The following is a 56,530-nucleotide window of genomic DNA, read 5'->3' as shown; positions in this document are numbered from 1 at the left end:
CGCCAATATCAGCGATCACCGCCTGCGGCTGATAAAACGCGCCGATCATGTTCTTGCCAAGCGGATGATTGATGCCAGTCTTGCCGCCCACCGACGAATCCACTTGCGAAAGCAGCGTGGTCGGCACCTGGATAAACGGGATCCCGCGCATATAGCTCGCTGCGGCGAACCCGGTCATGTCGCCGATCACCCCGCCGCCCAGCGCAATCAGCGTGGTCTTGCGGTCGGCGCGCTCAGTCAGGAGCGCGGTGAAAATCTGGTTGAGCGTGTCGAGATTCTTGTGCGCTTCGCCATCGGGGAGAATGACGGTCGTGACCTTCTTGCCGAGCGGCGTGAGCGCGGCGCGCAGCGCATCGCCGTAAAGCGGATCGACCGTGGTGTTGGTGACAATGGCAACCGACGACCCCGCAATATGCGGCGCGTAGAGCTCCGTGCGGCCAATCAGTCCTGCTCCAATATGGATGGGATAGGCGCGATCGCCCAGTTCGACATTTACGGTAATCATGGCCGACATTATGACGTAGCCGGCTTGGCGATGCCGGCCATCTCCAGTTGCATCAACACCATGTTGACGAGGTTATTCACCGTCGGCCGCCCCGTTTCCACGATGAAATGCGCGCACTCCTGATACAACGGATCGCGCGTTTTGTAGAGCGCTTCCAGCTTGCCGCGCGGGTCGTCGGTCTGCAGCAGCGGCCGGTTTTTATCGCGGCGGGTGCGCTGCCAAAGCTCGTGCGGCGTGGCGCGCAGATAGATCACTAGGCCGCGACTCTTCAGATGATTGCGGTTTTCGGGGCGAAGGATCGCGCCGCCGCCCGTCGCGAGAACGATATTCTCGCGGCGCGACAACTCCTCGATCACGTCCGCCTCCCGCTGCCGGAAGCCTTCTTCACCCTCGACTTCCCAGATCACGGGAATGCGCGCGCCCGTGCGCGCCTCGATTTCGAGGTCGGAATCGATGAACGAACGCTGCAAGCGGCGCGCAACCGCCCGCCCCACGGTGGTCTTGCCTGCCCCCATGAGTCCGACGAAAAATACGTTCGAGTTCGTTTGCCCGGCTTCCAACTCGCTTACCTTTGCGTTGATTCCGGTCCCGATTCTGGTCCCGTTCGTGCGGGAGCTTAAAGGCAAAAGGACCGCTTTGTCGAGCCGAAGGGGCTTGCCGAACGCTCGCCACAGGCTTGCCGGCGGCCTTCACAAGCGCGCCGGGACGATGTGTGGGGTGATGAAAATGACCAGTTCGCTGCGCGAATTCCGGCGCGCAGTGTGACGAAAAAGCCAGCCCAATCCCGGGATTTTACCGAGCAACGGGACGCGGGTGACGTCTACGCGCTCGTCGCTCGAATATATCCCGCCGATTGCCACCGTGCCGCCGTCCTCCACTTCCACGCGCGTCTGGACGTGTTTCGTGTTGATCGCCGGACCCGCCGCGGTCTGCTCGCCAACACTATCCTTCGATACATCCAGGTCCAGGATCACATGTCCATGCGGGGTAATTTGCGGCTCCACCTCCAGCTTCAGCGCAGCGCGGCGGAACTGCACGCCCGAAACGCCGTTTCCGACTTTGGCCTGATACGGCAATTCCGTGCCCTGCTCGACGATCGCCTTCACGCGATCGGCCGTGACCACGCGCGGACTCGATACGATTTCGCCGCGCCCTTCTGCTTCGAGCGCGCTCAGCTCGACATTCAGCAGCCGCGTTGCCTGCGCGGCGAAGAGCGTGAGGCCCGCCGTGGCTGCATCGAATCCTCCGATGGGCCGCGCCGACAGATCGAGCACCGCGCCGTCCGTGCCCGCCACCAAGCCGCGTGCGGTGCCCTCGCCCGTGGGTGTCATGGACAGCTTCACGCCAAGATTGCGCGAAAAACCGGTATCGCCTTCCACGATGCGCGCCTCGATCATCACTTGCGGCGTGGGCTGGTCGATCCGCGCGATCAACTCGCCGATCTGCGCAACGCGCGCTTCAAGGTCGGTGACGAAGAGCAGGTTCGTGCGGGCGTCAGCCATGACGGAACCGCGCTTCGACAACACACGCTGGCTGCCCGACCCGGTGAGCAACTTTCTGACGTCGTCGGCACGCGGGTAGCGCAGGACGAACGTGCGGCTGCCGAGCGGCTCCAGGTCCGCGGCACGCGCATGGGCCTCGTAGCGCAGACGCTCGCGCGCCGCCAGCTCGGTCATCGGGGCGACCCAGATCACGTCGCCGTGGCGTTCCATGGCGAGGCCGTGGACGTCGAGAAGCGTGTCGAACGCGCGCCGCCACGGGACGTCGACGAGATTGATCGATACCTGCCCGCGAATCTTGTCGCTCGCCACGATGTTCACGCCTGAAAACTTCGCGAATGTTTGAAGCACGGCGCTCAGGTCTGCGTTTTTCAAGTTCAGCGAGATCGGCTTGCCGTCGTCGCTCGCGACGTTTGACCGATCAGGCGCGCTGCGGCTCATGCGCTCCACAGGCGGCAACGGCGTGGGCGGACCTTCGAGCGGCGGGGCGGCGTCGATGGTTGCAGCCGGCGCGGCGGGTGCCGGGGCGTTGGCCGGCGCGAGCCACGCGCCATCGTCCTGGGACGGTTCGGCCGCAGCTTGCGCTGGAACCTCTGCCGGCGAGTCTTCCGCAAACTGATCGGTAGGCAGCGTCAGCGGAAGGTTCGCCGGCAGAGGTGGCAAGGGCGGAAGGGGCGCAATAGCGGCGCCAACGTCGAACGCCTGCAGCATCAAGATGGCGGCGACGCCCCGGACCGTCGCAGTCCGCCAGTGCGCCGCTCCATGCCGTCGAAACATGAAACGAACGAAGCTCATGGCCGATCCTCGGCAATACCGATTGTCCGCACAGCACCATCGCCACGACGCAATTCGATCGAACGCGCGCGCACGCGGCCAAGCCGCTCGTCGCCGACCGTTTGACCCGGTGCGAATCCATCGACGCCTGCAGCGGTTTCCAGCAGCGCCATCGAACGGCTTTGGCTGCGCAAGGTGCCTACTAGAAGCATCGCGCTTGCATCGCCGGGGCCGGGACTGTTTTTCACGCCGAATGGATCGATGGCGAATGCGTCCCGCCGCGATGGCTCAGGACGCGATACAGCCGGCAACGCCTCGAATACCCGCAGGGTTGCATCGAGCCCGAGCGAATTACTGACCAAAGCATCTCGCTTCATCTGCACGTCGGCCGGAACGACCAGACGCGGCAATCCCTCGAGCGCCTCCATGAAGCGCCGGATCTCACCGAACGAACCTTCCGCGCGAAACCGCAGCGGCCGCTCGATCTCGATGCCCTCGCCCTTCTGCGCCGATGGTTCCACTGTCCCGATCCGCAATCCGCTTTGAGCGGCAAGCGCGGTGATTTCATGAAGCGCGTCGGCGATCGTCCAGCGCGAAGGGCTCGCGTCACCGCCAAGCCGCGTGCGCATTGCGGGCAACTCGCCGGCCACGGCGCGTGCGCGATCAAGTCGTTGCTGCGCTTCGTCCAGCGCCGAGCGGCTTGCTTGCGTGCCGCTCAGATCGGCCGAACGCCATAGAGCAGCACCCGATGCAAACACCAGAGCGCCCACGACGACACCCGTCACTGCAATCCTGCAGTTGCTCCAGGCATCAACAGGCTCGGCCAGCAGTCCGAAAAGATTCGCGCGTTGGAGTGCGTGTGGCGTTTTCATCGCGTGTCTCTCCGGGCGGCAGATTTCGACGACGAAAGCCCGCGCTTGCCGACCTTGAGCTCCTTCGCATTCTTCGCGCTGCTCAAACCGTCGGCCCATCGCACAATCGCGATGAAATCGTACCCGCCAGACCTGTCCTGCATGCCCGCCGAAGCTGCCCGCACGTCTTTTACTGACGGTGACCGCATGGAAGTCACTCGCCGCCGCATTTCGATAATCTCGACAGCCCGCACGCCCGGTACAACTTCAAGCGCCTTCAGCCATGCAGCAGCAGCCTGGGAATCCGGCGCACTTGCAGCAAGCTCCACTTCGCTCACGCGTTGCGTCACGCGCTGCAAACCCACGTTTCCCTGCGATGCGCCCTGCGCCAATGCATCGAGCAAGCCGAGGAACCGCGCGCGCGGCTCGGCAATCGGCACGGCCGTACTCTCCGCGCGCCGCCGCAAGGCTTCCTGCTCGGCCAGCCGCGCGTGCTCTACCAAAGGCCCGCTCAACTTTGCCAACGCGTGATCCAGCACCACACGTTGCTCGTCAAGACGAGCGCGCGTCAGCGCATCCCACCCGGCAACCGCGCCGACCGCGCTGCATCCCGCGACGCTTGCTCCGGCGAGCAGCGCCAACGCGCGATTGCGCGCACGACGCCGTGCACCCGGCCGATACGGCAGCAAATTAAAAGCATGCAATCCGACCGCGCTCATGGCATCACCTCGCGCAGCGCAAGTCCCAGCGCAACGGCAAACAAGGGCGAATGCGCGAGGCGCTCGTCCACGCGTTGCGCGCCATTGCAAAACGGCGCGCATTCGAACGGCATGACAGGACATCCGAACGCGACGGCAAGCATTTGCGTCGATACACCCGCCCGCTGCAGCAGCTCGATGTCCCCGCCGATGTAGAACCAGTGCACGCGCGGCCCGCTGCCGACCAGATCCGTCAACGCCTCGATCGCGCTCGAGTATTCCGGCGACGGATAACGCATCTCGTTCTCCACGCCATCTTCGCCGACAACCCACGCATGCAGTCCCGAACCCTCGACCCAGCACGCGACAAAGCGCTCCTCCCGATCGATTTCCATAGCGGCGGAATAACACAACGCGCGCAACGCAGCGCCGGGTTCGCCGTCGATGGCGCTCAGCGCGATATCGGCGCCCGCTGCCGCCTCCACGCGCGACTCCACGTATTGGCGGGCGGTGGCGGCGATGGACACCTCCGTACAGCCGTCATTACGTTCATAGATCGACCAATCCACCGACAGCGCGCCACGTTCAATACCCGCCACACGCTCGGCCTCGGCTAGCACCGCCGGTTCGAGCACGCCCCGCGGATCGCGACCGGGCTTCTGGCGCTCGTTCGACAGCTTTTCAAGCAATACGCGTGTGGTGAGTGTCGCCGACGCAGGCAATGCCATTGCGCACCGAAGCGAGCGCAGGGCGCCACGCGCCGGCAGCCGCGAAAACGCCTCGCGCAACGCCGCTGAAATTGTGGACCGATCGATGAAATCGCCGCTGACCACCGCGCCCTTCGGCAACAAGACTTCCTCGAGCCGCTCGACGCAGACCGGCCGGTTTGCCTGCAGCCGCTTGCTCACAACCGCCAATCGAACTGCCCGCTCGCTTACGTCGATACCCGCCGCGAAACGCCGGGTTACCGTCAAAACCGATCCACGCAATGCCGCTTGCGTACCCATGCTCTACCTCTCTTGTCCGGCCGCGCGCCGACCCGTTCGGGCGCTGGCAATGAAAGAATTGTGGGCAGCAAGCGTGGTTGTCACCATTCAGCCAAATGGCTAACGTAATGGCGCCAAGTGGCTCCAAACGGCGGCATTACGGCTCGGATAGGCGTGCCGCAAACGTTAGACTTGGTCATTCAGTCAACGCTTATTCCAACAAAAATCAACGCTTCCGAGACCTCCGCGCAACAGCCGAGTAAGCCGGGCGAAAGCCGCAAAGTGGGGCGGCTATAATCGCGGGACCGTTTTTTGGTGGTGCCATGCAATCTCAGTCTCCGTCGTCCCCGCCGTCCCGTCAGTCCGAACCAGGCAAGCGTCGTCCGCTCTGGATCAGGCTCCTGCTCGGGCTGATGATCTGTATTTTCGGATTGATCGCCAGCGCCGTACTCGTGCTGGGTTATGCGCTTGTTGTCGCGCAGCCCAACCTGCCGTCGCTCGACGCGCTCACCGACTATCGTCCGAAAGTGCCGCTGCGTGTGTACACCGCGGATCACGTGCTGATCGGGGAATTCGGCGAGGAACGGCGCAGCGTCGTGCGCATCCAGGATGTGCCGGATTATCTTAAAAAAGCAGTGCTCGCCATCGAGGACGCCCGTTTCTACGATCACGGCGGCGTTGACCTGACCGGCATCCTGCGTGCCGGCACCGTGGCGTTGACAAACGGCCATGCATCGCAAGGCGCGAGCACGATCACCATGCAGGTCGCGCGCAATTTCTTCCTGTCGAGCGAAAAGACCTACACCCGCAAGATTTACGAGATGCTGCTCGCGTACAAGATCGAGCGCGCACTGACCAAAGACCAGATTCTCGAGGTCTATATGAACCAGATCTACCTGGGACAGCGCGCGTACGGTTTCGCGAGCGCCGCCCGGGTTTATTTCGGGAAAGACATCAAGGACATCACGCTTGCAGAAGCCGCAATGCTCGCCGGCTTGCCCAAGGCGCCGTCGGCATACAACCCCGTCGTCAATCCGAAGCGCGCGAAGGTTCGCCAGCAGTACATCCTCGAGCGCATGTACGAGTTGCGCTACATCACGCGTGAACAGTACGAGCAAGCCGCGAAGCAGCCGCTGGTCGTGAAAGGCGCGGGGCGCGAATTCAGCGTGCACGCCGAGTACGTGGCCGAAATGGTCCGCCAGATGATGTACGCGCAATATCGTGAAGAGGCTTATACGCTGGGCCTGAACGTGGTGACGACCATCGATTCCGCCGATCAGGACGCGGCCTACCGCGCGCTGCGAAAAGGGCTGATGGATTATGAACACCGGCATGGGTATCGCGGGCCGGAAGGTTTCATCGATTTGCCGGCCGATCCCGACGATCGAGAGCAAGCCATTGACGACGCCCTCGTCGATCATCCGGACAACGGCGAGATTGTTGCTGCGGTCGTCACATCGGCGAACGTGAAGCAGGTCAAGGCGAGTTTTATCGATGGCAACGTGGCCACCGTTCAAGGCAACGACCTGCGGTTTGTCGCAAGTGCACTGAGCACGCGCGCGCAGCCGAGCCAGCGCCTGCGCCCGGGCGCAATCGTGCGCCTGATGAAGAACGAAGACGGCAACTGGGTCATCACGCAGCTTCCGCAGGTGGAAGGCGCGTTCGTTTCAATCGTGCCGCAGGACGGCGCGATTCGCGCGCTCGTCGGCGGCTTCGATTTCAACAAGAACAAGTTCAACCACGTCACGCAGGCGTGGCGCCAGCCGGGTTCCAGCTTCAAGCCGTTCATCTATTCGGCATCGCTGGAAAAAGGCTTGTCGCCGGCAACCATCGTCAACGACGCGCCGCTTTATTTCAGTGCCTCCGAGACCGGCGGCCAGGCGTGGGAACCGAAGAACTACGGCGGCGGTTTCGACGGCCCCATGCCCATGCGCACCGCGTTGATGAAGTCGAAGAACCTCGTGTCCATCCGCATCCTGAACAACATCGGGACGAAGTACGCGCAAGGTTACGTGACGAAGTTCGGGTTCGATGCCGCCCGCCAGCCCGCCTACTTGCCCATGGCGCTCGGCGCCGGTCAGGTCACGCCTCTGCAAATGGCGACGGGGTATTCGGTATTTGCTAACGGCGGGTATCGCGTGAATCCGTATCTGATTGCCGATATCACCGATCCGCGCGGCGCCGTGGTCTCGCATCCGCAGCCGCTGGTTGCCGGAGAAAGCGCACCGCTCGCGATTACCCCGCGTAACGCGTACGTGATGAACAGCCTGCTGCAAAGCGTGGCGCAACGCGGTACGGGCGCTCGCACGAACCAGTTGAAGCGCTCGGATCTCGCGGGAAAAACGGGGACGACCAACGACTCGCACGACGCGTGGTTCGCCGGTTATCAGCATTCGCTGGTGGCGATTTCGTGGATTGGCTACGACTCGCCGCGCAGTCTCGGCGACAAGGAAACGGGCGGCGGTCTCGCATTACCCGTCTGGATGGACTACATGAGCCGGGCATTGCGCGACGTGCCGGAATACAAGTCGAGCATGCCGCCCGATGTGGTGTCGCTGGGTGGCGAACTGTACTTCGATGACCTCACGCCGGGACATGGGTTTATTGCAACCATCGGCGTGAGTCAGGCGCCGCCGGAAAGCGCAAGCGGCGCATCGCCTGGAATTCCTGCAGCGCCCGCGCCGCAGGTCGGCGATCAGGAAAAGCAGGACATCATGAATCTGTTCAAAGGCGGCAATTGAAGACGCACCGGCCTGAGCTTTTTAGACGAAGCTCAGGCTGAAAAGCGAACCGGCTCGCCGGCCTGTTCCGTTGCGTACTGGCTGAGCGCCTCGAAGAACTCACTGCCATCGCGCGTATTGCGCCACGCGCCATCCACGTACTTGTAGTGGAATCCGCCCGACTTCGCCGCGAGCCACAACTCGTGCATGGGCGGCTGCAAATTCACGATCAGCTTCGTGCGATTTTCGAATTCCAGCGTCAGGACATTGCCGCTGCGCTCGAATTCCACGTCGGCATCCAGCCCGTCCACATCCCGTTCTATAGCCACCAGCGCGGCCTCGGCGAGCGTCAGGTATTCGTTGTCGGTCATGCTAAACTCCGTCGATTAATTATTCAGGGACAGTGATGCAAGTCGTCTTCAGGATGAGCGCGATTGTAGCGGCTTTGGCCATTTCCGCCGGGACGCTGCTCACCGCGTGTGGTCAGCGCGGACCGCTTTATTTGCCCGTCGCCCCGCCCATTCCACCGCGTCCCGCCAGCATGCAACCGTTGCCCGCAACCAATACGGTTGCGCCAGTCGCGGCGTCATCAGCATTCGATTCCAGCGACGTCCCGGACACTTCCGGCGAGGCGCTGTCGCTTTCCCCTGACGACAACCTGAAACCGTCCGCTTCAGTACCCAAAGCCGCTTCAGCCGGCTACTAAAATTTCGCCACGCCGCGCCTGGGGCTTTCCATCTAGCGTCAAGCGCGTCAGCCGGACCAGAAAAGTCATGACTCAATCCGTATTCTCGCGCGCCGACGGCGTGCTGCAAGTCGAAGGCGTTTCGGCGGCGTCGCTTGCCGAACAGTTCGGCACGCCACTTTACGTTTATTCGCGCAGCGCGCTGACCGACGCGTATCAAGCTTACGCCGATGCCGCAAAAGGCCACCGCGCCACGATCCACGTCGCGGTCAAAGCGAACAGCAACCTTGCCGTGTTGAACGTGTTCGCGCGATTGGGCGCGGGCTTCGACATCGTTTCCTCCGGGGAACTGGCACGCGTTCTCGCTGCGGGCGGCAAGGCGGAGAACACGGTGTTTTCGGGCGTCGGCAAGTCGGCGCCGGAAATGCGCGAGGCGCTCGATGCCGGCGTGAAATGCTTCAACGTCGAGTCGATTCCCGAGCTGCATGCGCTTAACGAAGTGGCCAAAGCGGCCGGCAAAAAGGCGCCGGTTTCGCTGCGCGTCAATCCCGATGTCGATGCCAAGACGCACCCGTACATTTCCACGGGCCTGAAGTCGAACAAGTTCGGCGTCGCGTTCAGCGACGCGCGCGCGACCTATGCGCAAGCCGCGGCCATGTCGAATTTGAATGTGATCGGCATCGACTGCCATATTGGTTCGCAGATCACGGAAGTGAGCCCGTATCTCGACGCCGTGGACAAACTGCTCGATCTCGTCGAGCAAATCGAAGCGGACGGCACGAAGATTCATCACGTCGATGTCGGCGGCGGTCTCGGCATCACCTACGACGACGAAACGCCGCCGGCTATCGGCGAGTTCGTGAAAGCGGTGCTCGCGCATATTAAAAAACGCGGACACGGCGAGCGTGAAGTGTATTTCGAGCCGGGCCGTTCGCTGGTCGGCAACGCGGGCTTATTGCTCACGCGCGTGGAATATCTGAAGCCGGGCGCAGAGAAGAACTTCGCTATCGTCGATGCCGCCATGAACGATCTGGCACGTCCCGCGATGTACCAGGCGTTTCACCGCATTGAAGCAGTGGCAACGAACGCGGCGAAGGCCGAACTCTACGATGTCGTCGGTCCCGTTTGTGAAAGCGGCGACTGGTTGGGGAAGGATCGCTCGCTTGCCATCGAACAAGGAGATCTGCTCGCAATTTTTTCGGCCGGCGCGTATGGATTCACGATGAGCTCGAACTACAACACGCGTCCACGCGCCGCCGAAGTGATGGTCGATCACGAACGCGCGCGGCTGGTGCGTGAACGTGAAGAAGTGAAGGCTTTGTTTGCTGGGGAATCCATCTTTCCGGATTGACTCTTCGGCTCCATAAAAAAGGGCGGCGCCTGCAAGGCGCCGCCCTTTTTTCATCCGCAGCTTCAGGCCGCGCGAGGCTTCGTCATTCGTCCACGCAGCCAGACAATCACTCGCCACGCCAACAACACGACCACAATAGCGCCGTAGATCTTCGGCAAGATCAGATCGTGCTTGCCTGCTTTCATCCACCAAAAATGCAGGATGGCGAGCGCGGCGATCGGATAAATCAGCTTGTGCAGCATCTGCCAGCGGCGCCCGAGTTTCCTGACCATCGCTTTCGGCGATGTAATCGCGAGCGGGATCAACAGCACGAACGCCGCGAACCCGACCATGATGAACGGCCGCTTGGCGATGTCTTTCAGGATCGCGAAGACATCGAACCATTTGTCGAACCAGATGTAGGTCGTGAAGTGCAGAACGACGTAGAAAAATGCGAAGAGCCCGAGCATTCTCCTGAATCGCAGCAGCGCGTTGAACCCTGTCAGACGGCGAACCGGCGTCACGGCAAGCGTAATGCACAGGAAAACGAGGGTCCAGAGACCCGTCGATCGCGTGATGAACTCAATCGGATTCGCGCCCAGTCCGCCCGTAAATCCCAGCAGAACAATACGCGCGAGCGGATACAAGCCGCCCAGAAACACGGCAATCTTCGCCGGCTTGATCCAGTTCGTCTTCGCGCCCGTCGCGGCGACGCGCGCCGCCGGCCGGGGTTTTACATCGGAAGCCGAAGCCATCCGTTGCTCCTTAGAAATTGGCCTTCAGGTTCATGCCCTGATACAGCGACGCAACCTGATCACCGTAACCGTTGAACATCAGCGTCTTGCGCTTCGGCGTGAAAAATCCGTCTTCGCCGATACGCCGCTCGGTTGCCTGGCTCCATCGCGGATGATCGACGTTCGGATTCACGTTGGAATAAAAACCGTACTCGGCGGGCGCATATTCATTCCAGCTCGTCTTCGGTTGCTTCTCGACAAACCGGATCTTCACCAACGACTTCGCGCTCTTGAAGCCGTACTTCCAGGGCACGACGATCCGCACCGGCGCGCCGTTCTGATTCGGCAGCACCTCGCCATACAAGCCAACCGTCAGCAGCGTCAACGGATTCATCGCTTCGTCCATGCGCAAGCCTTCGGAATACGGCCAGTCGAGAATCGGCGTGGACAAGCCCGGCATTTGCGACGGATCGGCGAGCGTGATGAATTGCACGTACTTGGCGTTGCCCGTCGGCTGTGCGCGCTTGACGATCTCGGCAAGCGGAATGCCGATCCACGGAATCACCATCGACCAGCCTTCCACGCATCGCAGCCTGTAGATACGCTCTTCGAGCGGCGCGAGCTTCAGGATTTCATCGATGTCATACACCTTCGCGTTCTTGACCTCGCCTTCCACCGATATCTTCCACGGGCGCGGCCGCAGCGAATGCGCGTTCTGAACGGGATCGCCTTTATCCGTGCCAAATTCGTAGAAGTTGTTGTAGCTCGTAATGTCCTTGAGCGGCGTGACCTTGTCCATGGCGACGAACTTCGTATTCGTGGTCGCGGCGAGCTTCTGACCCTTTGCATCGGGCGATGTCATTGCCGCGAGCGCTTCTCCGTTCACGCCCACCAGCCCGGTCGCGGCGAGCGCGCCTGCGGCTTTCAACACACGACGACGATTCTCGAAAAACGCACGCGGTGTAATTTCGCTGCGTGGAATCTCGTCGCCAAAAAGCCGGTCTTTGTTCTTGATTAACATCTCGATGCTCCTGAATGCGTGCGCCCAGCATGAGCGCGGCCGCTGTACATCTATATTCGTGGCAAACACCTGTTTGGTTTCACGTATTCCGCCGGCGCAATAAAAAAACCGCCAGCAAATCATGCATGGCGGTCTTTAACCGGTACTTAAGGGCAAATTTACAGCTTGCCGTAACTATGCAGACCGGAAAGGAACATGTTGACGCCAAGGAAAGCAAAAGTCGTGACCAACAAACCAGTCAGCGCCCACCACGCTGCAACCGAGCCGCGCAGGCCTTTCATCAGCCGCATGTGGAGCCACGCGGCGTAATTCAACCACACGATCAGCGCCCAGGTTTCCTTCGGGTCCCAGCTCCAGTAACCGCCCCACGCTTCGGCGGCCCAAAGCGCGCCGAGAATGGTTGCAATGGTAAAGAACGCAAAACCGACGGCGATCGACTTGTACATGACGTCGTCGAGCACTTCGAGCGACGGCAACCGGTCCGCCAGAATGCCGCGTTCCTTGACCAGATAAGCCACGCCGACCATTGCTGCCAGCGCAAAACTGCCATATCCGATGAAGTTCGCCGGTACATGGATCTTCATCCACCAGCTTTGCAGCGCGGGCACGAGTGGCTGGATTTGCTGTGCGTCACGCGCGATCGAGTACCACATCAGGAAGCCGACGGCCGCGCTGATCACGAGCAGGACAAATGCGCCCATTGCGCGCGTGCTGTAATGCTCTTCGTAATACAAATAGAACAGCGACGTAATCAGGCAGAACAGCACGAAGACTTCGTACAGATTCGAAATGGGAATATGCCCGACGTCCGAGCCGATCAAATACGACTCGTACCAGCGCACCATCAGGCCCGTAAAGCCCATCAGCACCGCAACCCAGGTCATCTTCGAGCCGATCGCACCGCCAGTCGCCGAGCGCGTGACCAAGCCGATCCAGTAGAACACGGTGGCGATCACGAGCAGCGCGCTCATCCAGAGAATCGCGGATTGGCTCGACAGGAAATATTTGAGGAAGAAGTTCGTATCGGCGCGAGCGAGATCCGAGTGATAAAGCTGCAGCGACGACAGCGACAGCAGCGCAATGCATGCAATCAGCAACCGCACCGGTTTCCAGCGCCACCCGAGCACCACGAACGTCGGCACGGCGGCGCAGAGCACCAGCTTGTCGTAGTAGTTCATGAACGGGTAGTACCGATACAGCGCGAAACCCGCGCCGGCTACCATCGCGAGCGCGAATAGCCAGTCGGTCAAACCGAGACGCTTGAGAAACGGCCGTTCGTCGAACAGGTCGGAATCGACAGGCACCTTGCCCGCGCGCTGTTGCGCCTGTTTTGACTGCGAAGAGGCTTGTGTGAGGTCCATGTTCTTACCGAGTTGAATCTTGCGAGCCGGTGGACTTGGTGTCCGCAGGCGGTTCCGACGCTGACGATGACGCCGCCGGTTGCGATTTGACGCCCAGGGCAGCGCCTATCGCGTCGCGCGTTTGCGCGAATTCTTTCTCGAAATCGAGCGTCCGGCGCGCGGTGGACATTGCCATCAAAACGCTGGTGCCGCCCGTTGCTGAATCCTTGAGCCAGAACCAGAGACGCCGTTCCCGTACGTAAAACATCGAGAAAATGCCGAGTACGAGCAAGGCGCTGCCAAGATACACCACTTTTTTACCCGGTGCGCGCGTCAACTGGAACACCGACGCCTGGATTTGTTTGAACGAATCCAGTTGCAGGAAAACAGGCGCGCCATACAAGAAGCTGTCGGAAAGCGCATTGATCGATGACTGCACGAATTGGGTGTTCTTCGCGTCCGCTTGCGCTTCCGGCATGCCGTTCTGGGCGCGCGAGATTTGCCACAAGTCCCACGTAGCGCCTTCCAGCATACGCAGCAATAACCCGGCCGCCTTTTCCTGCTCGCCTTTCGGCACCGATTTATCGATGAAAGCCGCGATCGCCTGGAATCCGCCAACCGTTGCGCCGGGTTGTGCTGTCGCGCCCGTCTCGTCAGCACCAGCGAACAGATTCAGCACGCGCAACGCGCTTTCATCCAGATGCGCCTGCAGATCCGCGTTGGCTTCCGGCACCGAGCGCTTCGCAAACCGATGCGCGGCTTCAACCCGCATTGCCGGCGTTTCCAGCGCGGCCCGCAGGTTCATCCATTGTTTGATCGAACTTTGTTCGTCGGCGGGAATGCGCAGATAGCGGAACGGATCGTTCGGGCTCAGGCGCATGCCGGCGAGGAACATCGGCTGGCCTTGCACGTCGACGGGCAGCATGTAGTTGTTGAACTCGCGCGCCTGGCCGTCCGTGCCACGCACCTTGTATTGCACCGAAGGCCCCACGTTGCGCAGATCCGTCGGCCGCGATGTCTTCGCGCCCGAGCCGAGGCGTTCATCGAATGCCTGACGCAGCGTTTGCGTCTTGCCGACGCCGCGTGCGTCGATGGCGCCGTTGCCATCGGTAATGTTTTCGACGTTGATCGCGCGGAAATCGGTGAACTCGACGCTCTCGCCCTTCCCGCCAATGATTTGCGGGCTCATCGGCGCCGTTCCGCCGATCGCGCCCTCGAACGGCACCGTTTTCGTGCTGCCGCCGGACATGGGCCAGGCGGTCATCGAAAGTTTGGAGCCGCCGTCCTGGAAGCTCGATTGATAGATGGAAATGTTGTCGTAGGTAAACGGCTTGTTCACTTCGACGCGCGCCGGAATGCGCTTGCCGGTCGCATGATCGATCACGACGATATCGCTCGCGAACAGCTTCGGCATGCCCGTCGAGTAGTAGTCGACGATGAATTTGTCGAGCTGAATGGAAAACGGCAGGTCCTGGATCAGCGAGCCGTCCTGCTGGTTCAGGATGGCGGTCGCGACGTGCTGCCCTTCCGGCACCCAGGCATATCCACGGAACGTAGGATTGGACGTCGATAACCGATGCGACGCCGGGATGTCGTTGATGATTTCGTTCGATGCAATCGGCGTCTTGTTGAAGAGCCACATCTGCAGCTTGATGGGCAGGTTGCTGTCGAGCAAGCCGCCAATACAGATCACCACGATCGCCAGATGCGCCGAGATATAGCCAAGTTTCGTCATCGCGCCGCGCTTCGCCGCGATCAGCGTTGCGCCGCTTTCGGTCTCGAGCGTCTTGAACTTGTAGCCCATCTTGCCGGAAAGCCGCTGCAGCTTGGCGGCCGTTTCGGCGCGCGAACCCGTCACCGGCGGATATTCGCCCTTGTGATGGAACGCACGAAGACTCCCTTCCCGCACGCGATCCTTCCAGCTCTTCATGTCCGCGATCATCTTCGGGCCATTGCGGATCACGCACAGCGACACCGAGATCACCAGGAAAATCAGGATCAGCATGAACCACCACGCGCTGTACACGTTGTAGAGGCTCAGGCCGCGGAAGATATCGGCCCAGAACGGACCGAACTGATTGACGTAATTCGGGTAGGGATCTTCCTGCGTAAGCACGGTCCCGATGATGCTTGCTATCGCAAGAATCACGAGCAGCGCGATGGCAAAGCGCATCGAACTGATCGTTTCGATGGCATAACGTACGCTGCTACGGCTCGACTTCGACTGCAATCCCGAGGTGGTGACGCTCATTCAAACTCCGGCTGAACAGCAAAAAAGGGTGGAGACGCACCGGTACATGACCGGCGTCCCACCCTTTTTTCTTATTTGCACCGGTCTCGTTGGACCGGCTTCGTGATGCTTTTTTATACTGGGTTCGAACTATGCCGGACGCTTGTGACGTCCGGACAACGCTGCGCGCATCTTAAAGCAGACCTTCGCGCAACGCAGACTACCGCATCAATGCAATCCCGCGATGTAGTCCGCAACCGCCTTCACTTCCGCTTCATTCAAACGCAACGCGATGGTATGCATGGGCTCGCTGTTGTTGCGCGTACCTTGCGCAAACGCGGTGAGCTGCGCTGCCGTGTAATCAGCCCACTGCCCCGACAACCGCGGATATTGCACCGGCACACCCAGCCCTGTTGCGCCGTGACACGCGGCGCAGGCGGGAACGCCTCTATCCGTCACGCCGCCACGATAAATCTTCATCCCGAGCGGCACCGTGTTCTTGTCGCGCGCAAAACCCGGCTTGGCCTTCTGTGTCTCAAAATATGCAGCCACGTTGACCATGTCTTGTTCGTTCAACGCGCCCGCAATACCGGCCATGATTGCGTTCTTGCGCGCCGGTTCTTTCGCGCCCGGCTGCGTCTTGTAATCCTTCAACTGCTTGACGATGTACTCGGCATGCTGACCCGCGAGTTTCGGAAACGCGCCCCCGGCGCTATTGCCGTCTGCTCCGTGACACGCCGCGCAGACCTGGGTGGCAATCGCCTGGCCCCGCGCGACATCAGGTTTGGCTGGCGCGGCGGCCGCCGCGGGTTCCGCTGCCATTGCCGTCTGCGCCGTGAGTGTCCAGCCTACCAACCCCGCTCCGAATGCTGCTGCTAATTCCAAGGCCATCAGAGTCTTGTACAGTCGGTTCATTCGCGTACCCTGTTATTCGTCTTGTGAGAATTGTGAGGTTCTGCAAAACGACGGTTACCGATGCACTGCAAGACACCCGACAGAGGACGCGATACGAGTTCGGTACGGGCTAAAATTTCACCCGCCGCGCGCCCCGAAATCTGCCTTCAAACCTGTCTCACTCCTTATCCCGCTTGGGTCTTGCGTGCCCTGGCTGGTCTTCGTACGACCGTCGTATTGTACAATAACTCGCTAAACGCAAAGACGCCAGTCGGGGCAAGCCCAGTATTCAGTGGCTCCTTACAGCTCGAGTTCCCACAGAATTTCACTTTCGGTCTTCCCATGTCGTCATTCCTGCTCCATCAAGCCCGTTTCTTCACGACGGTCAATCACTTACGCGATCTGCCTCCTACGGCGCAGCCGGAGATCGCGTTCGCTGGACGCTCGAACGCCGGCAAGTCGACGGCCATCAACCTGTTGTGCAACCAGAAGCGGCTCGCGTTCGCGAGCAAGACGCCTGGGCGCACGCAACACATCAACTACTTCGCCATTGGCCCGGCCGATCAGCCCAAGGCCCATGTGGTGGACTTGCCGGGCTATGGTTACGCCGAGGTGTCGGGCAACGCCAAGTTGCATTGGCAGGCATTGTTGTCCACATACTTGCAGAGTCGCGCCCAGTTGGTCGGCATGATCCTCATGATGGATTCGCGCCGTCCTCTGACCGAACTCGACAAGATCATGCTCGAGTGGTTTGCGCCGACCGGCAAGCCGATTCACGCCTTATTGACGAAATGCGACAAATTGACGCGGCAGGAAAGCATCAATACGTTGCGTGCGACCAAGAAAGCCTTCGAGGAATACACCGCATCCGGATATCGCGGCGAACTGACGGTCCAGCTTTTTTCGGCGTTGAAGCGCGTTGGCCTCGATGAAGCGCACGAGAAGATCGAAAGCTGGCTGATTCCAAAGGCAATTGAGGAAAGCGATCCAGCGGATGAAGCACAGTAAGCAGGCCTCGGGCGCTCCACGCTCCCGGCATAAAAAAACCCGCCGCATGACGGCGGGTCAAACAGCCTGATCGAATCCTTTACGAATCACCACAGGCACCCGCTCAGGGAGGAGAAGCGGGGAGGTCGGCGTCAAGCGCCTTGCTCGATCGGTATGATATACCATTGTCTCGAAATGGTTCTGGAGCCGCCTTCCGCCTGGCATCCGGGCACGGCCGACGCACGCGCCGGCTGGCTTCCCGCCTGTTTCCGATCATTCCTCGCATTCCAACATCCGAGCAAATTTCATGAGCTTCTATCCGCATCATCGTCCGCGCCGCATGCGCCGTGACGACTTTTCGCGCCGCCTGATGCGTGAAAATCTCTTGTCCACCAACGACTTGATCTATCCGGTTTTCATCACCGAAGGGACGAACCTGCGTCAAGCCGTTCCTTCCATGCCCGGCGTCGAGCGCACTTCAGTCGACCTGCTGATGAAAGTCGCGGAGCAGTGCGTGGAGCTGGGCGTGCCGGTCATCTCGCTGTTTCCGGCCATTGAGCCATCGCTGAAAACGCCCGACGGCCGGGAGGCAACGAATCCCGAAGGCCTGATTCCGCGTGCCGTGCGCGAGTTGAAGAAAAACTTCCCCGAACTCGGCGTGCTGACCGATGTTGCGCTGGACCCTTACACCAGCCACGGCCAAGATGGCGTTCTGGACGAACACGGCTACGTCATCAACGACGAAACCAGCGAGATTCTTGTCGACCAGGCGCGTGCACAGGCCGAAGCGGGTGTGGATATCGTCGCGCCTTCGGACATGATGGACGGCCGTATCGGCGCGATTCGCGAAATGCTCGAAAGCGATGGCCACGTGCACACGCGGATCATGGCGTACGCGGCAAAGTTTGCATCGGCGTTCTACGGTCCGTTCCGCGATGCCGTAGGGTCTGCCACAAATCTTGGTAAGAGCAACAAGATGACCTATCAGATGGACCCGGCCAATTCCGATGAAGCCATGCGCGAAGTGCGCATGGACATTGAAGAAGGCGCGGACATGGTGATGGTCAAGCCAGGCATGCCGTACTTGGACATTGTGTATCGCGTGAAGGAGGAGTTTCGTTTTCCGACTTACGCTTATCAGGTCAGCGGCGAGTACGCCATGATCAAGGCCGCCGCTCAAAACGGCTGGCTCGATCACGACAAGACCATGATGGAATCGCTGCTGGCGTTCAAACGTGCGGGCGCGGATGGCGTGCTGACGTACTTCGCACTGGATGCCGCGCGAATTCTGCGGGCTTCGAAGTAATAGCTGCGGTTTGAATGAGAAGGCGACGCATGCGTCGCCTTTTTGCTTTCTACAGGGCGTCAGGCTTTACGTCGTCGGTGCGGCAAGCTTGTCGAGACTTTGCAAGAACTTGTCGGCCGATTCGTAGCCTACGACGCGTGCGACCTCGTTCCCCTCGGCATCGAAGAAAATGATGCCCGGCGGCCCGAAGAGCTTGAAACGCTTCAGCAACGCCTGATCATCGGCATTGTTCGCAGTCACGTCCGCACGCAATAGGTTGAGTTGCGCCAAACGCGCGCGCACTCTGGGATCGCTGAACGTGAGGTGCTCCATTTCTTTGCACGACACGCACCAGTCGGCGTAGAAGTCGAGCATTGCCGGCCGCCCAGCGGCTTTCAATGCGAGATCCAGTTGTGTCGATGACTTGACCGGCGCGAAGGTTTCGCCTGGTACCGATGCTTGGGTCGCCACCGCCGTGCCGGCTCCGGCGCGTGCGGTGAAGACAGCGAGCGGGCGCAGCGGGTCGGTTGAACCGGCAGCAAGGCCCACCAGCAACGCAGCGCCCCAGATCGCCAGCAGCGCGCCGATTCCACGGCCGAGCCGTTTCCAGATCGACATCCCTGTCGCGCCCGACGAAAACAGCCCTAGCGCGGCCGCTGCGAACAACAGCCACGACGCAGCCAACGCCATCTGCACGACGGCGCCCAGCACCGGCCAGACAATCCACAGCGCGGCTGCAAGCAAGATAACGCCAAAGAAAACCTTGACGCCGTCCATCCAGTTGCCAGCCCGCGGCAGCAACGTTCCGGCGCCAAGCCCGATGATCAGCAGCGGTACACCCAGCCCCACGCCCATCGAAAAGAGCGCAGCGCCGCCAAGCAGCGCATTACCCGTATGCGCGATGAACGCCAGCACTGCAAAAAGCGGCGCAGTCATGCACGCGCCAACCACGAGCGCTGAAAGCGCGCCCATGACGATCACGGCTGCAAGCTTCCCGCCCGAACGTTTCTGCGACGCCGCGTTGACGCTGTTTTGCCACCGCGCGGGCAAGGCGATATCTACACCGGCGATCAGCGTAAGCGCAAAGACCGCTAGCAATACCCCGAACGCGCCGAGCACCCACGGATTTTGCAGCCAGCCCCCGAGGCTCTGTCCGATCATCGCCGCGAGTACGCCGAGCGCGGTGTACACAAGCGCCATGCCGAACACGTACGCGACCGACAACCCGAACCCACGCGACCGCGTGACCTTGGCGCCCTCGCCGATGATGATGGCCGAGAGAATGGGAATCATCGGATACGAGCAAGGCAACAAGCTCAACACGACGCCCGCGACAAAGTACAACCCGACGATCGCGAAAAAACCTCCGCTTTCAAGCAACGATTGCGCGTAGTCCGCGTTCGTTGCGCGGTCGTACCAGGGAACATCGCTGACGTTCGCGGTAGGCACCCGTGTGCTTGCCGCACCGGCCGCCTGCAACGCGGCCCCTGTCACGTGATAGACGTGCTCAGCGGGCGGATAGCAAATGCCCTGATCGGCGCACCCCTGCGACGTCACCACAATGTCAAACGGCCCCGACGCCTGTTTTACCGGTATCCGGATAACCAGTTCTCCGCGATACGTCTCCACGTCCTTGTTGAAGGTCTGGTCGAAATGAACCTTTCCGGCCGGCAATTGCGCCTCGCCCAACGTCGCAGTGCCACTTTTCACGGCAAACGCGAAACGCTCCCGATACATGTAATAGCCGTCTGCGACCTTATATCGCACATCGATTTCGCCCGGTTTTTCGCTTGCGCTGAATTTGAAGGCGACGGCTGGATCCAGGAAATCGTCGGCGGCATGCGCGATCGAGATCGAACCGAGCATCAGGACGAAGCACGACAACAATATGAGAGCAACGTCGGCGAAACGACGTGCGCAGAAAACGAAGGGCTTAAACATTAAGAGGACGTTGAGTTTCCGCGATGATCCACTGCCCGTAGGCCGCCGACGCATCGGCCTGCCACAAGACAACTTCGGGTGTTTCGTAAGGATGATTCGACTCTATGAACCGTGCGAGTTCATCGCCGCGCGCGAGACTCGTTTTGAACAGGAGTTGGAGCTCATTAGCCACCTCGACCTTTCCCTCCCACCAATACCGCGACTTCACCACGCCCAGCTCGGTCACACAGGCAGCCAGCCGCGCATCGATCACCTGCTGCGCTAGCGTCGACGCGGCGTCGCTATCAGGTAGCGTCGTAAGAACCAGGACGACGGGCGTCGTATTCACGGAAAGCTCCGATGCAATTGATATGAACGCAATCGTAGCATCCGGAGCCAACGGCCAACATTCAGCCGATCGGCCTAGAGGTGTAGCGCCCTTCGCCCACCGACCGACGTAAAAAAAGCCAAGCAAGGCTTGGCTTTTTTATTCGACAAACGCTCTGAAACTTATTCAGCTTCTTGCACGTCGTCAGCTTCAGCGAGTTCCGGACGATCCATCAGCATGACCAGCGCCATCGGCGCATTGTCGCCTTGACGGAAGCCGAACTTCAGGATGCTCAGGTAGCCACCCGGACGCGTTTCGTAACGCGGACCGAGCACGTCGAACAGCTTTGCGACAGAATCACGGTCGCGCAGGCGGTTGAACGCCAGACGACGATTTGCCAGCGACGGCTTCTTGCCGAGCGTGATCAGCGGCTCGACGACTTTACGGAGTTCTTTGGCTTTCGGCAGCGTCGTCTTGATGACTTCGTGCTCGATCAGCGAGTTCGACATATTACGGAGCATAGCCAGACGGTGGCTGCTCGTGCGGTTCAGTTTCCGCAAACCATGTTTATGGCGCATTTTGAATTTCCAGATTAATCAAGTTTAGATCCAGCTCTTCTATTACGTCTCTTGAGCGCCTTATAAGACAACTCACGAGCGCACGGGCCGGTCGTAGAAAAAGCAAGATGCGGATTTTAAAGGAAAATCCGCATCTTTGCCAGTCAAGCCTACAGCCTGAACATTACTTGTCGAGACCAGCCGGCGGCCAGTTTTCGAGCTTCATACCCAGCGTCAAACCACGCGATGCCAAAACTTCCTTGATCTCGTTCAGCGACTTGCGACCGAGGTTAGGCGTCTTCAGCAATTCGTTTTCCGTGCGCTGGATCAAATCGCCGATGTAATAGATGTTCTCGGCCTTCAGGCAGTTCGCGGAGCGAACCGTGAGTTCGAGATCATCAACCGGACGCAGAAGGATCGGATCGATCTGCGGCGCGCGCGACGGTGCTTCTGCCGCTGCTTCCGTGCCTTCCAGAGCCGCGAACACCGACAACTGGTCAACCAGAATACGTGCTGACTGACGAATTGCTTCCTCGGGCGAAATCACACCGTTGGTTTCGATGTTCATCACGAGCTTGTCGAGGTCGGTACGCTGCTCAACGCGAGCGCTTTCAACGGCATAGCTCACACGCAGAACCGGCGAGAACGATGCGTCCAGCACGATACGGCCAATGATCTTCGCCGAATCTTCGCCGTAGCGACGCACATTGCCCGGCACATAGCCGCGGCCCTTTTCAATCTTGATCTGAACGTCGAGCTTGCCGCCCTTCGAAAGATGCGCAATCACGTGACCCGGATTGATGACTTCGCAATCGTGCGCGAGTTCAATATCCCCAGCCGTAACAACGCCTTCGCCTTCCTTGCGAAGCGTAACCGTGACTTCATCGCGGTTATGCAGCTTGAAAACGACGCCCTTCAAATTCAGCAGCAGGTTGACCACATCTTCTTGCACGCCGTCGAGCGTAGAATATTCATGCACGACGCCTGCAATCGTCACTTCGGTCGGCGCATAACCAATCATCGACGACAGCAGCACGCGCCGAAGCGCGTTACCCAAGGTGTGACCATAGCCCCGTTCGAACGGCTCCATGACCACTTTCGCGTGGCTGTCGCCAAGCGATTCGACTGCAATAATCTTGGGCTTCAACAAACTGGTTTGCATAGGTTTTCCTTTTCAATACCCTCGGCTCGTTACGCCGATAAGGCTGACCGGTGACAACCCGAAAATAAACAGCCGAGGCAACCCCTTGCCTTCCGCAATCAGGGTGCCCCGGCCGCTAATCCGATTAACGCGAATACAATTCGACGATCAGGCTTTCGTTGATATCGCCTGCAATGTCAGCGCGATCCGGCATGGCTTTGAACGTGCCTTCGAACTTCTTGGCATCGACCGTAACCCAGCTCGGCATTCCGCCTTGCTCAGCCAGGTTCAGCGCTTCCAGAATACGCACTTGCTTCTTCGACTGTTCGCGAACAGCAACCACGTCGCCTGCCTTAACTTGCATCGACGGGATGTTGTTCACTACACCGTTCACCGTGATCGACTTGTGGCCGACCAGCTGACGCGCTTCAGCGCGCGTCGAGCCGAAGCCCATGCGGTACACGACGTTGTCGAGACGCGATTCGAGCAATTGCAGCAGGTTTTCACCCGTCGGGCCCTTGCGGCGATCAGCCTCAGCGAAGTAACGGCGGAACTGACGTTCGAGCACCCCGTAAATACGCTTAACTTTTTGCTTTTCACGCAACTGCGTGCCGTAGTCAGACGTACGAGCGCCCGAGGTACGACCATGCTGACCCGGCTTGCTGTCGAGCTTGCACTTGTCGGCGAGCGAACGGCGTGCGCTCTTCAGGAAAAGATCAGTGCCTTCACGGCGGGCCAGCTTGGCTTTAGGACCGGTATAACGTGCCACTTTGCATCCTTAGTAATTGATCACGCGAAGTACATTCGCGCTAGTTCGAACTCGGTGGATCGAACGGTGGGCTTAGTCAGTATTCTTAACGCAGATTTCATAACGCAAGCAACCTGTCGACGCGCGAGCGTCAACAGGTCAAAGCGTTACGCGACGCCTTAGATACGACGACGCTTCGGCGGACGGCAACCGTTGTGCGGAACCGGTGTCACGTCGGAGATTGCGGTGATCTTGATGCCAAGACCATGCAGCGCACGCACCGCCGATTCACGGCCAGGGCCGGGGCCCTTGATCCGCACTTCGAGGTTCTTCACGCCGTATTCCATCGCCACGCGGCCAGCCGATTCAGCTGCGACCTGGGCTGCAAACGGGGTCGATTTACGCGAACCCTTGAAGCCCTGGCCACCCGACGTTGCCCAGGCGAGTGCATTGCCCTGGCGATCGGTGATCGTGATGATGGTGTTGTTGAACGACGCGTGAACGTGAACCACGCCCTCGGCGACGTTCTTCTTGACCTTCTTGCGAACGCGTTGCGCCGCGGAGTTGTTCGAAGCCTTAGCCATTACGTTTTCCTGTAACTATATTCCGCTTACTTCTTCAGCGATTGCGCTGCACGACGCGGACCCTTACGGGTACGGGCATTCGTACGCGTGCGCTGTCCACGCATGGGCAAGCCCTTGCGATGGCGAACGCCACGGTAGCAGCCCAAGTCCATCAGGCGCTTGATATTCATCGTCACTTCGCGACGCAGGTCGCCTTCTACGATGAACTTACCCACTTCTTCTCGCAGCTTTTCGAGGTCTGCGTCAGTGAGGTCTTTGACCTTCTTCGAAAACTCCACACCAGACGCCACGCAAATGTTGCGAGCGCGCGTGCGGCCTACACCGAAAATTGCCGTGAGGCCGATTTCAGTATGCTGGTGATTCGGGATGTTAACCCCTGCGATACGAGCCATTGTTTTTCCTCAAACAAAAAGCGCAAGCAAAAGCGCGGCGTTCAGCCTTGACGCTGTTTGTGGCGCGGATCAGAGCTGCAAATCACGCGCACAACGCCCTTGCGCTTGATGATCTTGCAATTGCGGCAAATGCGCTTAACCGATGCCATCACTTTCATGATATTACCCTTTTTTCAAATCACTTCGCCCGTAACACGATCCGTGTACGAGACAGATCGTAAGGGGTCAACTCAACCGTTACCTTGGCGCCGGGATATGTGACGGTGAACGGCAGAGCCACCTTCAACTCATGCCGTCTCCGACCATCGTCCTTGTTTAGCGCATCGGGACGTTGCTGCCTTTGAAGTTCGCCTTCTTGAGCAGCGATTCATACTGTTGCGACATAACGTAGGACTGCACCTGCGCCATGAAATCCATCGTGACCACCACAATGATCAGCAGCGACGTTCCACCGAAGTAAAACGGTACGTTCCAACGCAACACCAGGAATTCTGGCAGCAAGCAAACAAACACGATGTAGATCGCACCAGCCAGCGTCAAACGCGTGAGGATCCGATCGATATAACGTGCCGTCTGATCACCCGGACGAATCCCGGGAACGAACGCACCACTCTTCTTCAGGTTGTCGGCCGTTTCTCTGCTGTTGAACACCAACGCGGTGTAGAAGAAGCAGAAGAAAACGATCGCCATCGCGTACAGCAACACGTACACCGGTTGACCAGGCTTCAGCGCCTCAGCAACGTTGTGCAGCGTGTTCGCAAACCATCCGGTCCGCGTACCCGAACTGAACCAGTTCAGGATAGTTGCCGGGAAGAGGATGATCGACGACGCGAAGATCGGCGGAATCACACCCGACATGTTCAACTTCAGCGGCAAATGCGAAGACTGACCGCCGTAAATCTTGTTTCCGACCTGACGCTTGGCGTAGTTCACGAGGATCTTGCGCTGGCCGCGTTCGATGAAAACAACCAGGAACGTAACCGCCGCAATCAGCACGACAATGATGATCGCCGAGATGATGCTCATGGAGCCGGTGCGAACCAGTTCAAAGAGACCACCGATTGCGTTCGGGAAGCCCGCCGCAATACCGCCGAAAATGATGATCGAGATACCGTTGCCCAGTCCGCGTTCCGTGATCTGCTCACCCAGCCACATCAGGAACATGGTGCCCGTCACCAACGTCACTACCGTCGTCAACCGGAACACCATGCCAGGATCGATAACGAGCCCGGCTTGATTTTCCAGCGCTACCGCAATACCAAAGGCCTGGAACGTAGCCAGAACAACGGTGAAGTAACGCGTGTACTGCGTGATCTTCCGCTGCCCTGCCTGCCCTTCTTTCTTCAGCGCTTCCATTTGCGGCGAAACGATCGACAGCAACTGCATGATGATCGACGCCGATATGTACGGCATGATCCCAAGCGCGAAGATCGTGAACCTAGACAGCGCGCCACCCGAGAACATGTTGAACATGCCAAGAATGCCGCCTGACTGGCTCTGGAAAAGCTTCGCCAGCTGATCCGGGTCGATACCCGGCACCGGAATATGCGCACCGATACGGTAGACGATCAACGCCAGCAGCAAGAACATTGCACGCCGACGCAGATCGCCGAACTTCGCAGCGCTTCGACCGGATTTTGCGAGACTCGGGCTATTAGCCAAGAACCTTCTCCGATGCTTTCGCTAACAACAACACGCGCACGTTACTCAGCGAACGAGCCGCCGGCGGCTTCAATCGCAGCACGTGCACCCTTCGTAGCGGTGAGGCCCTTTACCGTGATCTTGCGCGTCAGTTCGCCCGTCTTGATGATCTTTGCGCTCGTAATGAGCACGCCGAGCAGACCGGCTTGCTTCAAAGCCAACAAATCGACTTCGTCGACCGGCAGCTTTTCGATATCCGACAGCCGCACTTCACCAACGAACTCACGCGTCAGCGAGCTAAAGCCGCGCTTCGGCAGACGACGTTGCAGAGGCATCTGACCGCCTTCGAAGCCGACTTTATGAAAGCCGCCCGAACGCGATTTCTGACCCTTGTGACCGCGACCTGCAGTCTTGCCGAGGCCGGAACCGATACCGCGGCCAACGCGACGCTTTGCGTGCTTCGCGCCTTCTGCCGGCTTGAGGTTATTCAAATCCATATTCAACTCCTTGATCCCTGGTCAGCCGCTTAGCTGAGGACTTTAACAAGGTACGAAACCTTGTTGATCATCCCGCGCACTGCTGGCGTGTCCTGCAGTTCGCTGACCGAGTTGAGTCGGCGCAGGCCCAGACCACGCACCGTTGCACGATGCGTTTCGCGGGTCCCAATCAGGCTCTTCACGAGCTGAACCTTGACAGTTTTTTCAGACATGGTGACCACCTGGCTTAGCCCAAAATATCTTCGACGGACTTGCCGCGCTTCGCCGCGATGTCACCCGGCGTGGACTGCTTGCGCAGACCGTCGAGCGTTGCACGAACGAGGTTGTACGGATTCGTCGAACCGTGGCTCTTCGCCACAACGTTTTGAACGCCCATCACGTCGAACACTGCGCGCATCGGGCCGCCGGCGATAACACCCGTACCGTCCTTGGCCGGAGCCAGAAGAACAGCGGATGCGCCATGCTTACCATGCACTTCGTGTTGCAGCGTACCGTTCTTCAACGGCACCTTGAACATGTTGCGGCGTGCTTGTTCCATTGCCTTTTGAACAGCAACCGGAACTTCCTTCGCTTTGCCCTTGCCCATGCCGATGCGGCCATCGCCATCGCCAACCACGGTCAGTGCGGCAAAACCGAGAATCCGGCCGCCCTTCACAACCTTGGTCACGCGATTGACCGCGATCATTTTTTCACGGAGGCCGTCGTCGCGTTCTTCAGCCTTCACATTCGCTTGCATCTTTGCCATGACGAATTCTTCCCTTAGAACTTGAGTCCGGCTTCGCGTGCCGCATCAGCCAGCGCTTTCACGCGGCCGTGGTAACGGAAACCTGAACGGTCGAAGGCGACGGATTCGACGCCGGCAGCCTTGGCTTTTTCAGCAATACGCTTACCGACAGCGATCGCAGCGTTGACGTTGCCGCCCTTACCGGTCTTGTCGGCCAGTTCGGCACGCACTTCAGCTTCGAGCGTCGACGCGCTTGCCAGCACCTTGGTGCCGCATGCCGAGAACACTTGCGCATAGATATGCGTGTTCGTGCGATGCACAGCCAGACGTGCGACCTGCAGCTCAGCGATCTTGACGCGCGTCTGTTTAGCGCGGCGCAGGCGAGATTGAGTCTTATCCATGATTGCGCACCCTTACTTCTTCTTCGTTTCTTTGAGGATGACGACTTCGCCGAAGTAGCGCACGCCCTTGCCCTTATAGGGCTCCGGCGGACGGTAACCGCGAACTTCCGCAGCGACCTGGCCAACTTTCTGCTTGTCGATCCCCTTGATCACGATTTCGGTTTGCGTCGGGGTTTCAACTTTGACACCTTCCGGCATCGCGTGCACCACGGGGTGCGAGAAACCCAGCGACAGATTCAGCTTGTCGCCCTGCGCCTGCGCGCGATAACCAACGCCAACCAGCGTCAGCTTGCGCTCGAAACCCTTCGTAACGCCATTCACCATGTTCGCCACGAGGGCGCGCATCGTGCCCGACATCGCATTCGCTTCACGGCTTTCATCAGCCGGTGCGAAGTTGAGCGTGCCGTTGTCGTTTGCTACCGTAACAAGCGGGTTGGCCGCTTGCGTAATCGTACCCAGCGGGCCCTTGACGGTGATTACTTCGCCGCTAAAGGCCACTTCCGCGCCTTGCGGCAGCGTAATCGGGCTTTTACCTACTCGAGACATGTTTCTTCTCCTTTTCGGCTTAAGCGACGTAGCAGAGGACTTCGCCGCCGACGCCAGTCTGGCGCGCCTTGCGGTCGGTCATCACACCCTGGGGCGTCGAAACGATTGCAACGCCAAGACCGTTCATCACAACCGGAATGTCGTTACGACCGCGATACACACGCAGACCAGGCTTCGAAACGCGTTCAATGCGCTCGATAACCGGACGGCCCGCGTAGTACTTCAACGCGATATTCAATTCCGACTTCGCACCTTCGGACTTCACTGCGAAATCGTCGATATAACCTTCGTCCTTCAAAACCTGCGCAATCGCAACCTTGACTTTCGACGAGGGCATTGTCACCGACACTTTCTCAACCATCTGCGCATTGCGGATGCGAGTCAGCATATCGGCGATAGGATCACTCATGCTCATTTACGTATCTCCTATTACCAGCTCGCCTTGGTCAGGCCAGGGATTTCGCCGCGGAAAGCGATTTCGCGAATCTTGCTGCGTGCCAATCCGAATTTGCGGAACGTGCCACGCGGACGACCCGTGATCGCGCAGCGGTTACGCTTGCGAGTGGGGTTCGAGTTGCGGGGCAGTTGTTGCAGTTCGAGACGAGCGGCATAACGCTCTTCGTCCGACTTGCTCGCGTCATCGATGACCGCCTTCAGCGCCGTACGCTTGGGAGCGTACTTTGCAGCGAGGCGTGCACGCTTCTTTTCACGTTCGATCAGTGCCAGTTTAGCCACGGTAACCTCAGTTTCTGAACGGGAACTTGAAGCTGGCGAGCAGTGCCTTCGCTTCATCGTCAGTCTTCGCGGTCGTCGTGATGCTGATGTTCAGCCCACGAAGCGCGTCGATCTTGTCGTAATCGATCTCGGGGAAAATGATCTGCTCTTTCACACCGATGTTGTAGTTGCCGCGACCATCGAACGCACGACCCGATACACCGCGGAAGTCACGAACCCGGGGGAGCGCAACCGTCACGAAACGATCGAGAAATTCGTACATGGCCTGGCCGCGCAGCGTAACCATCGCGCCGATCGGGTAGCCCTGACGAATCTTGAAGCCAGCGATAGCCTTGCGTGCCTTCGTGATAACCGGCTTCTGGCCAGCAATCTTCGTCAGGTCGCCAACGGCGTTTTCGATGATCTTCTTGTCGGCGACGGCTTCACCAAGACCCATGTTCAGGGTGATCTTGGTGATGCGCGGCACTTCCATGATGGACTTGTAGCCGAACTTCTCAACGAGGCCGGGTACAACCTTCTCTTTATAAAATTCTTGCAGACGTGCCATTTTTTACTCCGCGTCAGACGCTAAGCGTGGCACCGGTCGACTTCAAGAAGCGAACCTTCTTGTCGCCTTCGACCTTGATGCCCACACGTGACGCCTTGCCATTCGCGTCGACCAATGCGACGTTCGAAATATGCAGCGGCATCGTCTTGGCTTCTACGCCGCCCGTCGTACCCTTCATCGGGTTCGGCTTGACATGCTTCTTGACGAGGTTGATACCCTCGACCGTCACACGCTCTTCGCCAACGGACAGCACGACGCCGCGCTTGCCTTTATCTTTGCCAGCGGTAACGATAACTTCGTCACCTTTGCGAATCTTATTCATCGCGACTCCTTACAGCACTTCCGGCGCGAGCGAAACGATCTTCATAAATCGTTCACTACGCAATTCACGCGTAACCGGTCCGAAAATACGCGTACCGATAGGCTCGAGCTTGGCATTCAAAAGTACGGCGGCATTACCGTCGAACTTGATCAGCGAGCCGTCCTGGCGGCGCACGCCCTTGGCCGTACGAACGACCACAGCGTTGTAGATTTCGCCCTTCTTCACGCGTCCGCGCGGCGTTGCTTCCTTGACGGTCACCTTGATGATGTCGCCAATGCTAGCGTAACGACGCTTCGAGCCGCCGAGCACCTTGATGCACATCACTTCACGTGCACCCGTGTTGTCGGCAACTTCAAGCCGAGTTTCGGTCTGAATCATGGTTTATCTTTCCCAACTTAATCCAGTTACGCCACCATGGCGCACCCGGTCAGTCTTGGTCCCGTCAGCCTGGTGGCTGCTTGGGTTAGAACAGGCAGCGAGGGCAGACGAAACCCGCCATCGCAATCCGGTGAATCTGTCAGCACAAGCTTGGCGCCTGCACCGGCTTCCCCCACCTACTTCGCCCGCGATGGGGCTCCCACAAAGAGGGAAGACCGAAATTATAACGCATAATTTCGGCCTTGCAAGCGAAAGTTACTGCGACACTTCTTTGTTGCTTTTTACCGCTTAGATGACGCGCGCTGCTTCCAGCAATTTCGACACAACCCAGGCTTTCGTCTTCGAAATCGGACGGGTTTCCTGGATCTCGACGAGATCGCCTTCGTTATACGTATTCGCGTCGTCGTGAGCGTGATACTTCTTCGAACGTACGACGTACTTGCCGTAGATCGGGTGCTTTACGCGATGCTCGACCAGCACGGTGACCGTCTTTTCCATCTTGTTGCTGACGACCTTGCCGACCAGCGTCCGCTTGAGCGAGGTTTTTACGCTATCGTTCATTTCTGGTTCGCCTTCTCAGTCAGGACGGTCCGCACACGAGCGATATCGCGACGAACCTTCTTCAATTGACTGTTGTTGGTCAATTGCTGGGTCGCGAGTTGCATGCGCAGGCCGAATTGCGCCTTCAGCAGGTCCGTCAGCTCTTGATTGAGAGCGGCCTGGTCTTTCTGGTGAAGTTCGGAAGCCTTCATCATTGCTCCTTAGGCGCCGAGCTGGCGTGAAACGAAGTACGTCTTCAGCGGCAGCTTTGCTGCAGCCAGACGGAACGCTTCACGTGCCAACTCTTCAGTAACACCGTCCATTTCATACAACATCTTGCCCGGTTGAATCTCTGCGACGTAGTACTCAGGGTTACCTTTACCGTTACCCATCCGTACTTCAGCCGGCTTTTGCGAGATCGGCTTGTCCGGGAAAATGCGGATCCAGATACGGCCGCCACGTTTAATGTGACGCGTCATTGCACGACGCGCCGCTTCGATTTGGCGCGCGGTCAAACGGCCGCGACCGATAGCCTTCAGACCATATTCACCGAACGACACTGCGTTGCCGCGCGTCGCCTTGCCGGTGTTACGACCCTTCTGCTCTTTGCGATACTTTCTGCGTTTCGGTTGCAGCATCGTTATTCTCCAGTCTTCCCGTCGCCGCCGGCACCGCCAGCACGACGCGGAGCGCCACGGCGCGCACCTGCGTTTGCCGGGCCACCACCTTCACCGTCACGACGCGGACGGCGATCACCACCCGGACGTGCGTTGCGGCGCGGACGCTTGTCTTCGGCTACTTCTTCGACCACCGGTGCATCGTTGCGGCCCAGCGTGTCGCCCTTGTAGACCCACACCTTGACGCCGATGATGCCGTAGGTCGTCTTCGCTTCCGAGGTTGCGTAGTCAATATCGGCACGCAGCGTGTGAAGCGGAACGCGACCTTCGCGATACCACTCCGTACGAGCGATTTCGATACCGTTGAGACGGCCCGCGCTCATGATCTTGATGCCTTGAGCACCCAGACGCATGGCGTTTTGCATCGCACGCTTCATCGCGCGGCGGAACATGATCCGGCGCTCGAGTTGTTGCGTGATCGAATCAGCGATCAACTGTGCATCGGTTTCCGGCTTGCGGATTTCTTCGATGTTGACGTGGACCGGAACGCCCATGCGGCGTTGCAGTTCCGACTTCAACAGTTCGATATCCTCACCCTTCTTGCCGATCACAACGCCCGGACGCGAGCTGTAAATCGTGATACGTGCGTTCTTCGCCGGACGCTCGATGACCACCCGACCAACCGAAGCGTTCTTCAGCTTCTTCTTCAGGTACTCACGAACACCGATGTCTTCCTGCAGCATCGACGCGAAATTGGTGTTGTTCGCGTACCAACGCGACGCCCAATTTCGGCTGACAGCCAGACGGAAGCCTGTCGGATGAATTTTTTGTCCCATCGTATGGCTCCTTAATTCCCGACCGTCACAGTGATGTGACAGGATTGCTTCTCGATACGGTTACCGCGGCCTTTGGCGCGCGCGGTAAAACGCTTCAGGGAAGCGGCCTTGTCGACCATGATGCTCGTTACTTTGAGCTCGTCGATATCGGCGCCTTCGTTGTGTTCCGCATTCGCGATCGCAGACAACACGACCTTCTTGACAATACCCGCCGCCTTCTTCGGCGAGAACGTCAGAACGTTCAGCGCCTTGTCGACCGGCAAACCACGGATCTGGTCAGCCACAAGGCGCGTTTTCTGCGCCGAGATGCGGGCACCGCGATGAATAGCTTTTACTTCCATCTTGATAGCCCCTTATTTCTTGGCCTTCTTGTCGGCTGCATGACCCTTGAACGTACGGGTCAATGCGAACTCGCCAAGTTTGTGGCCGACCATGTTTTCCGAAACATAAACCGGGACGTGTTGACGGCCGTTATGCACGGCGATCGTCAGACCAATGAAGTCCGGGAGGATCGTCGAACGACGCGACCAGGTCTTGATTGGTTTCTTGTCACGCGCAGCTGCGGCAGCCTCAACCTTCTTCAGCAAATGAGCGTCGCAGAACGGACCTTTTTTAACAGAACGTGCCATTGCTTACTCCTTAGCGCTTGTGACGGCGCTGAACGATCATCGTCGTCGTGCGCTTATTGCTGCGGGTGCGATAGCCCTTGGCCGGGGTTCCCCACGGGCTGACCGGATCGCGACCTGCTGCCGTCTTACCTTCACCACCACCGTGCGGGTGATCAACCGGGTTCATTGCAACGCCACGCACCGTCGGGCGGATACCGCGCCAGCGGTTTGCGCCAGCCTTACCGATTTGACGGAGGCTATGCTCTTCGTTGCCAACTTCACCAATCGTCGCGCGGCACTCGATGTGCACACGGCGAATTTCACCCGAACGCAGGCGAACCTGAGCGTACGTGCCTTCACGAGCCAGCAGCATTGCCGAAGTGCCAGCCGAACGTGCGATTTGCGCACCCTTGCCCGGCAACATCTCGATGCAGTGAATCGTCGTACCGACCGGAATGTTGCGGATCGGCAGGGTGTTACCCGAGCGGATCGGCGCTTCCGAACCAGACATCAACGACTGACCCACCGTCGCACCCTTCGGAGCGATGATGTACTTGCGCTCGCCGTCTGCGTACAGAACCAGCGCGATGTTCGCGCTACGGTTCGGATCGTACTCAAGACGCTCGATCTTTGCCGGAATTCCGTCCTTGTTGCGACGGAAATCGACCATACGGTAGTGTTGCTTGTGACCGCCACCCTTGTGACGCGTCGTGATGCGACCGGAGTTGTTCCGGCCGGCGGTCACGGACTGTGAGTCGAGCAGCGCTGCATGCGGCTTGCCCTTGTACAGATCCTTGTTGACCACCTTGACCATCGCGCGGCGACCCGGCGAAGTCGGCTTAACTTTTACGATTGCCATGATTACTTGGCCTCCGCTTCAAAGTTGATTTCCTGGCCGGGCTTCAGGCAGACATACGCCTTCTTCACGTCCTTGCGCTTGCCCATGAAGCGGCCAAAGCGCTTGGCTTTACCCTTCGTGACCAGCACGTTGACGGAATTGACTTCTACCTTGAACAGCAGCTCGACAGCAGCCTTCACTTCCTGCTTCGTGGCATCGGGCGCGACTTCGAACACAACTTGCTCGTTCTTGTCGGCCACCAGCGTCGCCTTTTCGGAGATCACCGGCGCGAGCAGGACCTGCATCAAACGATGATCGTTCTTGCGAATCTCGCTCATGACAGCAACTCCTCGATCTGGGCGACCGCAGCCTTCGTAATCAGGATCTTCTTGAAGTAGATCAACGAGAGCGGGTCGGCGTAACGCGGCTCGACAACGGCCACGTGGGCCAGATTGCGCGACGCGAGGTACAGGTTTTCGTCGACCGTGTCAGTGATGACCAGGACCGATTCCAGACCCATTGCCTTGAATTTTTCGGCCAGCAGCTTGGTCTTCGGCGCTTCGAGCGTGAGCTCGTCAACTACCGAGATACGGCCTTCACGGGCCAGCTGCGAGAAGATCGAGCAGAGGCCTGCGCGATGCATCTTCTTGTTGACCTTGTGCGAAAAGTTTTCTTCCGGCGAATTCGGGAAGATACGGCCACCGCCGCGCCACAACGGGCTCGACGACATACCGGCACGAGCGCGGCCCGTACCCTTTTGGCGCCACGGCTTCTTGGTCGTGTGCTTGACTTGCTCACGATCCTTCTGCGCGCGGTTACCGCTACGTGCGTTGGCTTGATAGGCCGTGACGACCTGATGGATCAGCGCTTCGTTGTAATCGCGACCGAACACGACGTCCGATGCGTTCACACCCGTGCCTTCCTGACCATTGGCGCTCAGGAGCTTAAGTTCCATTATTTCGCTCCTTTCACAGCGCGTGCCTTGACAGCCGGCGTCACGAAGACCTTGCCGCCCTTAGCGCCAGGAACAGCGCCACGGACCAGCAACAGATGACGGTCAGTGTCGATACGAGCGATCACGAGGTTTTGCACCGTAACCGTTTCGTCGCCCATGTGACCCGTCATGCGCTTACCCGGGAAAACACGACCCGGATCCTGCGCCATACCGATCGAACCCGGAACGTTGTGCGAACGCGAGTTACCGTGCGATGCACGGCCGGAAGCGAAGTTGTGACGCTTGATGGTACCGGCGTAGCCCTTACCGATCGACACGCCTTGCACGTCGACCTTCTGGCCCACTTCGAAGATGTCCGTACCGATCACGGTACCGTTCGACAACTCGGCAGCCTTCGTGGAATCGATTTGGAATTCTTTGAGAACTTCACCAGCTTGAACGCCGGCTTTGGCAAGGTGACCTGCCAGCGGCTTCGTCACGCGCGATGCGCGGCGAGTACCGAATGCTACTTGAACGGCGATGTAACCATCCGTTTCTACAGACTTGATCTGCGTCACTCGGTTGTCCGACACGTCCAGTACGGTGACGGGAATCGAATCCCCTTCAGGCGTAAAGATACGGGTCATGCCAACCTTGCGACCTACGAGTCCAAGGCTCATCGTTTTCTCCATTCCCAACTGCGATTGGTCGGGGCTGATTTACAAAATGCCGGTCAATTCCTAAGAATCACACCGACTTTTTTGCGCAAATGCGCGAAAAGCCTTGGAGTATAACAAGGCTTTTCGTTTTCCGCAAGCAATCAAAGACTTAGCGCTGCTCCTCGCGAGAGCGGCGCGGTGAAACTCACTGCAACTTGATTTCGACGTCGACGCCAGCCGGCAGGTCGAGCTTCATCAACGCATCAACGGTCTTGTCCGTCGGGTCGACGATGTCCATCAAGCGCTGGTGCGTACGGATTTCAAGCTGATCGCGCGACGCCTTGTTGACGTGCGGCGAACGCAAAATGTCAAAACGTTGGATACGGGTCGGCAACGGCACCGGACCACGTACGATTGCGCCAGTCCGCTTGGCCGTATCGACGATTTCTGCTGCCGATTGATCGATCAGACGATAGTCGAAAGCCTTCAGGCGAATGCGGATTTTCTGGTTTGCCATGACAATTCCTTGAAAAGAGCGAGACGGTGTTGCACCGTCGATTTGGTAAAAGAGCAAGGAGCCGAGCACGCGTAAGGCACGTGCGCCCGGCTCCGGGCACGACTAAAAACTACAGCTTTTTAGAGCAAGCTTAGGATTTTACTCGAGAACCTTGGCCACGACACCGGCGCCGACGGTACGACCGCCTTCACGGATAGCGAAGCGCAGACCTTCTTCCATGGCGATCGGTGCAATCAGCTTCACCGTGATCGACACGTTGTCGCCCGGCATGACCATTTCCTTGTCCTTCGGCAACTCGATCGAACCCGTCACGTCCGTGGTACGGAAGTAGAACTGCGGACGATAGTTGTTGAAGAACGGCGTGTGACGACCGCCTTCGTCCTTGCTCAGCACATACACTTCAGCCGTGAAGTGCGTGTGCGGCGTGATCGAACCCGGCTTGGCCAACACTTGACCCCGCTCCACGTCTTCACGCTTCGTGCCGCGCAACAGAATACCCACGTTGTCGCCCGCTTGACCTTGGTCCAGCAGTTTGCGGAACATTTCCACGCCCGTGCACGTCGTCTTCACCGTCGGCTTGATACCGATGATTTCGATTTCTTCGCCGACCTTCACGATACCGCGCTCGATACGACCCGTCACCACCGTGCCGCGACCCGAGATCGAGAACACGTCTTCCACCGGCATCAGGAACGTGCCGTCCACTGCGCGCTCCGGCGTCGGGATGTACGTGTCCAGCGCATCGGCCAGGTTCAGAATCGCTACTTCGCCCAGCTCGCCCGTATCGCCTTCCAGCGCCAGCTTGGCCGAACCCTTGATGATCGGCGTGTCGTCGCCCGGGAAATCGTACTTCGACAGAAGCTCACGCACTTCCATTTCGACAAGTTCCAGCAACTCGGCGTCGTCCACCATGTCGCACTTGTTCAAGAACACGATGATGTACGGCACGCCAACCTGGCGAGCCAACAGGATGTGCTCACGCGTTTGCGGCATCGGACCGTCTGCAGCCGAACACACCAGGATTGCGCCGTCCATCTGCGCTGCACCCGTAATCATGTTCTTCACATAGTCGGCGTGACCCGGGCAGTCAACGTGCGCGTAGTGACGCGCTTGCGTTTCGTACTCGACGTGGGCCGTATTGATCGTGATACCACGTGCCTTTTCTTCCGGCGCCGCGTCGATCTGGTCATATGCCTTCGCTTCGCCGCCGAACTTCTTCGACAACACCGTTGCGATTGCTGCCGTCAGCGTGGTCTTGCCGTGGTCGACGTGACCAATCGTGCCTACGTTGACGTGCGGCTTGGTCCGTTCGAATTTACCTTTTGCCATGATTACCTTCTTTCAAATTTGTTAATCGGTTAAAGACTTTTGGCCTGCCGAATTACTTGGATTTCGCGTTGATGATCGCTTCAGACACGTTACGCGGCGCTTCCGAATAATGCTTGAATTCCATCGTGTACGTAGCGCGACCTTGCGTCGCCGAACGCAGCGACGTCGAGTAGCCGAACATTTCCGACAGCGGGACTTCAGCGCGCACGATCTTGCCGCCGCCGATCATGTCTTCCATACCCTGGACAATACCGCGACGGCTCGACAGGTCGCCCATCACGTTGCCCATGTAGTCTTCCGGCGTTTCGACTTCCACGGCCATCATCGGCTCGAGAATAACCGGGTTTGCACGGCGCATTGCTTCCTTGAACGCCATCGAACCTGCCATGCGGAACGCATTTTCGTTCGAGTCGACGTCGTGGTACGAACCGAAGGTCAGGTGCACCTTCACGTCGACCACCGGGAAGCCAGCCAGCACGCCTGCCTTCAGCGTTTCCTGGATACCCTTGTCCACAGCCGGGATGTACTCGCGCGGAATCACGCCGCCCTTGATCTCGTCCAGGAACTCGTAGCCCTTACCTTGCTCGTTCGGCTCAAGCGTAATGACAGCGTGGCCATACTGACCGCGACCGCCCGACTGCTTGACGAACTTGCCGTCAACGTCTTCCGCCTTGCCGCGGATCGTTTCGCGATACGCAACCTGCGGCTTGCCGACAGTTGCTTCAACGCCGAATTCGCGACGCATGCGGTCAACCAGAATTTCCAGGTGCAGCTCGCCCATACCCGAAATGATGGTCTGCCCCGACTCTTCGTCGGTTTGAACGCGGAACGACGGATCTTCCTGAGCCAGGCGGTTGAGCGCGAGGCCCATCTTTTCCTGGTCAGGCTTGGTCTTCGGTTCCACAGCCTGCGAAATCACCGGCTCCGGGAAAATCATGCGCTCGAGAACGATCGGATGCGCCGGATCGCAGAGCGTATCGCCAGTGGTCGCGTCTTTCAAGCCAACTGCAGCAGCGATGTCGCCTGCATGCACTTCCTTGATTTCTTCGCGCTGGTTCGCGTGCATCAACAGAATACGGCCGAGACGTTCCTTCTTGTCTTTGGTCGCGTTCAGCAGCGTGTCGCCCGACTTGGTCGTGCCCGAATACACGCGGAAGAAGATCAACTGGCCGACGAACGGGTCGGTCATGATCTTGAACGCGAGTGCGGAGAACTTTTCGTCGTCAGCAGCGCGACGTTCAGCACGCTCGCCATCTTCAAGCTCGCCCAAAACCGGCGGAATGTCGATTGGCGACGGCAGGAAGTCGAGCACAGCGTCCAGCATACGTTGCACGCCCTTGTTCTTGAACGCGGTGCCGCACAACATGGGCTGGATTTCGCAAGCGATCGTGCGGTCGCGAAGACCCTTCACGATTTCCTCTTCGGACAATTCGCCCGTTTCGAGGTACTTGTTCATCATTTCTTCGTTGGACTCAGCCGCAGCTTCAACCATCTTTTCACGCCATTCGTCGCACGTATCCTTGAGCGCTGCCGGGATTTCTTCGTACGCGAACTTGGTGCCTTGGGACGCTTCATCCCAAATGATCGCCTTCATCTTGATCAGGTCGACAACGCCCGTGAACGTGTCTTCCGCGCCGATAGGCACGACGACCGGAACCGGGTTTGCCTTCAAACGCAGCTTGAGCTGGTCGTAGACCTTGAAGAAGTTCGCGCCGGTACGGTCCATCTTATTGATGAACGCGAGACGGGGAACCTTGTACTTGTTGGCCTGGCGCCATACGGTTTCCGACTGGGGCTGAACACCGCCCACAGCGCAGTAGACCATGCACGCACCGTCGAGCACGCGCATGGAACGTTCAACTTCAATAGTGAAGTCGACGTGTCCCGGGGTGTCGATGATGTTGATGCGGTGCTCGGGGCGGTCGCCAGCCATGCCTTTCCAGAAGGCCGTCGTTGCTGCCGACGTAATGGTGATGCCGCGCTCCTGCTCCTGCTCCATCCAGTCCATCGTTGCTGCGCCGTCGTGAACTTCACCGATCTTGTGATTCACGCCTGTGTAAAACAGAATGCGTTCGGTCGTCGTCGTCTTGCCGGCATCGATGTGAGCGCTAATACCGATATTGCGGTAGCGCTCGATAGGTGTCTTGCGAGCCACTTTGAATCCTTAATTGGGTCGACGCAACCAGCACATGCCAGTCACGCCCTAACACAAACGGGCGAGGCGCTTTGTAAGCGCACCCGCCCGGAGGTTTTCCGTTCGTCCCAGGTCGGGAGGCCTAAATTCAGCCTTAGAAGCGGAAGTGCGAGAACGCCTTGTTGGCTTCTGCCATCCGGTGAACTTCGTCGCGCTTCTTCATCGCGCCGCCACGGCCTTCCGCGGCTTCCGAAAGCTCACCTGCGAGACGCAGAGCCATCGACTTCTCGCTGCGCTTTTTCGCAGCTTCGCGCAACCAACGCATCGCCAATGCCATACGACGCGACGGACGCACTTCCACTGGAACTTGATAGTTCGCACCACCAACGCGGCGGCTCTTCACTTCCACAACCGGCTTCACGTTGTTGAGCGCACCCGTGAACACTTCCAGCGGGTCCTTGCCACCCTTGGTCTGGATCTGTTCAAAAGCACCATAAACGATACGCTCGGCAACCGACTTCTTGCCCGACAGCATGATCACGTTCATGAACTTGGCTACATCTACGTTGCCGAATTTCGGATCCGGCAAAATGTCCCGTTTGGGGACTTCGCGACGACGCGGCATGATTCTTCCTTTGATTTTTCAGTTGGAGCGATTTCAGCTCCACGGTCACCAACTAACCCGATCTATCTATCGACTAACCAGCTTGGCCGGGTGACCACTTACTCGACAGCACCGGCATTTCCGGCACCACCGCTTGAACGCCCTGTTACGGGCAACCTGTACAACTCAACCAGCGAAAACTTACTTGCCGGCCTTGGCGCGCTTCGCACCGTACTTCGAGCGAGCTTGCTTACGATCCTTGACGCCCTGGGTATCCAGCGAGCCTCGAACCATGTGGTAGCGCACACCTGGCAAGTCTTTCACACGACCGCCGCGAATCAGCACAACCGAGTGTTCCTGCAGGTTGTGGCCTTCACCACCGATGTACGAAATAACTTCGAAACCGTTCGTCAGACGAACTTTTGCAACTTTACGAAGTGCCGAGTTCGGCTTCTTCGGCGTCGTCGTGTACACGCGAGTGCACACGCCGCGACGCTGCGGGCAGTCCTGCAAAGCCGGCGACTTGCTCTTCACTGTTTCGGAAGCGCGGCCTTTGCGAACCAATTGATTGATGGTTGGCATTGTCTATTCCTAAATTGATCAAAATCGACGCTTCCGTTTCGGGCAAAGCAAAACGGCCTGCGCATCGAACTTTCCCGCCGTGTTCATGCGTGCGAGGAGAACCCCGAGGGGACCCTGTAAGCAGATCCAAGAACGAGAACCTAGCATCATAATCCGAAATTCCCAATGCGGTCAATAGCTTGGGTGTAGACCGGAACGGCCGGCGCGGCGAAAGCTAGTCGGCGCCGACGACTTCCAGCAATTCGTCGCCGAAACGGTCCAGTTTGCGCGCACCAATTCCCGGGATGTGCCGCAAATCTTCGATGGAATCCGGTTCGTTGCGCGCGATTTCCGCCAGCGTCGCATCGTGGAAAATGACGTAGGCCGGCACGCCGTCGCTTTTCGCCATGCTTGCGCGCCACGTGCGCAACCGCTCCCAGCGGGCTTTGACCCGGGGCGACATGCCTGCGGTCGGATCGGCGCGTTCACCTGTCCGGCTGGAGGACTGGCGAGTCCGCGTCGGTTTTACATATTTGCGCAGCGTCACGTTCTGCTCGCCCTTGAGCACGGCCTTGCTTGCCTCGGTGAGAACCAGCGCGCCGAATCCGTCGTGGTCGACAGCAAGGTAACCGAACGCGACCAGTTGGCGAAACACAGCGCGCCATTCCTGCTCGGACAACGCGGCACCAAGTCCGAATGTGGAAAGTTTTTCGTGACCACGCTGGAGCAATTTCTCAGAGCGGCTGCCGCGCAGGATATCGATCAAATGCCCTGCGCCAAAGTGGAAACCACTGGCCTTGTACGCGCGATATACACAGGACAGCGCCATCTGCGCCTCGCGCGTTGCATCCCACGATTCAGGCGGCTCGAGGCACGTGTCGCAATTGCCGCACGGCTGGCTGGCTTCGCCGAAGTAGCCGAGCAAGCGCACGCGCCGGCATGACGCCGCTTCACACAGTCCAAGCAGCGCGTCGAGCTTGCCGCCCTGGACACGTTTGTGGGTATCGTCGGCGTCGGATTCGTCGATCATCTTGCGCTGCTGGACTACGTCGCCAAGGCCGTAAGCCATCCACGCGTTCGCCGGCATGCCGTCGCGGCCCGCGCGGCCGGTTTCCTGGTAATAGCCTTCAACGCTCTTTGGTAAATCAAGATGCGCGACGAAGCGCACATCCGGCTTGTCGATACCCATGCCGAAAGCAATCGTCGCGCACATCACGATGCCCTCTTCGCGCTTGAACATTTCCTGATGTCGTTGGCGCGTCTCATACTCCATGCCCGCGTGATAAGGCAACGCGCGCACGCCCTGGCTTTTCAGCCAATCCGCCGTTTCTTCCACCTTGCGCCGGGAGAGGCAATAGATCACGCCGGCGTCGGTGGTTTTATCGGTATTCGTGTGCTCGGCACGGATGAAATCGAGCAGCTGCGCGCGCGCGTTGTCCTTCTCCACGATCCGGTATCGAATGTTCGGCCGGTCGAAGCTCGAAACGAAAATCTGTGCGTCGTCCAGAGCGAGGCGATGCACGATTTCATCGCGTGTAATGGCGTCGGCGGTGGCCGTTAGTGCGATCCGCGGCACCGACGGAAACCGCTCATGCAGCACCGACAACTGGATATATTCCGGCCTGAAATCATGCCCCCATTGCGATACGCAATGCGCTTCGTCGATAGCAAACAAACCAATGCGCACGCTCTCGATCAACTCGAGAAAGCGCGGCGTCATCAAGCGCTCAGGCGCGACGTACAACAGATCGATCTCGCCGTTGCGCAATGCACGCTCGGTCGCCGCGGCTTCGGCACCGGTCAGCGTGGAATTGAGGCAAGCGGCGCGCACGCCGACTTCGCTAAGCGCTGCGACCTGATCCTGCATCAACGCAATCAGCGGCGACACGACAATTCCCGCGCCGAACCCCGCCTCGCGTCTTAACAAAGCAGGAATCTGATAACACAACGACTTGCCGCCGCCCGTTGGCATAAGCACGAGCGAATCGCCGCCGGCGGCTACATGTTCGACGATATCGCCCTGCTGCCCCCGGAACGCGGGATAGCCAAATACTTCCTTGAGAATTTCGAGCGAACGGGACATTGAGAAGACGGAGTGCGTCGGAAGCGTGAGTACTTCGATTTTACCAACGTCAAGCATGCTTAAACGGGCATCGGCTCGACGTTAGCCAATCGATAGAGCAAAAAAAAACCGCCCGGTATGACCCGGGCGGCTTCTGATGCTAGCGAATCAGTCAATCAAGCTCGGACCCGTAAGGAGGCCCGAACCAAAGGACTTACTCCGCCGGATGTTGCTGTTCTGCGGGTGCGACAGGTGCGGCTTCGGGCGTACCGAACTCGAACGATTCTTCCGCTGCAATCTGGTCGAAACGTTGACGATCCGACAACTCGCGGCTCTTGCGTGCCTTGTGGAACGCGAGACCCGTACCGGCCGGAATCAGGCGGCCGACGATCACGTTTTCCTTCAGACCGCGCAAATCGTCGCGCTTGCCCATGATTGCGGCTTCGGTCAGCACGCGCGTCGTTTCCTGGAACGATGCAGCCGAAATAAACGAATCGGTCGAGAGCGATGCCTTCGTAATACCCAGCAGCACGTTCTCGTAAGTCGCGGGGATCTTGCCTTCCGCGGCCATCCGGTCGTTTTCGTCCAGCATGTCCGAACGCTCAACCTGTTCGCCCATGATGAAACGCGTATCGCCGTTATCGGAGATCTGCACGCGACGCAACATCTGACGCACGATCACTTCGATGTGCTTGTCGTTGATCTTCACGCCCTGCAGACGATACACGTCCTGCACTTCGTCCACGATGTAACGCGCCAGCGCCTCGATACCCTGCAAACGCAAGATGTCGTGCGGATCAGCCGGGCCGTCAACGATCATTTCGCCCTTGTTGACGACCTGACCATCGTGCACCAGCACCTGCTTTTCCTTCGTGATCAGGAACTCATGCTGTTCCCCTTCCACGTCGGTAATAACCAGACGCTGCTTGCCCTTCGTGTCCTTACCGAACGACGTCGTACCCGTGACTTCCGCCAAGATGCCGGCGTCCTTCGGCGAGCGCGCTTCGAACAGCTCGGCCACGCGCGGCAGACCACCGGTAATGTCACGCGTCTTCTGCGCTTCAACCGGGATACGTGCCAGCACTTCACCAACCTGCACTTGCTGACCATCCTTCACGGTGATCAGTGCGCCAACCTGGAAGCCGATCTGCACCGAATGCTCGGTGTTCGGGATCTTGACTTCTTCGCCTTGTGCATCGAGCAGCTTCACCTGCGGACGAACGCTCTTCGACGCCTGCGAACCACGACGCTTCACGTCGATCACGACGAGCGTTGAAAGCCCCGTCACGTCGTCGATCTGCTTCGCCACCGTCACGCCTTCTTCGACGTTTTCGAACTTCACCGTACCGCCCCACTCGGTGATGATCGGACGGGTCAACGGATCCCATTGAGCCAGTTGCGCACCAGCCTTGATCTGGACACCGTCGAGTTGCAGCAACGTTGCGCCGTACGGGATTTTGTGACGTTCACGTTCACGACCGAGGTCGTCGGCAATGATCGCCTCGCCCGAACGCGAGATGACGATCTGCTCGCCCTTCGCATTCGTGACGTAACGCATGGTCGCCGTGAAACGCACCGTACCGTTCGACTTCGCTTCCACCGACGAAGCGATCGCCGCACGCGACGCCGCACCACCGATGTGGAACGTACGCATGGTCAGCTGCGTACCCGGCTCACCAATCGACTGAGCCGCGATCACACCAACCGCTTCGCCGACGTTCACGCGCGAACCACGACCCAGGTCGCGGCCATAGCACGAAGCGCACAGGCCGTAACGCGTTTCGCAGGTCAACGGCGTGCGCACGCGCACTTCGTCGATACCCAGGCGTTCGATTTCGTCGACCGCATCTTCGTCGAGCAGCGAACCCGATTCAAACAGCGTTTCCTGCGTTTCGGGGTTGACGACGTCAGCCACCGCCACGCGACCCAAAATCCGGTCACGCAAGGCTTCGACGACTTCACCACCTTCAACCAGCGCCTTCATGGCAACGCCGTTCGTCGTGCCGCAATCGTCTTCGACCACGACCAGATCCTGCGTCACGTCAACGAGACGACGCGTCAGGTAACCCGAGTTCGCCGTCTTCAACGCCGTATCGGCCAGACCTTTACGTGCACCGTGCGTCGAGATGAAGTACTGCAACACGTTCAGGCCTTCACGGAAGTTCGCCGTGATAGGCGTCTCGATGATCGAGCCGTCCGGCTTCGCCATCAGGCCACGCATACCGGCCAGCTGACGAATCTGAACTGCCGATCCACGTGCGCCCGAGTCGGCCATCATGTAGATCGAGTTGAACGATTCCTGCTTCGTCTGATTGCCGTCGCGGTCGACCACGGGTTCCGTAGCCAACTGCTCCATCATCGCCTTGCCGACCGCTTCCGACGTTGCCGACCAGATGTCGACCACGTTGTTGTAGCGCTCTTGCGAAGTGACGAGACCCGACATGTACTGACGGTCGTATTCCTTCACCTTCTTCGCAGCGTCGCCGACGATCTGTTCTTTTTGCGGCGGCACAAGCATGTCGTCGACGCAAATCGAAATACCGGCGCGCGTAGCCAGACGGAAACCCATCTGCATCAGTTGGTCGGCGAAGATCACCGTTTCGCGCAGACCACACTTGCGGAATGCCGTGTTGATCAGGCGCGAAATTTCCTTCTTCTTAAGCGGTCGGTTCAGCACCGAGAACGGCAGTCCTGGCGGGAGAATTTCCGACAGAATCGAACGGCCAACGGTGGTTGCGTACAGCGTGATCTTCGGCACGAACTTCGGTGCGCCTTCGCTTTGATCCGGGTTATGAATGTTTTCCGTAATCCGGACATTCACCCGCGACGCCAGCTCGACTTCCTTGTTTTCGTACGCGCGAATCGCTTCCGACACGCCCGTGAACGTCATGCCTTCGCCCTTGCCGTTCACCGCTTCACGCGATGCGTAGTAAAGACCCAGCACGATATCCTGCGACGGCACGATCGACGGATCGCCGTTAGCCGGGAACAAGACGTTGTTCGACGCCAGCATCAGCGTGCGCGCTTCCATCTGCGCTTCGAGCGACAGCGGCACGTGAACAGCCATCTGGTCACCGTCGAAGTCGGCGTTGAACGCCGCGCAAACGAGCGGATGCAGCTGGATAGCCTTACCTTCGATCAGCACCGGCTCGAAAGCCTGAATGCCAAGTCGGTGAAGCGTAGGCGCGCGGTTCAGCATGACCGGATGTTCGCGGATCACCTCTTCCAAGATGTCCCACACCACGGCCGTCTGGTTCTCGACTTCCTTCTTCGCGGCCTTGATGGTCGTAGCAACGCCCATCACTTCCAGCTTGTTGAAGATGAAAGGCTTGAACAGTTCGAGCGCCATCAGCTTCGGCAGACCGCACTGATGCAGCTTGAGCGTCGGGCCCACCACGATCACCGAACGGCCCGAATAGTCAACGCGCTTACCGAGCAAGTTCTGACGGAAACGACCGCCCTTACCCTTGATCATGTCAGCGAGCGACTTCAGCGGACGCTTGTTCGCGCCGGTCATTGCCTTACCGCGACGACCGTTGTCGAGCAGCGAATCGACGGCTTCCTGCAGCATCCGCTTTTCGTTGCGGACAATGATTTCAGGCGCCTTCAGTTCGAGCAGACGCTTCAACCGGTTGTTACGGTTGATCACCCGACGATACAAGTCGTTCAAATCCGACGTCGCGAAACGGCCGCCGTCGAGCGGCACGAGCGGACGCAGTTCCGGCGGCAGCACCGGCAGCACTTCCAGCACCATCCAGTCAGGCTTGATGCCCGAACGCTGGAATGCCTCGAGCACTTTCAGGCGCTTCGCGTACTTCTTGATCTTCGCTTCCGAACCCGTGTTCTTGAGTTCGGTGCGCAGCAACTCGACCTGTTCGTCGATGTTGATCGCGCGCAGCAGTTCACGCACGCCTTCCGCGCCCATTTCGGCACGGAATTCGTCGCCGTATTCCTCGACCTTATTGTAGTAATCCTCTTCCGTCATGATCTGCCGCGCTTTCAGCGGCGTCATGCCCGGTTCGATCACCACATATGCTTCGAAATACAGCACGCGTTCGATATCGCGCAGCGTCATGTCGAGCACCATGCCCAGACGCGACGGCAACGACTTCAAAAACCAGATGTGCGCAACCGGCGAGGCCAGTTCAATGTGGCCCATCCGTTCGCGACGCACCTTGGCAAGCGTCACTTCGACGCCGCACTTTTCGCAGATCACGCCGCGGTGCTTCAGGCGCTTGTACTTGCCGCACAGGCACTCGTAGTCCTTGATCGGGCCAAAAATCTTGGCGCAGAACAGGCCATCGCGTTCCGGCTTGAACGTCCGGTAGTTGATGGTTTCAGGCTTCTTCACTTCGCCGAAGGACCACGAACGGATCTTGTCTGGCGACGCCAGACCGATCTTGATCGCGTCAAAAACTTCAGGTTGTTGGACTTGCTTGAATAGATCGAGCAGAGCTTTCATTGCGTCTCTCCAGTAGTCCGATTAGTTCCGGTCCAGGTCGATGTCGATACCGAGCGACCGGATTTCCTTCACCAACACATTGAACGACTCAGGCATGCCGGCGTCGATCACGTGGTCACCCTTGACCAGGTTTTCATACACCTTGGTACGACCCGCCACGTCATCCGACTTAACAGTCAGCATTTCCTGCAGCACGTACGAAGCGCCATAAGCTTCGAGCGCCCACACTTCCATCTCACCGAAACGCTGGCCACCGAACTGCGCCTTACCACCCAGCGGCTGCTGCGTGACGAGCGAGTACGGTCCGGTCGAACGGGCGTGCATCTTGTCGTCGACCAAGTGATGCAGTTTCAGGTAATGCATGTAGCCCACCGTGACCGTCCGTTCGAACGGTTCACCCGTGCGGCCGTCGCTCAACTGCACCTGATTCTTCGACTTCGTCATGCCAAGCTGCTTCGCGATGTCGTCCGGGAACGCCAGATCCAGCGCACGTTCCATTTCGCCTTCCGTTGCGCCGTCGAACACCGGCGTTGCAAAAGGAACGCCTTCGCGCAGGTTCTTCGCCAGTTCGACGATTTCGTCGTCCGTGAAGTTTTCCAGCTCTTCCTGACGGCCCGACTCGTTGTAGATCTTCGTCAGGAATGCACGGAGCTCTTCAACCTTCGCCTGATGCTGCAGCATCTCGCCGATACGCCAGCCTAGGCCCTTCGCGGCCCAGCCCAGATGAACTTCGAGAATCTGACCCACGTTCATCCGTGAAGGCACGCCCAGCGGGTTCAGCACGACGTCGGCCGGACGGCCGTCGGCCATGTACGGCATGTCTTCGATCGGCACGATCTTCGACACAACACCCTTGTTACCGTGACGGCCGGCCATCTTGTCGCCCGGTTGCAGACGACGCTTCACAGCCAGGTAAACCTTGACCATCTTCAGCACGCCCGGCGGCAGTTCGTCGCCTTGCGTCAGCTTCTTGCGCTTTTCTTCGAACGCCAGGTCGAACTGGTGACGCTTTTGTTCGATGGAATCCTTGATGGCTTCCAGTTGCGCAGCGGCTTCTTCATCGGCCAGACGGATGTCGAACCAGTGGTAATGATCCAGATCTTCCAGGTACGGCAGATCGATCGCCGTGCCCTTCGCCAGCTTCTTTGGACCGCCGTTTGCGATCTTGCCGTTGAGCATACGGGCGAGACGCGAGAACGCGTCGCCTTCCACAATGCGCAGCTGATCGTTCAAGTCCAGGCGATAACGCTTCAGTTCGTCATCGATGATCTGCTGTGCACGCTTGTCGCGCGTAATGCCTTCGCGCGTGAACACTTGCACGTCGATCACCGTTCCGCTCATGCCCGACGGCACGCGCAGCGACGTATCCTTCACGTCAGATGCTTTCTCACCGAAGATCGCGCGCAGCAGCTTTTCTTCCGGCGTCAGCTGGGTTTCGCCCTTCGGCGTGACCTTGCCGACCAGCACGTCGCCCGCTTCAACTTCAGCGCCGATGTACACAATGCCCGACTCATCAAGACGGCCGAGTTGCACTTCAGCCAGGTTCGAGATGTCGCGCGTGATTTCTTCCGGCCCGAGCTTCGTGTCGCGCGCGACCACATTCAGTTCTTCGATGTGGATCGACGTGTAGCGATCTTCAGCAACGACCTTCTCCGAGATCAGGATCGAATCTTCGAAGTTGTAGCCGTTCCACGGCATGAACGCGACGAGCATGTTCTGGCCAAGCGCGAGCTCGCCCAGATCGGTCGATGCACCGTCGGCCACGACGTCGCCACGGCCAACCTTGTCGCCGACCTTCACGATCGGGCGCTGGTTGATGTTCGTGTTCTGGTTCGAACGCGTGTACTTGATCAGGTTGTAGATGTCGACACCGACTTCGCCGGCGACAGCTTCGTCGTCGTTCACGCGAATCACGATACGGCCGGCATCGACGTAATCCACGATACCGCCGCGGAATGCCTGAACCGTCGTACCCGAGTCGACCGCCACCGTACGTTCAATGCCCGTACCGACCACGGCCTTTTCAGGACGCAGGCAAGGCACGGCCTGACGCTGCATGTTCGAGCCCATCAATGCGCGGTTCGCGTCATCGTGTTCAAGGAACGGAATCAGCGAAGCAGCCACGGACACGATCTGCGACGGCGCCACGTCCATGTACTGGATGCGGTCCGGTGTGACCATCAGCGTTTCGCCAGCTTCACGCGACGAAACCAGTTCGTCGGTCAGCGTGCCGCCTTCGCCCAGCGACGCATTCGCCTGAGCGATCACGTAACGGCCTTCTTCAATCGCCGACAGGTAATCGATCTGATCGGTCACCTTGCCGTCCACCACTTTCCGATACGGCGTCTCTAGGAAACCGTATTCGTTCAAGTGCGCGTACAGCGCGAGCGAGTTGATCAGGCCGATGTTCGGACCTTCCGGCGTTTCAATCGGGCATACGCGACCATAATGAGTCGGGTGCACGTCGCGGACTTCGAAGCCAGCGCGTTCACGCGTCAAACCGCCCGGTCCAAGAGCCGATACACGGCGCTTGTGGGTAATTTCCGACAGCGGGTTTGTCTGGTCCATAAACTGCGACAACTGCGACGAACCGAAGAACTCACGAATGGCAGACGAAATCGGCTTCGAGTTGATCAGGTCGTGCGGCATCAGGTTCTCACTTTCAGCCTGACCCAGACGTTCCTTCACAGCCCGTTCCACGCGCACGAGGCCCGCACGGAACTGGTTCTCAGCCAATTCACCGACGCAACGCACACGGCGATTGCCCAGGTGATCGATGTCATCGACTTCGCCCTTTCCGTTGCGCAGCTCGACCAGGATCTTGATGGTCGCAAGGATGTCCTCGTCCTGCAGCGTCATCGGACCGATGATTTCGTCGCGGCCTACACGGCGGTTGAACTTCATACGACCCACCTTCGAGAGGTCGTACGCGTCTTCGCTATAGAACAGACGGTTGAACAGCGCCTCGACGGCTTCTTCAGTCGGCGGCTCGCCCGGGCGCATCATGCGGTAAATCGCAATACGCGCAGCCATGCGGTCGGCCGTTTCGTCAATGCGCAGCGTCGACGAGATGTACGGACCTTGATCCAGATCGTTCGTGTAGAGCGTCTGGATGTCCTTGACCTTCGACTCGCGCAGCTTATCGAGCACGGTTTCGGTGATCTCGTCATTCGCGTTTGCGATCACTTCGCCCGTCTCGCCGTCCACGACGTTCTTTGCCAGCACGCGGCCGAGCAAATAGTCTTCCGGCACCGAGATGAACTTCGTCTTCGCGGCTTCGAGGTCGCGAATGTGCTTTGCATTGATCCGCTTGTCCTTCTGGACAATGACGTTGCCTTCACGATCCTGAATGTCGAAACGCGCGACTTCACCGCGCAGGCGTTCCGGCACGAATTCCATTTGCGCGCCTTCGGCCATTAGACCGAAGTTATCGAATACGAAGAAGTTAGCGAGGATCTGTTCCGGCGTCAGGCCAATGGCCTTCAGCAGGATCGTCACCGGCATTTTCCGGCGACGGTCGACGCGGAAATACAGCACGTCCTTCGGGTCGAATTCGAAGTCGAGCCACGAACCACGGTAAGGGATGATACGAGCCGAGAAAAGCAGCTTGCCCGAGCTGTGCGTCTTGCCCTTGTCGTGTTCGAAAAACACGCCAGGCGAACGATGCAGCTGGGACACGATCACGCGTTCCGTGCCGTTGATGACGAACGAACCGGTCGGCGTCATGAGCGGCATTTCGCCCATGTAGACTTCCTGCTCCTTCACTTCCTTGACGACCGGCTTGCTCGGCGATTCCTTGTCGAGCAGCACCAGGCGCACCTTGGCGCGCAAGGCGGAGCAGTACGTCAAACCACGCTGCTGACATTCCTTGATGTTGAATGCCGGCGGCGAGAGCATGTAGCTCACGAATTCGAGACGCGCAAACCCGTTGTGCGAAACGATTGGGAACACCGATGAAAACGCTGCTTGCAACCCTTCCGCTTTACGCTGTGTTGCGCTGGTGGTCTCTTGCAGAAAGGTGCTGAATGATTCAAGCTGGGTAGCCAGCAGAAAGGGAACCTGGTGAACGATGGGGCGTTTCGCGAAACTCTTGCGAATACGCTTCTTCTCGGTGAAGGAATATTGCATACGATCTCCGAATCACGGCGGGCGTTGCCGAGGCGGGATACCTCGATGACACGACCCGGTGTTCACCGACTGAGACTCGCCATACGCCCGGGGAGGGACGAACGAGCCTAGAAGCTTGGTGGTTGGCCGCTACCAACCGCTGGCTGACGGCAGCGGATGCCTATGTTTCCCGCTACCCGACCAAACTTGCCTTCTGCAGTCGCTTCAGAAGACAAAGAAAAGAATCGGCAAAACTTCCCAACCGATGTTTTTCTTTGGCTTCTATGTGGTCATTGTTGCCAAAACCAACGACTCAAAACATAGTCCTCACAAAGCGGAAAAAGGCCGGCGGTCATAGACCGCCAGCCTTAGCAAAGCGCAGCCAAACTTACTTGATTTCAGCCTTGGCGCCTGCTTCTTCCAGCTTCTTCTTGGCTTCTTCAGCAGCAGCCTTCGGTACCGATTCCTTAACTGCCTTCGGTGCGCCGTCAACCAGGTCCTTCGCTTCCTTCAGGCCGAGACCCGTCAGTTCACGAACAGCCTTAATGACCGAAACCTTGTTCGCGCCCACCTCAACCAGGTTCACCGTGAATTCGGTTTGCTCTTCAGCAACTGCAGCGGCACCAGCGGGGCCAGCAACAGCTACGGCAGCAGCCGACACGCCAAACTTTTCTTCGAACGCCTTGACCAGCTCGTTCAATTCCAGAACCGACATCGAGCTTACTGCTTCGAGGATGTCTTCTTTTGCGATTGCCATTTGAGATACTCCTAAATTGAATTCGGATACAGCCAGCGATCTTGTAAGCCTAACCAGGCAACCAAGCGCGGTATGTTAAGCAGTAGCTTCCGGTTGCGCTTCAGCCGGAGCTTCTGCGCCGCCACCCTTCTTCTCGGCAAGCGCGGCCAAAGCGCGCGCGAAGCCAGAGACGGGAGCTTGCATGACGTACAACAGCTTGGAGAGCAGTTCTTCGCGGCTCGGGATGTTGGCGAGTGCTTGCACAGCCGCCTTGTCCATCACGTTGCCTTCGTAGGAACCAGCCTTGATGATCAACTTGTCATTGGTTTTGCCGAAGTCATTAACAACCTTGGCAGCAGCAATTGCATCTTCAGAGATGCCGTAGATCAGAGGACCAGTCATCTGCTCGGCCAGCGGAGCGAACGGCGTACCTTCCACGGCGCGACGCGCCAACGTGTTTTTCAACACGCGGAGATACACTTGTTGCTCGCGAGCCTTTGCGCGCAGCTTGGTCAGATCGCCAACCGCAATTCCACGATACTCAGCGAGCACCATCGTCTGAGCCTTCGCGACTTGCGCGGCGACTTCAGCGACAACTGCCTGCTTGTCTTCTTTGTTCAGTGGCACGGTTAAACCTCCAAATTCGATGCGCCAACTTAGCGCATCGCGTTCAACAACGGCGTCCGACCTGTCAGGAGTATTTCGACCGGCTAGTGCGCACCTCACGACACGCGACAACCGACTTCAACCACACCAAAACTGTTACGGGTTCGCCATCTGCGTTGGCTTGCATTAAGGTCACGCCCGACTGCTGCGCTCCCGCCAACGGTCTTTGACAACCGGTTGCCCGCCAAACTGCAGCTTGCAACCGCCCAAAGCCCTTAACACCGGTTCACGAATCGACGTGAACCAATGCATGATTCTTTACTGCGAGAGCGTTGCGTGGTCGACGCGCACACCAACACCCATGGTGCTCGACAATGCGATCTTGCGCAGATACACGCCCTTGCTGGTCGCCGGCTTAGCCTTTTGCAGGGCGTCCACCAGTGCCGACAAATTCTGACGCAACGACGCCGGCTCGAACGATGCACGGCCGATGGTTGCGTGGATGATCCCGCCTTTGTCAACGCGGAACTGGACCTGACCAGCCTTGGCGTTGCGAACTGCCTGAGCAACGTCGGCCGTCACGGTACCAACCTTCGGGTTCGGCATCAGGCCGCGCGGGCCAAGAATCTGACCGAGCGTACCGACAACGCGCATCGTGTCCGGCGAGGCAATCACGACGTCGAAGTTTAAGTTACCAGCCTTGACTTGTTCAGCCAGGTCTTCCATACCGACCACTTCTGCACCAGCTGCACGTGCTTGTTCAGCCTTTTCGCCTTGCGCAAACACAGCAACGCGAACCGACTTGCCGGTACCGGCAGGCAACACGACCGAGCCACGAACCACTTGGTCCGACTTCTTGGCGTCAATGCCGAGTTGCACAGCCACGTCGATGGATTCATCGAACTTAGCGCTTGCGCATTCCTTCACGATCGACAGAGCGTCGTCGATCGGATACAGCTTCATGCGGTCTACCTTGGTAGCGAGCGTTTGAAGACGCTTAGAAAGCTTAGCCATTTACACGCCCTCCACGGTGATGCCCATCGAACGGGCGCTGCCCGCGATCGTACGAACCGCTGCGTCCAGATCTGCTGCCGTAAGGTCAGGCATCTTGGTCTTCGCGATTTCTTCAGCTTGTGCGCGCGTGATATTGCCGACCTTGTCGACGTGAGGCTTCGGCGAACCCTTCTGGATGGCCGCGGCCTTCTTGATCAGAACGGTAGCCGGCGGCGTCTTCATGATGAACGTGAAGCTCTTGTCCGCGAATGCCGTAATAACCACCGGCACGGGCAGACCCGGCTCCATCGCTTGAGTCTGCGCGTTAAACGCCTTGCAGAACTCCATGATGTTCAGGCCGCGCTGGCCCAGTGCCGGACCAACCGGCGGTGACGGATTGGCTTTACCTGCAGGAATCTGCAGTTTGATAAAGCCGATGATTTTCTTTGCCATGTTGAAAACCTCTGCAGAACGCGATAGCGTTCGGTGAGTGATAACGCGCGCTCGCCAAAATGGCTACTGGCGCTCCTCAACAGTCATACGCGGACTGTAAGCGCGAACCGCGCTACGAAGTTCACACTTCGAGCGCGGCGAACAACGAATACTCGTTAAACCTTCTCTACTTGCCCGAATTCAAGCTCCACGGGCGTGGAACGTCCGAAAATCGTTACGGATACGCGAACCCGTGACTTTTCGTAATTCACTTCTTCGACGTTGCCGTTGAAGTCTGTGAACGGACCTTCCTTGACTCGCACCATCTCGCCTACTTCGAACAGGGTCTTCGGGCGCGGCTTCTCCACGCCTTCCTGCATCTGCGACATGATCTTTTCCACTTCACGCGGAGAGATTGGGCTCGGACGATTGCGCGCCCCGCCAACGAAACCTGTCACCTTGGCCGTGTTCTTTACCAAGTGCCACGTCTCGTCCGTCATTTCCATCTCAACGAGTACATAACCCGGAAAGAAACGACGCTCAGTTACGGATTTGTGACCGCCCTTCACTTCCACGACTTCTTCGGTCGGGACGAGAATTTGACCAAACTGATCCTGCATGCCGGCGCGGTCGATGCGCTCCTGAAGCGCACGTTGCACGCTCTTCTCCATGCCGGAGTAGGCGTGCACGACGTACCAACGTTTTCCGCTAGGTGATGCCGGTGCTTCGCTCATATCATCTCCAACCCAGAATTACCGAGAATATCACCCACTCGATCGACTTATCGCTAAGCCATAAGAAGATTGCCATGACAAGCACAAATGCAAAGACCACCAGCGTGGTTTGCGTGGCTTCCTTACGCGTCGGCCACACCACTTTGCGGACTTCTTTGTACGAATCTTTGGCAAAGGCGATAAAACCTTTTCCCGGTGCGGAGAGAAGACCGACCGCGACACCCGCGATCAAGCCGACAGCCAGCGCGGCGCCGCGAACGTACCACTCCTGGCCACTCAGCCAGAAGAAACCTACGAACCCGGCCAAGACCAACAATACGCCCGCGGTCAACATCAACTTGTCGCCGGAAGTATTTACAGTTTCGACGGAAGGATTCGCCATAACACCTTAAACAGCGCCCGGAGACGCAAGATTGTGGCAGGGGCAGAGGGAATCGAACCCCCAACCTTCGGTTTTGGAGACCGACGCTCTGCCAGTTGAGCTATACCCCTAAACCAGTTGGGGTCAGCAATTTCGCTAACCCCGAAAACTACAAACTATCGAGCAATTTCTGGCGTTGCTCGACTTACTCGAGAACCTTGGCCACGACACCGGCGCCGACGGTACGACCGCCTTCACGGATAGCGAAGCGCAGACCTTCTTCCATGGCGATCGGTGCAATCAGCTTCACCGTGATCGACACGTTGTCGCCCGGCATGACCATTTCCTTGTCCTTCGGCAACTCGATCGAACCCGTCACGTCCGTGGTACGGAAGTAGAACTGCGGACGATAGTTGTTGAAGAACGGCGTGTGACGACCGCCTTCGTCCTTGCTCAGCACATACACTTCAGCCGTGAAGTGCGTGTGCGGCGTGATCGAACCCGGCTTGGCCAACACTTGACCCCGCTCCACGTCTTCACGCTTCGTGCCGCGCAACAGAATACCCACGTTGTCGCCCGCTTGACCTTGGTCCAGCAGTTTGCGGAACATTTCCACGCCCGTGCACGTCGTCTTCACCGTCGGCTTGATACCGATGATTTCGATTTCTTCGCCGACCTTCACGATACCGCGCTCGATACGACCCGTCACCACCGTGCCGCGACCCGAGATCGAGAACACGTCTTCCACCGGCATCAGGAACGTGCCGTCCACTGCGCGCTCCGGCGTCGGGATGTACGTGTCCAGCGCATCGGCCAGGTTCAGAATCGCTACTTCGCCCAGCTCGCCCGTATCGCCTTCCAGCGCCAGCTTGGCCGAACCCTTGATGATCGGCGTGTCGTCGCCCGGGAAATCGTACTTCGACAGAAGCTCACGCACTTCCATTTCGACAAGTTCCAGCAACTCGGCGTCGTCCACCATGTCGCACTTGTTCAAGAACACGATGATGTACGGCACGCCAACCTGGCGAGCCAACAGGATGTGCTCACGCGTTTGCGGCATCGGACCGTCTGCAGCCGAACACACCAGGATTGCGCCGTCCATCTGCGCTGCACCCGTAATCATGTTCTTCACATAGTCGGCGTGACCCGGGCAGTCAACGTGCGCGTAGTGACGCGCTTGCGTTTCGTACTCGACGTGGGCCGTATTGATCGTGATACCACGTGCCTTTTCTTCCGGCGCCGCGTCGATCTGGTCATACGCCTTCGCTTCGCCGCCGAACTTCTTCGACAACACCGTCGCGATTGCTGCCGTCAGCGTGGTCTTGCCGTGGTCGACGTGACCAATCGTGCCTACGTTGACGTGCGGCTTGGTCCGTTCGAATTTACCTTTTGCCATTTTCGACTCCTAACAGGAATTTTTCCGTACCTTGCGCCGCGCGCAAACAGTGTGGACTATGTTGCTGGTGCCCATGAGCAGGATCGAACTGCTGACCTCTCCCTTACCAAGGGAGTGCTCTACCACTGAGCCACATGGGCGGACCTTGATGCTGGAGCGGGTGAAGGGAATCGAACCCTCGTCATAAGCTTGGAAGGCTTCTGCTCTACCATTGAGCTACACCCGCTTGGGTCTAACGATTCCCGACGCTTGCTACATGTTCTGGTGGAGGAGGTTGGATTCGAACCAACGTAGGCGTAAGCCAACAGATTTACAGTCTGCCCCCTTTAGCCACTCGGGCACCCCTCCGCAGAGAACTGACGATTATGAGGCAACTTGAGCGCTTTGTCAAGCCATCAGCGCATGCCACATTTCGATGTCTCTCACTTATACATGAGCCTGTAAACGCAAAAACCCCACTTTTG

At 58.7% G+C, this 56,530-nt stretch carries 61 protein-coding genes, 4 tRNA genes and 1 pseudogene (1 of these 66 cut by a window edge); 5 read left to right on the top strand and 61 right to left on the bottom strand.

The window, feature by feature from the left end:
- The 6 genes from aroB to pilM form a co-directional block, all read right to left on the bottom strand.
- On the bottom strand, positions 1-505 hold the 5' end (the start) of the coding sequence (gene aroB, locus HB633_RS28675) for a 3-dehydroquinate synthase (protein ID WP_213781517.1). It extends 572 nt beyond the left edge of the window; the window shows 505 of its 1,077 coding nt (coding positions 1-505); it begins with the start codon at positions 503-505; the stop codon falls past the left edge of the window.
- Positions 506-513: 8 nt separating this feature from the next.
- Positions 514-1,065, bottom strand: a complete 552-nt coding sequence (aroK, locus tag HB633_RS28670) for a shikimate kinase AroK (RefSeq protein WP_213781516.1) — start codon at positions 1,063-1,065, stop codon at positions 514-516.
- 129 nt (positions 1,066-1,194) lie between these two features.
- Positions 1,195-2,715, bottom strand: coding sequence for a type IV pilus secretin PilQ (pilQ, locus tag HB633_RS28665; RefSeq protein ID WP_255581262.1), 1,521 nt, complete (start codon positions 2,713-2,715; stop codon positions 1,195-1,197).
- Positions 2,716-2,795: 80 nt separating this feature from the next.
- Entirely contained in the window at positions 2,796-3,650 is an 855-nt protein-coding gene (gene pilO / locus HB633_RS28660) for a type 4a pilus biogenesis protein PilO (protein WP_213781514.1), read from the bottom strand.
- Positions 3,647-4,348 (bottom strand): fimbrial assembly family protein, encoded by a 702-nt coding sequence (locus tag HB633_RS28655; RefSeq protein ID WP_213781513.1) that lies wholly within the window; start codon positions 4,346-4,348, stop codon positions 3,647-3,649. The genes pilO and HB633_RS28655 overlap by 4 nt, the downstream gene beginning before the upstream one ends.
- A complete protein-coding gene (gene pilM, locus HB633_RS28650) occupies positions 4,345-5,334 on the bottom strand; it encodes a pilus assembly protein PilM (RefSeq protein ID WP_213781512.1) in 990 nt (329 codons plus the stop codon). Before pilM ends, HB633_RS28655 begins: the two co-directional genes overlap by 4 nt.
- Positions 5,335-5,636: 302 nt before the next feature.
- On the opposite strand from pilM, the gene HB633_RS28645 reads away from it, so the two are divergent.
- Positions 5,637-8,054, top strand: a complete 2,418-nt coding sequence (locus HB633_RS28645; RefSeq protein WP_213781511.1) for a penicillin-binding protein 1A — start codon at positions 5,637-5,639, stop codon at positions 8,052-8,054.
- Between the two features lie 32 nt (positions 8,055-8,086).
- Here HB633_RS28645 and cyaY read toward each other — a convergent pair whose 3' ends face one another.
- Positions 8,087-8,404, bottom strand: a complete 318-nt coding sequence (cyaY, locus tag HB633_RS28640; protein ID WP_213781510.1) for an iron donor protein CyaY — start codon at positions 8,402-8,404, stop codon at positions 8,087-8,089.
- A 35-nt stretch (positions 8,405-8,439) separates the two neighbouring features.
- On the opposite strand from cyaY, the gene HB633_RS28635 reads away from it, so the two are divergent.
- Both HB633_RS28635 and lysA read left to right on the top strand, forming a co-directional pair.
- Positions 8,440-8,739 (top strand): lipoprotein, encoded by a 300-nt coding sequence (locus tag HB633_RS28635; RefSeq protein ID WP_213781509.1) that lies wholly within the window; start codon positions 8,440-8,442, stop codon positions 8,737-8,739.
- Between the two features lie 67 nt (positions 8,740-8,806).
- Complete coding sequence (gene lysA / locus HB633_RS28630; protein WP_213781508.1) at positions 8,807-10,069, top strand: diaminopimelate decarboxylase; 1,263 nt, start codon at positions 8,807-8,809, stop codon at positions 10,067-10,069.
- Positions 10,070-10,131: 62 nt separating this feature from the next.
- Here lysA and msrQ read toward each other — a convergent pair whose 3' ends face one another.
- The 5 genes from msrQ to HB633_RS28605 all read right to left on the bottom strand — a co-directional run bounded on the left by msrQ (position 10,132) and on the right by HB633_RS28605 (position 16,288).
- Positions 10,132-10,803 carry a protein-methionine-sulfoxide reductase heme-binding subunit MsrQ gene (gene msrQ, locus HB633_RS28625; RefSeq protein ID WP_213781507.1) on the bottom strand — a complete coding sequence of 224 codons (672 nt, stop codon included), beginning with the start codon at positions 10,801-10,803 and terminating at the stop codon, positions 10,132-10,134.
- A gap of 10 nt (positions 10,804-10,813) precedes the next feature.
- Positions 10,814-11,803, bottom strand: coding sequence for a protein-methionine-sulfoxide reductase catalytic subunit MsrP (gene msrP, locus HB633_RS28620; RefSeq protein WP_213781506.1), 990 nt, complete (start codon positions 11,801-11,803; stop codon positions 10,814-10,816).
- A gap of 158 nt (positions 11,804-11,961) precedes the next feature.
- A complete protein-coding gene (gene ccsB / locus HB633_RS28615) occupies positions 11,962-13,164 on the bottom strand; it encodes a c-type cytochrome biogenesis protein CcsB (protein WP_213781505.1) in 1,203 nt (400 codons plus the stop codon).
- A gap of 4 nt (positions 13,165-13,168) precedes the next feature.
- Positions 13,169-15,394: a cytochrome c biogenesis protein ResB gene (locus tag HB633_RS28610; RefSeq protein ID WP_213781504.1), complete on the bottom strand. Its 2,226-nt coding sequence runs from the start codon at positions 15,392-15,394 to the stop codon at positions 13,169-13,171.
- A 207-nt stretch (positions 15,395-15,601) separates the two neighbouring features.
- The gene (locus HB633_RS28605; RefSeq protein ID WP_213781503.1) at positions 15,602-16,288 is read right to left on the bottom strand and encodes a c-type cytochrome; all 687 of its coding nucleotides are present in this window, start codon (positions 16,286-16,288) and stop codon (positions 15,602-15,604) included.
- Between the two features lie 321 nt (positions 16,289-16,609).
- Between HB633_RS28605 and yihA the strand changes: the two genes are divergently transcribed.
- Both yihA and hemB read left to right on the top strand, forming a co-directional pair.
- Positions 16,610-17,275, top strand: a complete 666-nt coding sequence (gene yihA / locus HB633_RS28600) for a ribosome biogenesis GTP-binding protein YihA/YsxC (protein ID WP_213781502.1) — start codon at positions 16,610-16,612, stop codon at positions 17,273-17,275.
- A gap of 286 nt (positions 17,276-17,561) precedes the next feature.
- On the top strand, positions 17,562-18,560 hold the full coding sequence (gene hemB / locus HB633_RS28595; protein WP_213781501.1) for a porphobilinogen synthase: 999 nt from the start codon (positions 17,562-17,564) through the stop codon (positions 18,558-18,560).
- Between the two features lie 66 nt (positions 18,561-18,626).
- On the opposite strand, the gene dsbD is transcribed toward hemB, so the two are convergent.
- The 49 genes and pseudogenes from dsbD to HB633_RS28350 all read right to left on the bottom strand — a co-directional run bounded on the left by dsbD (position 18,627) and on the right by HB633_RS28350 (position 56,414).
- Positions 18,627-20,480, bottom strand: a complete 1,854-nt coding sequence (dsbD, locus tag HB633_RS28590) for a protein-disulfide reductase DsbD (protein WP_213781500.1) — start codon at positions 20,478-20,480, stop codon at positions 18,627-18,629.
- Complete coding sequence (gene cutA, locus HB633_RS28585; RefSeq protein ID WP_213781499.1) at positions 20,473-20,808, bottom strand: divalent cation tolerance protein CutA; 336 nt, start codon at positions 20,806-20,808, stop codon at positions 20,473-20,475. Before cutA ends, dsbD begins: the two co-directional genes overlap by 8 nt.
- A 161-nt stretch (positions 20,809-20,969) precedes the next feature.
- The gene (gene rplQ / locus HB633_RS28580; protein WP_056355441.1) at positions 20,970-21,365 is read right to left on the bottom strand and encodes a 50S ribosomal protein L17; all 396 of its coding nucleotides are present in this window, start codon (positions 21,363-21,365) and stop codon (positions 20,970-20,972) included.
- A 163-nt stretch (positions 21,366-21,528) separates the two neighbouring features.
- Positions 21,529-22,506, bottom strand: a complete 978-nt coding sequence (gene rpoA, locus HB633_RS28575; protein WP_047845349.1) for a DNA-directed RNA polymerase subunit alpha — start codon at positions 22,504-22,506, stop codon at positions 21,529-21,531.
- A gap of 124 nt (positions 22,507-22,630) precedes the next feature.
- Positions 22,631-23,254 carry a 30S ribosomal protein S4 gene (gene rpsD / locus HB633_RS28570; RefSeq protein ID WP_056355438.1) on the bottom strand — a complete coding sequence of 208 codons (624 nt, stop codon included), beginning with the start codon at positions 23,252-23,254 and terminating at the stop codon, positions 22,631-22,633.
- A gap of 158 nt (positions 23,255-23,412) precedes the next feature.
- Complete coding sequence (gene rpsK / locus HB633_RS28565; protein ID WP_006052224.1) at positions 23,413-23,817, bottom strand: 30S ribosomal protein S11; 405 nt, start codon at positions 23,815-23,817, stop codon at positions 23,413-23,415.
- Between the two features lie 26 nt (positions 23,818-23,843).
- A complete protein-coding gene (gene rpsM / locus HB633_RS28560) occupies positions 23,844-24,209 on the bottom strand; it encodes a 30S ribosomal protein S13 (RefSeq protein ID WP_047845347.1) in 366 nt (121 codons plus the stop codon).
- 41 nt (positions 24,210-24,250) lie between these two features.
- Positions 24,251-24,367, bottom strand: a complete 117-nt coding sequence (gene rpmJ, locus HB633_RS28555) for a 50S ribosomal protein L36 (protein ID WP_004199844.1) — start codon at positions 24,365-24,367, stop codon at positions 24,251-24,253.
- 20 nt (positions 24,368-24,387) lie between these two features.
- Positions 24,388-24,462, bottom strand: a pseudogene (gene infA / locus HB633_RS28550) (translation initiation factor IF-1); the annotation flags it as partial.
- A gap of 62 nt (positions 24,463-24,524) precedes the next feature.
- Positions 24,525-25,871 (bottom strand): preprotein translocase subunit SecY, encoded by a 1,347-nt coding sequence (gene secY / locus HB633_RS28545; RefSeq protein WP_056355435.1) that lies wholly within the window; start codon positions 25,869-25,871, stop codon positions 24,525-24,527.
- 41 nt (positions 25,872-25,912) lie between these two features.
- Complete coding sequence (gene rplO / locus HB633_RS28540) at positions 25,913-26,347, bottom strand: 50S ribosomal protein L15 (RefSeq protein ID WP_062000486.1); 435 nt, start codon at positions 26,345-26,347, stop codon at positions 25,913-25,915.
- 29 nt (positions 26,348-26,376) lie between these two features.
- Complete coding sequence (gene rpmD, locus HB633_RS28535) at positions 26,377-26,559, bottom strand: 50S ribosomal protein L30 (RefSeq protein WP_056355429.1); 183 nt, start codon at positions 26,557-26,559, stop codon at positions 26,377-26,379.
- Positions 26,560-26,573: 14 nt separating this feature from the next.
- Entirely contained in the window at positions 26,574-27,092 is a 519-nt protein-coding gene (gene rpsE, locus HB633_RS28530) for a 30S ribosomal protein S5 (protein WP_031361566.1), read from the bottom strand.
- Between the two features lie 14 nt (positions 27,093-27,106).
- Complete coding sequence (gene rplR / locus HB633_RS28525; RefSeq protein WP_056355425.1) at positions 27,107-27,472, bottom strand: 50S ribosomal protein L18; 366 nt, start codon at positions 27,470-27,472, stop codon at positions 27,107-27,109.
- 12 nt (positions 27,473-27,484) lie between these two features.
- Positions 27,485-28,018, bottom strand: a complete 534-nt coding sequence (gene rplF, locus HB633_RS28520; RefSeq protein WP_056355422.1) for a 50S ribosomal protein L6 — start codon at positions 28,016-28,018, stop codon at positions 27,485-27,487.
- A gap of 19 nt (positions 28,019-28,037) precedes the next feature.
- Positions 28,038-28,433 (bottom strand): 30S ribosomal protein S8, encoded by a 396-nt coding sequence (rpsH, locus tag HB633_RS28515; RefSeq protein ID WP_031361569.1) that lies wholly within the window; start codon positions 28,431-28,433, stop codon positions 28,038-28,040.
- 14 nt (positions 28,434-28,447) lie between these two features.
- A complete protein-coding gene (rpsN, locus tag HB633_RS28510) occupies positions 28,448-28,753 on the bottom strand; it encodes a 30S ribosomal protein S14 (protein WP_031361570.1) in 306 nt (101 codons plus the stop codon).
- Positions 28,754-28,760: 7 nt separating this feature from the next.
- Entirely contained in the window at positions 28,761-29,300 is a 540-nt protein-coding gene (rplE, locus tag HB633_RS28505) for a 50S ribosomal protein L5 (RefSeq protein WP_035933066.1), read from the bottom strand.
- A 13-nt stretch (positions 29,301-29,313) separates the two neighbouring features.
- Positions 29,314-29,622 (bottom strand): 50S ribosomal protein L24, encoded by a 309-nt coding sequence (gene rplX, locus HB633_RS28500; protein WP_056355419.1) that lies wholly within the window; start codon positions 29,620-29,622, stop codon positions 29,314-29,316.
- Positions 29,623-29,631: 9 nt separating this feature from the next.
- Positions 29,632-30,000 carry a 50S ribosomal protein L14 gene (gene rplN, locus HB633_RS28495; protein ID WP_006052212.1) on the bottom strand — a complete coding sequence of 123 codons (369 nt, stop codon included), beginning with the start codon at positions 29,998-30,000 and terminating at the stop codon, positions 29,632-29,634.
- A 288-nt stretch (positions 30,001-30,288) separates the two neighbouring features.
- On the bottom strand, positions 30,289-30,561 hold the full coding sequence (rpsQ, locus tag HB633_RS28490; RefSeq protein WP_056355415.1) for a 30S ribosomal protein S17: 273 nt from the start codon (positions 30,559-30,561) through the stop codon (positions 30,289-30,291).
- Positions 30,558-30,752 (bottom strand): 50S ribosomal protein L29, encoded by a 195-nt coding sequence (rpmC, locus tag HB633_RS28485; protein ID WP_047845339.1) that lies wholly within the window; start codon positions 30,750-30,752, stop codon positions 30,558-30,560. The genes rpsQ and rpmC overlap by 4 nt, the downstream gene beginning before the upstream one ends.
- A 9-nt stretch (positions 30,753-30,761) precedes the next feature.
- Positions 30,762-31,178: a 50S ribosomal protein L16 gene (gene rplP, locus HB633_RS28480; RefSeq protein ID WP_031361576.1), complete on the bottom strand. Its 417-nt coding sequence runs from the start codon at positions 31,176-31,178 to the stop codon at positions 30,762-30,764.
- A 2-nt stretch (positions 31,179-31,180) separates the two neighbouring features.
- Positions 31,181-31,993 (bottom strand): 30S ribosomal protein S3, encoded by an 813-nt coding sequence (rpsC, locus tag HB633_RS28475; RefSeq protein ID WP_047845338.1) that lies wholly within the window; start codon positions 31,991-31,993, stop codon positions 31,181-31,183.
- A gap of 11 nt (positions 31,994-32,004) precedes the next feature.
- Complete coding sequence (gene rplV / locus HB633_RS28470) at positions 32,005-32,334, bottom strand: 50S ribosomal protein L22 (protein ID WP_031361578.1); 330 nt, start codon at positions 32,332-32,334, stop codon at positions 32,005-32,007.
- A gap of 12 nt (positions 32,335-32,346) precedes the next feature.
- Entirely contained in the window at positions 32,347-32,622 is a 276-nt protein-coding gene (gene rpsS, locus HB633_RS28465; RefSeq protein ID WP_031361579.1) for a 30S ribosomal protein S19, read from the bottom strand.
- Positions 32,623-32,632: 10 nt separating this feature from the next.
- A complete protein-coding gene (gene rplB / locus HB633_RS28460) occupies positions 32,633-33,460 on the bottom strand; it encodes a 50S ribosomal protein L2 (RefSeq protein WP_056355410.1) in 828 nt (275 codons plus the stop codon).
- A 2-nt stretch (positions 33,461-33,462) separates the two neighbouring features.
- Entirely contained in the window at positions 33,463-33,777 is a 315-nt protein-coding gene (gene rplW, locus HB633_RS28455; RefSeq protein WP_031361581.1) for a 50S ribosomal protein L23, read from the bottom strand.
- Positions 33,774-34,394, bottom strand: a complete 621-nt coding sequence (gene rplD, locus HB633_RS28450) for a 50S ribosomal protein L4 (RefSeq protein ID WP_047845336.1) — start codon at positions 34,392-34,394, stop codon at positions 33,774-33,776. Before rplD ends, rplW begins: the two co-directional genes overlap by 4 nt.
- Positions 34,394-35,053 carry a 50S ribosomal protein L3 gene (rplC, locus tag HB633_RS28445; protein WP_213781498.1) on the bottom strand — a complete coding sequence of 220 codons (660 nt, stop codon included), beginning with the start codon at positions 35,051-35,053 and terminating at the stop codon, positions 34,394-34,396. Before rplC ends, rplD begins: the two co-directional genes overlap by 1 nt.
- A gap of 184 nt (positions 35,054-35,237) precedes the next feature.
- A complete protein-coding gene (gene rpsJ, locus HB633_RS28440; RefSeq protein ID WP_056355405.1) occupies positions 35,238-35,549 on the bottom strand; it encodes a 30S ribosomal protein S10 in 312 nt (103 codons plus the stop codon).
- A gap of 138 nt (positions 35,550-35,687) precedes the next feature.
- Positions 35,688-36,878 carry an elongation factor Tu gene (gene tuf, locus HB633_RS28435; RefSeq protein ID WP_213781494.1) on the bottom strand — a complete coding sequence of 397 codons (1,191 nt, stop codon included), beginning with the start codon at positions 36,876-36,878 and terminating at the stop codon, positions 35,688-35,690.
- A 52-nt stretch (positions 36,879-36,930) separates the two neighbouring features.
- Positions 36,931-39,033, bottom strand: a complete 2,103-nt coding sequence (gene fusA, locus HB633_RS28430) for an elongation factor G (protein ID WP_213781497.1) — start codon at positions 39,031-39,033, stop codon at positions 36,931-36,933.
- Between the two features lie 133 nt (positions 39,034-39,166).
- Positions 39,167-39,637, bottom strand: a complete 471-nt coding sequence (gene rpsG / locus HB633_RS28425) for a 30S ribosomal protein S7 (protein WP_031361587.1) — start codon at positions 39,635-39,637, stop codon at positions 39,167-39,169.
- Positions 39,638-39,817: 180 nt separating this feature from the next.
- Complete coding sequence (rpsL, locus tag HB633_RS28420; RefSeq protein ID WP_035935550.1) at positions 39,818-40,198, bottom strand: 30S ribosomal protein S12; 381 nt, start codon at positions 40,196-40,198, stop codon at positions 39,818-39,820.
- Positions 40,199-40,412: 214 nt separating this feature from the next.
- Positions 40,413-42,260: a DNA helicase RecQ gene (gene recQ, locus HB633_RS28415; protein ID WP_213781496.1), complete on the bottom strand. Its 1,848-nt coding sequence runs from the start codon at positions 42,258-42,260 to the stop codon at positions 40,413-40,415.
- Positions 42,261-42,453: 193 nt separating this feature from the next.
- Positions 42,454-46,701 carry a DNA-directed RNA polymerase subunit beta' gene (gene rpoC / locus HB633_RS28410; RefSeq protein WP_056355400.1) on the bottom strand — a complete coding sequence of 1,416 codons (4,248 nt, stop codon included), beginning with the start codon at positions 46,699-46,701 and terminating at the stop codon, positions 42,454-42,456.
- Between the two features lie 21 nt (positions 46,702-46,722).
- Positions 46,723-50,829, bottom strand: coding sequence for a DNA-directed RNA polymerase subunit beta (gene rpoB / locus HB633_RS28405; RefSeq protein ID WP_213781495.1), 4,107 nt, complete (start codon positions 50,827-50,829; stop codon positions 46,723-46,725).
- A 367-nt stretch (positions 50,830-51,196) separates the two neighbouring features.
- Positions 51,197-51,565, bottom strand: coding sequence for a 50S ribosomal protein L7/L12 (gene rplL, locus HB633_RS28400; protein WP_056355393.1), 369 nt, complete (start codon positions 51,563-51,565; stop codon positions 51,197-51,199).
- A gap of 75 nt (positions 51,566-51,640) precedes the next feature.
- The gene (gene rplJ, locus HB633_RS28395; protein WP_056355392.1) at positions 51,641-52,171 is read right to left on the bottom strand and encodes a 50S ribosomal protein L10; all 531 of its coding nucleotides are present in this window, start codon (positions 52,169-52,171) and stop codon (positions 51,641-51,643) included.
- A gap of 297 nt (positions 52,172-52,468) precedes the next feature.
- A complete protein-coding gene (rplA, locus tag HB633_RS28390; protein ID WP_056355390.1) occupies positions 52,469-53,164 on the bottom strand; it encodes a 50S ribosomal protein L1 in 696 nt (231 codons plus the stop codon).
- On the bottom strand, positions 53,165-53,596 hold the full coding sequence (rplK, locus tag HB633_RS28385) for a 50S ribosomal protein L11 (RefSeq protein WP_056355388.1): 432 nt from the start codon (positions 53,594-53,596) through the stop codon (positions 53,165-53,167). It lies immediately after the preceding gene.
- Positions 53,597-53,751: 155 nt separating this feature from the next.
- Positions 53,752-54,309, bottom strand: coding sequence for a transcription termination/antitermination protein NusG (gene nusG, locus HB633_RS28380; protein WP_047845328.1), 558 nt, complete (start codon positions 54,307-54,309; stop codon positions 53,752-53,754).
- Position 54,310: 1 nt separating this feature from the next.
- Positions 54,311-54,691: a preprotein translocase subunit SecE gene (secE, locus tag HB633_RS28375; RefSeq protein ID WP_056355385.1), complete on the bottom strand. Its 381-nt coding sequence runs from the start codon at positions 54,689-54,691 to the stop codon at positions 54,311-54,313.
- A gap of 34 nt (positions 54,692-54,725) precedes the next feature.
- A tRNA-Trp gene (locus HB633_RS28370) sits at positions 54,726-54,801 on the bottom strand.
- 74 nt (positions 54,802-54,875) lie between these two features.
- Positions 54,876-56,066 carry an elongation factor Tu gene (gene tuf, locus HB633_RS28365; protein ID WP_213781494.1) on the bottom strand — a complete coding sequence of 397 codons (1,191 nt, stop codon included), beginning with the start codon at positions 56,064-56,066 and terminating at the stop codon, positions 54,876-54,878.
- Positions 56,067-56,131: 65 nt separating this feature from the next.
- A tRNA-Thr gene (locus HB633_RS28360) sits at positions 56,132-56,206 on the bottom strand.
- A 12-nt stretch (positions 56,207-56,218) separates the two neighbouring features.
- A tRNA-Gly gene (locus HB633_RS28355) sits at positions 56,219-56,292 on the bottom strand.
- A gap of 36 nt (positions 56,293-56,328) precedes the next feature.
- Positions 56,329-56,414 (bottom strand) — tRNA-Tyr (locus HB633_RS28350).
- Positions 56,415-56,530: the final 116 nt, after the last annotated feature.

This window comes from Caballeronia sp. dw_276, from assembly GCF_018449635.1.
GTDB lineage: Bacteria > Pseudomonadota > Gammaproteobacteria > Burkholderiales > Burkholderiaceae > Caballeronia.
The sequence above is the reverse complement of the archived record's forward strand: the minus strand, read 5'-3'. Positions and strand labels throughout refer to the sequence as shown.

Bases quoted from the DNA above. Each gene is read 5' to 3' on its own strand.
- pilQ (WP_255581262.1), bottom strand. From the start codon at position 2,715: ATGCTGCAGGCGTTCGACGTTGGCGCCGCTATTGCGCCCCTTCCGCCC.
- pilO (WP_213781514.1), bottom strand. From the start codon at position 3,650: ATGAAAACGCCACACGCACTCCAACGCGCGAATCTTTTCGGACTGCTG.
- HB633_RS28655 (WP_213781513.1), bottom strand. From the start codon at position 4,348: ATGAGCGCGGTCGGATTGCATGCTTTTAATTTGCTGCCGTATCGGCCG.
- pilM (WP_213781512.1), bottom strand. From the start codon at position 5,334: ATGGGTACGCAAGCGGCATTGCGTGGATCGGTTTTGACGGTAACCCGG.
- HB633_RS28645 (WP_213781511.1), top strand. From the start codon at position 5,637: ATGCAATCTCAGTCTCCGTCGTCCCCGCCGTCCCGTCAGTCCGAACCA.
- cyaY (WP_213781510.1), bottom strand. From the start codon at position 8,404: ATGACCGACAACGAATACCTGACGCTCGCCGAGGCCGCGCTGGTGGCT.
- HB633_RS28635 (WP_213781509.1), top strand. From the start codon at position 8,440: ATGCAAGTCGTCTTCAGGATGAGCGCGATTGTAGCGGCTTTGGCCATT.
- lysA (WP_213781508.1), top strand. From the start codon at position 8,807: ATGACTCAATCCGTATTCTCGCGCGCCGACGGCGTGCTGCAAGTCGAA.
- msrQ (WP_213781507.1), bottom strand. From the start codon at position 10,803: ATGGCTTCGGCTTCCGATGTAAAACCCCGGCCGGCGGCGCGCGTCGCC.
- msrP (WP_213781506.1), bottom strand. From the start codon at position 11,803: ATGTTAATCAAGAACAAAGACCGGCTTTTTGGCGACGAGATTCCACGC.
- ccsB (WP_213781505.1), bottom strand. From the start codon at position 13,164: ATGGACCTCACACAAGCCTCTTCGCAGTCAAAACAGGCGCAACAGCGC.
- HB633_RS28610 (WP_213781504.1), bottom strand. From the start codon at position 15,394: ATGAGCGTCACCACCTCGGGATTGCAGTCGAAGTCGAGCCGTAGCAGC.
- HB633_RS28605 (WP_213781503.1), bottom strand. From the start codon at position 16,288: ATGAACCGACTGTACAAGACTCTGATGGCCTTGGAATTAGCAGCAGCA.
- yihA (WP_213781502.1), top strand. From the start codon at position 16,610: ATGTCGTCATTCCTGCTCCATCAAGCCCGTTTCTTCACGACGGTCAAT.
- hemB (WP_213781501.1), top strand. From the start codon at position 17,562: ATGAGCTTCTATCCGCATCATCGTCCGCGCCGCATGCGCCGTGACGAC.
- dsbD (WP_213781500.1), bottom strand. From the start codon at position 20,480: ATGTTTAAGCCCTTCGTTTTCTGCGCACGTCGTTTCGCCGACGTTGCT.
- rplQ (WP_056355441.1), bottom strand. From the start codon at position 21,365: ATGCGCCATAAACATGGTTTGCGGAAACTGAACCGCACGAGCAGCCAC.
- rpoA (WP_047845349.1), bottom strand. From the start codon at position 22,506: ATGCAAACCAGTTTGTTGAAGCCCAAGATTATTGCAGTCGAATCGCTT.
- rpsK (WP_006052224.1), bottom strand. From the start codon at position 23,817: ATGGCTAAGGCTTCGAACAACTCCGCGGCGCAACGCGTTCGCAAGAAG.
- rpsM (WP_047845347.1), bottom strand. From the start codon at position 24,209: ATGGCTCGTATCGCAGGGGTTAACATCCCGAATCACCAGCATACTGAA.
- rpmJ (WP_004199844.1), bottom strand. From the start codon at position 24,367: ATGAAAGTGATGGCATCGGTTAAGCGCATTTGCCGCAATTGCAAGATC.
- rplO (WP_062000486.1), bottom strand. From the start codon at position 26,347: ATGGATTTGAATAACCTCAAGCCGGCAGAAGGCGCGAAGCACGCAAAG.
- rpmD (WP_056355429.1), bottom strand. From the start codon at position 26,559: ATGTCTGAAAAAACTGTCAAGGTTCAGCTCGTGAAGAGCCTGATTGGG.
- rpsE (WP_031361566.1), bottom strand. From the start codon at position 27,092: ATGGCAAAGATGCAAGCGAATGTGAAGGCTGAAGAACGCGACGACGGC.
- rplR (WP_056355425.1), bottom strand. From the start codon at position 27,472: ATGGATAAGACTCAATCTCGCCTGCGCCGCGCTAAACAGACGCGCGTC.
- rplF (WP_056355422.1), bottom strand. From the start codon at position 28,018: ATGTCTCGAGTAGGTAAAAGCCCGATTACGCTGCCGCAAGGCGCGGAA.
- rpsH (WP_031361569.1), bottom strand. From the start codon at position 28,433: ATGAGCATGAGTGATCCTATCGCCGATATGCTGACTCGCATCCGCAAT.
- rplE (WP_035933066.1), bottom strand. From the start codon at position 29,300: ATGGCACGTCTGCAAGAATTTTATAAAGAGAAGGTTGTACCCGGCCTC.
- rplX (WP_056355419.1), bottom strand. From the start codon at position 29,622: ATGAATAAGATTCGCAAAGGTGACGAAGTTATCGTTACCGCTGGCAAA.
- rplN (WP_006052212.1), bottom strand. From the start codon at position 30,000: ATGATTCAGACCGAAACTCGGCTTGAAGTTGCCGACAACACGGGTGCA.
- rpsQ (WP_056355415.1), bottom strand. From the start codon at position 30,561: ATGAACGATAGCGTAAAAACCTCGCTCAAGCGGACGCTGGTCGGCAAG.
- rpmC (WP_047845339.1), bottom strand. From the start codon at position 30,752: ATGAAGGCTTCCGAACTTCACCAGAAAGACCAGGCCGCTCTCAATCAA.
- rplP (WP_031361576.1), bottom strand. From the start codon at position 31,178: ATGCTGCAACCGAAACGCAGAAAGTATCGCAAAGAGCAGAAGGGTCGT.
- rpsC (WP_047845338.1), bottom strand. From the start codon at position 31,993: ATGGGACAAAAAATTCATCCGACAGGCTTCCGTCTGGCTGTCAGCCGA.
- rplV (WP_031361578.1), bottom strand. From the start codon at position 32,334: ATGGAAGTAAAAGCTATTCATCGCGGTGCCCGCATCTCGGCGCAGAAA.
- rpsS (WP_031361579.1), bottom strand. From the start codon at position 32,622: ATGGCACGTTCTGTTAAAAAAGGTCCGTTCTGCGACGCTCATTTGCTG.
- rplB (WP_056355410.1), bottom strand. From the start codon at position 33,460: ATGGCAATCGTAAAAGTTAAGCCGACTTCGCCGGGTCGCCGCGCGATG.
- rplW (WP_031361581.1), bottom strand. From the start codon at position 33,777: ATGAGCGAGATTCGCAAGAACGATCATCGTTTGATGCAGGTCCTGCTC.
- rplD (WP_047845336.1), bottom strand. From the start codon at position 34,394: ATGGAACTTAAGCTCCTGAGCGCCAATGGTCAGGAAGGCACGGGTGTG.
- rplC (WP_213781498.1), bottom strand. From the start codon at position 35,053: ATGAGCCTTGGACTCGTAGGTCGCAAGGTTGGCATGACCCGTATCTTT.
- rpsJ (WP_056355405.1), bottom strand. From the start codon at position 35,549: ATGGCAAACCAGAAAATCCGCATTCGCCTGAAGGCTTTCGACTATCGT.
- tuf (WP_213781494.1), bottom strand. From the start codon at position 36,878: ATGGCAAAAGGTAAATTCGAACGGACCAAGCCGCACGTCAACGTAGGC.
- rpsG (WP_031361587.1), bottom strand. From the start codon at position 39,637: ATGCCGCGTCGTCGCGAAGTCCCCAAACGGGACATTTTGCCGGATCCG.
- rpsL (WP_035935550.1), bottom strand. From the start codon at position 40,198: ATGCCAACCATCAATCAATTGGTTCGCAAAGGCCGCGCTTCCGAAACA.
- recQ (WP_213781496.1), bottom strand. From the start codon at position 42,260: ATGTCCCGTTCGCTCGAAATTCTCAAGGAAGTATTTGGCTATCCCGCG.
- rpoC (WP_056355400.1), bottom strand. From the start codon at position 46,701: ATGAAAGCTCTGCTCGATCTATTCAAGCAAGTCCAACAACCTGAAGTT.
- rpoB (WP_213781495.1), bottom strand. From the start codon at position 50,829: ATGCAATATTCCTTCACCGAGAAGAAGCGTATTCGCAAGAGTTTCGCG.
- rplL (WP_056355393.1), bottom strand. From the start codon at position 51,565: ATGGCAATCGCAAAAGAAGACATCCTCGAAGCAGTAAGCTCGATGTCG.
- rplA (WP_056355390.1), bottom strand. From the start codon at position 53,164: ATGGCTAAGCTTTCTAAGCGTCTTCAAACGCTCGCTACCAAGGTAGAC.
- rplK (WP_056355388.1), bottom strand. From the start codon at position 53,596: ATGGCAAAGAAAATCATCGGCTTTATCAAACTGCAGATTCCTGCAGGT.
- nusG (WP_047845328.1), bottom strand. From the start codon at position 54,309: ATGAGCGAAGCACCGGCATCACCTAGCGGAAAACGTTGGTACGTCGTG.
- secE (WP_056355385.1), bottom strand. From the start codon at position 54,691: ATGGCGAATCCTTCCGTCGAAACTGTAAATACTTCCGGCGACAAGTTG.
- tuf (WP_213781494.1), bottom strand. From the start codon at position 56,066: ATGGCAAAAGGTAAATTCGAACGGACCAAGCCGCACGTCAACGTAGGC.